This is a genomic window from Serratia sp. C2(1) (assembly GCF_036352655.1).
Classification (GTDB): Bacteria; Pseudomonadota; Gammaproteobacteria; order Enterobacterales; family Enterobacteriaceae; genus Serratia; species Serratia inhibens.
This window is the reverse complement of record NZ_JAZFBA010000004.1, coordinates 1-57,193: the sequence shown is the minus strand read 5'-3', so window position 1 is coordinate 57,193 and position 57,193 is coordinate 1. Positions and strand designations below refer to the sequence as shown.

General features: G+C 55.9%; 51 protein-coding genes, 1 tRNA gene and 2 pseudogenes (1 of these 54 cut by a window edge). 27 read left to right on the top strand and 27 right to left on the bottom strand.

All coding sequences use genetic code 11. The features are described from left to right. The 3 genes in view from V2S86_RS20050 to V2S86_RS20040 are tightly spaced (at most 3 nt apart) and all read left to right on the top strand, a layout consistent with a single transcriptional unit that may run on beyond the window. Positions 1-612, top strand: the 3' portion of a protein-coding gene (locus tag V2S86_RS20050; RefSeq protein WP_330763844.1) for a DUF4910 domain-containing protein. It extends 1,026 nt beyond the left edge of the window; 612 of the gene's 1,638 nt are visible here — the last part of the coding sequence; its start codon lies off the left edge, out of view; its stop codon occupies positions 610-612. Between the two features lie 3 nt (positions 613-615). Continuing rightward, positions 616-825 carry a hypothetical protein gene (locus V2S86_RS20045; RefSeq protein ID WP_330763843.1) on the top strand — a complete coding sequence of 70 codons (210 nt, stop codon included), beginning with the start codon at positions 616-618 and terminating at the stop codon, positions 823-825. Continuing rightward, entirely contained in the window at positions 818-2,254 is a 1,437-nt protein-coding gene (locus V2S86_RS20040) for an amidase (RefSeq protein WP_330763842.1), read from the top strand. The genes V2S86_RS20045 and V2S86_RS20040 overlap by 8 nt, the downstream gene beginning before the upstream one ends. Here the strand turns inward: V2S86_RS20040 and V2S86_RS20035 are convergent. From V2S86_RS20035 to pdhR, 7 genes are all read right to left on the bottom strand, one after another. Then, positions 2,242-3,312, bottom strand: coding sequence for a hypothetical protein (locus V2S86_RS20035; RefSeq protein WP_330763841.1), 1,071 nt, complete (start codon positions 3,310-3,312; stop codon positions 2,242-2,244). The genes V2S86_RS20040 and V2S86_RS20035 overlap by 13 nt on opposite strands. 237 nt (positions 3,313-3,549) lie before the next feature. After that, positions 3,550-3,912 carry a protein YacL gene (yacL, locus tag V2S86_RS20030; protein ID WP_004947927.1) on the bottom strand — a complete coding sequence of 121 codons (363 nt, stop codon included), beginning with the start codon at positions 3,910-3,912 and terminating at the stop codon, positions 3,550-3,552. Between the two features lie 262 nt (positions 3,913-4,174). Further along, a complete protein-coding gene (acnB, locus tag V2S86_RS20025; protein ID WP_330763840.1) occupies positions 4,175-6,772 on the bottom strand; it encodes a bifunctional aconitate hydratase 2/2-methylisocitrate dehydratase in 2,598 nt (865 codons plus the stop codon). A 570-nt stretch (positions 6,773-7,342) separates the two neighbouring features. Then, positions 7,343-8,767 carry a dihydrolipoyl dehydrogenase gene (gene lpdA, locus V2S86_RS20020; RefSeq protein ID WP_004947933.1) on the bottom strand — a complete coding sequence of 475 codons (1,425 nt, stop codon included), beginning with the start codon at positions 8,765-8,767 and terminating at the stop codon, positions 7,343-7,345. Positions 8,768-9,002: 235 nt separating this feature from the next. Then, entirely contained in the window at positions 9,003-10,892 is a 1,890-nt protein-coding gene (aceF, locus tag V2S86_RS20015) for a pyruvate dehydrogenase complex dihydrolipoyllysine-residue acetyltransferase (protein ID WP_330763839.1), read from the bottom strand. Between the two features lie 13 nt (positions 10,893-10,905). Next, the gene (gene aceE, locus V2S86_RS20010; protein ID WP_065506505.1) at positions 10,906-13,569 is read right to left on the bottom strand and encodes a pyruvate dehydrogenase (acetyl-transferring), homodimeric type; all 2,664 of its coding nucleotides are present in this window, start codon (positions 13,567-13,569) and stop codon (positions 10,906-10,908) included. Between the two features lie 165 nt (positions 13,570-13,734). Next, the gene (pdhR, locus tag V2S86_RS20005; RefSeq protein ID WP_004947949.1) at positions 13,735-14,499 is read right to left on the bottom strand and encodes a pyruvate dehydrogenase complex transcriptional repressor PdhR; all 765 of its coding nucleotides are present in this window, start codon (positions 14,497-14,499) and stop codon (positions 13,735-13,737) included. Between the two features lie 655 nt (positions 14,500-15,154). On the opposite strand from pdhR, the gene V2S86_RS20000 reads away from it, so the two are divergent. The 3 genes from V2S86_RS20000 (at position 15,155) to V2S86_RS19990 (ending at position 19,092) form a co-directional block, all read left to right on the top strand. Then, positions 15,155-16,531 carry an amino acid permease gene (locus V2S86_RS20000; protein WP_330763838.1) on the top strand — a complete coding sequence of 459 codons (1,377 nt, stop codon included), beginning with the start codon at positions 15,155-15,157 and terminating at the stop codon, positions 16,529-16,531. A gap of 196 nt (positions 16,532-16,727) precedes the next feature. Next, positions 16,728-18,128, top strand: coding sequence for an MFS transporter (locus V2S86_RS19995; protein WP_330763837.1), 1,401 nt, complete (start codon positions 16,728-16,730; stop codon positions 18,126-18,128). A 10-nt stretch (positions 18,129-18,138) separates the two neighbouring features. Beyond that, positions 18,139-19,092: a glycoside hydrolase family 43 protein gene (locus tag V2S86_RS19990; protein ID WP_330763836.1), complete on the top strand. Its 954-nt coding sequence runs from the start codon at positions 18,139-18,141 to the stop codon at positions 19,090-19,092. 35 nt (positions 19,093-19,127) lie between these two features. Here V2S86_RS19990 and V2S86_RS19985 read toward each other — a convergent pair whose 3' ends face one another. From V2S86_RS19985 to V2S86_RS19975, 3 genes are read right to left on the bottom strand one after another with little or no spacing between them, the layout of a single operon-like run. After that, complete coding sequence (locus tag V2S86_RS19985) at positions 19,128-20,369, bottom strand: cytochrome c (protein ID WP_330763835.1); 1,242 nt, start codon at positions 20,367-20,369, stop codon at positions 19,128-19,130. Next, positions 20,366-20,920, bottom strand: a complete 555-nt coding sequence (locus V2S86_RS19980; protein WP_330763834.1) for a (2Fe-2S)-binding protein — start codon at positions 20,918-20,920, stop codon at positions 20,366-20,368. Before V2S86_RS19980 ends, V2S86_RS19985 begins: the two co-directional genes overlap by 4 nt. Continuing rightward, positions 20,917-23,706 carry a xanthine dehydrogenase family protein molybdopterin-binding subunit gene (locus tag V2S86_RS19975; protein ID WP_330763833.1) on the bottom strand — a complete coding sequence of 930 codons (2,790 nt, stop codon included), beginning with the start codon at positions 23,704-23,706 and terminating at the stop codon, positions 20,917-20,919. Before V2S86_RS19975 ends, V2S86_RS19980 begins: the two co-directional genes overlap by 4 nt. 203 nt (positions 23,707-23,909) lie before the next feature. On the opposite strand from V2S86_RS19975, the gene V2S86_RS19970 reads away from it, so the two are divergent. After that, entirely contained in the window at positions 23,910-24,494 is a 585-nt protein-coding gene (locus V2S86_RS19970) for a nucleotidyltransferase family protein (RefSeq protein WP_330763832.1), read from the top strand. 8 nt (positions 24,495-24,502) lie between these two features. Next, complete coding sequence (locus V2S86_RS19965) at positions 24,503-25,537, top strand: XdhC family protein (RefSeq protein WP_330763831.1); 1,035 nt, start codon at positions 24,503-24,505, stop codon at positions 25,535-25,537. Here the strand turns inward: V2S86_RS19965 and V2S86_RS19960 are convergent. Together V2S86_RS19960 and fumA are read right to left on the bottom strand one after the other, a co-directional pair. After that, complete coding sequence (locus V2S86_RS19960; protein WP_330763830.1) at positions 25,473-26,339, bottom strand: helix-turn-helix domain-containing protein; 867 nt, start codon at positions 26,337-26,339, stop codon at positions 25,473-25,475. The two genes, V2S86_RS19965 and V2S86_RS19960, sit on opposite strands and share 65 nt — an antisense overlap. Before the next feature lie 166 nt (positions 26,340-26,505). Then, entirely contained in the window at positions 26,506-28,152 is a 1,647-nt protein-coding gene (fumA, locus tag V2S86_RS19955; protein WP_126485170.1) for a class I fumarate hydratase FumA, read from the bottom strand. A 363-nt stretch (positions 28,153-28,515) separates the two neighbouring features. Here fumA and V2S86_RS19950 point away from each other — a divergent pair, with 363 nt between their 5' ends. From V2S86_RS19950 to ruvX, 6 genes are all read left to right on the top strand, one after another. Continuing rightward, on the top strand, positions 28,516-29,028 hold the full coding sequence (locus V2S86_RS19950) for a SprT family zinc-dependent metalloprotease (RefSeq protein ID WP_330763829.1): 513 nt from the start codon (positions 28,516-28,518) through the stop codon (positions 29,026-29,028). Positions 29,029-29,129: 101 nt separating this feature from the next. Next, positions 29,130-29,825, top strand: coding sequence for a deoxyribonuclease I (gene endA, locus V2S86_RS19945; protein WP_330763828.1), 696 nt, complete (start codon positions 29,130-29,132; stop codon positions 29,823-29,825). A 264-nt stretch (positions 29,826-30,089) separates the two neighbouring features. Continuing rightward, positions 30,090-30,821 (top strand): 16S rRNA (uracil(1498)-N(3))-methyltransferase, encoded by a 732-nt coding sequence (gene rsmE / locus V2S86_RS19940; RefSeq protein WP_330763827.1) that lies wholly within the window; start codon positions 30,090-30,092, stop codon positions 30,819-30,821. Positions 30,822-30,831: 10 nt separating this feature from the next. After that, on the top strand, positions 30,832-31,782 hold the full coding sequence (gene gshB, locus V2S86_RS19935) for a glutathione synthase (RefSeq protein ID WP_004947997.1): 951 nt from the start codon (positions 30,832-30,834) through the stop codon (positions 31,780-31,782). 194 nt (positions 31,783-31,976) lie between these two features. Then, a complete protein-coding gene (locus V2S86_RS19930; RefSeq protein WP_330763826.1) occupies positions 31,977-32,540 on the top strand; it encodes a YqgE/AlgH family protein in 564 nt (187 codons plus the stop codon). Further along, positions 32,540-32,962 (top strand): Holliday junction resolvase RuvX, encoded by a 423-nt coding sequence (gene ruvX / locus V2S86_RS19925; protein ID WP_065506518.1) that lies wholly within the window; start codon positions 32,540-32,542, stop codon positions 32,960-32,962. Before V2S86_RS19930 ends, ruvX begins: the two co-directional genes overlap by 1 nt. 8 nt (positions 32,963-32,970) lie before the next feature. On the opposite strand, the gene V2S86_RS19920 is transcribed toward ruvX, so the two are convergent. Then, the gene (locus tag V2S86_RS19920) at positions 32,971-33,981 is read right to left on the bottom strand and encodes a type IV pilus twitching motility protein PilT (RefSeq protein WP_330763825.1); all 1,011 of its coding nucleotides are present in this window, start codon (positions 33,979-33,981) and stop codon (positions 32,971-32,973) included. 20 nt (positions 33,982-34,001) lie between these two features. Between V2S86_RS19920 and V2S86_RS19915 the strand changes: the two genes are divergently transcribed. The 6 genes from V2S86_RS19915 to hemW are packed head-to-tail and all read left to right on the top strand — an operon-like array spanning position 34,002 to position 38,163. Beyond that, positions 34,002-34,709: a YggS family pyridoxal phosphate-dependent enzyme gene (locus tag V2S86_RS19915; protein WP_330763824.1), complete on the top strand. Its 708-nt coding sequence runs from the start codon at positions 34,002-34,004 to the stop codon at positions 34,707-34,709. A 19-nt stretch (positions 34,710-34,728) separates the two neighbouring features. Then, positions 34,729-35,547: a pyrroline-5-carboxylate reductase gene (gene proC, locus V2S86_RS19910; protein ID WP_330763823.1), complete on the top strand. Its 819-nt coding sequence runs from the start codon at positions 34,729-34,731 to the stop codon at positions 35,545-35,547. A 31-nt stretch (positions 35,548-35,578) separates the two neighbouring features. Continuing rightward, complete coding sequence (locus tag V2S86_RS19905) at positions 35,579-36,133, top strand: YggT family protein (protein ID WP_004948012.1); 555 nt, start codon at positions 35,579-35,581, stop codon at positions 36,131-36,133. Further along, positions 36,130-36,420 (top strand): DUF167 family protein YggU, encoded by a 291-nt coding sequence (gene yggU / locus V2S86_RS19900; RefSeq protein WP_004948014.1) that lies wholly within the window; start codon positions 36,130-36,132, stop codon positions 36,418-36,420. The genes V2S86_RS19905 and yggU overlap by 4 nt, the downstream gene beginning before the upstream one ends. A gap of 17 nt (positions 36,421-36,437) precedes the next feature. Then, a complete protein-coding gene (locus V2S86_RS19895; RefSeq protein ID WP_065506522.1) occupies positions 36,438-37,031 on the top strand; it encodes an XTP/dITP diphosphatase in 594 nt (197 codons plus the stop codon). Continuing rightward, positions 37,024-38,163, top strand: a complete 1,140-nt coding sequence (hemW, locus tag V2S86_RS19890) for a radical SAM family heme chaperone HemW (protein WP_330763822.1) — start codon at positions 37,024-37,026, stop codon at positions 38,161-38,163. Before V2S86_RS19895 ends, hemW begins: the two co-directional genes overlap by 8 nt. Before the next feature lie 52 nt (positions 38,164-38,215). On the opposite strand, the gene V2S86_RS19885 is transcribed toward hemW, so the two are convergent. From V2S86_RS19885 to trmB, 6 genes and pseudogenes are all read right to left on the bottom strand, one after another. Further along, a complete protein-coding gene (locus tag V2S86_RS19885; protein ID WP_330763821.1) occupies positions 38,216-38,464 on the bottom strand; it encodes a DUF2442 domain-containing protein in 249 nt (82 codons plus the stop codon). Next, a pseudogene (locus tag V2S86_RS19880) lies at positions 38,448-38,690 on the bottom strand (DUF4160 domain-containing protein). The gene V2S86_RS19885 and the pseudogene V2S86_RS19880 overlap by 17 nt, the downstream one beginning before the upstream one ends. A gap of 97 nt (positions 38,691-38,787) precedes the next feature. Then, positions 38,788-39,504, bottom strand: coding sequence for a DUF2884 domain-containing protein (locus tag V2S86_RS19875; RefSeq protein WP_330763820.1), 717 nt, complete (start codon positions 39,502-39,504; stop codon positions 38,788-38,790). Positions 39,505-39,534: 30 nt separating this feature from the next. Continuing rightward, the gene (glsB, locus tag V2S86_RS19870; protein ID WP_065506855.1) at positions 39,535-40,458 is read right to left on the bottom strand and encodes a glutaminase B; all 924 of its coding nucleotides are present in this window, start codon (positions 40,456-40,458) and stop codon (positions 39,535-39,537) included. Positions 40,459-40,828: 370 nt separating this feature from the next. Further along, entirely contained in the window at positions 40,829-41,155 is a 327-nt protein-coding gene (locus V2S86_RS19865) for a YggL family protein (protein WP_004948032.1), read from the bottom strand. Further along, positions 41,155-41,874, bottom strand: coding sequence for a tRNA (guanosine(46)-N7)-methyltransferase TrmB (gene trmB, locus V2S86_RS19860; protein ID WP_004948035.1), 720 nt, complete (start codon positions 41,872-41,874; stop codon positions 41,155-41,157). The genes V2S86_RS19865 and trmB overlap by 1 nt, the downstream gene beginning before the upstream one ends. Positions 41,875-42,050: 176 nt before the next feature. On the opposite strand from trmB, the gene mutY reads away from it, so the two are divergent. Genes mutY through mltC form a run of 3 tightly spaced genes read left to right on the top strand, consistent with a single transcriptional unit; the run spans position 42,051 to position 44,551 of the window. Further along, positions 42,051-43,151, top strand: a complete 1,101-nt coding sequence (mutY, locus tag V2S86_RS19855) for an A/G-specific adenine glycosylase (protein ID WP_442996141.1) — start codon at positions 42,051-42,053, stop codon at positions 43,149-43,151. Beyond that, complete coding sequence (locus V2S86_RS19850) at positions 43,148-43,420, top strand: oxidative damage protection protein (RefSeq protein ID WP_311995315.1); 273 nt, start codon at positions 43,148-43,150, stop codon at positions 43,418-43,420. The genes mutY and V2S86_RS19850 overlap by 4 nt, the downstream gene beginning before the upstream one ends. Positions 43,421-43,474: 54 nt before the next feature. Next, positions 43,475-44,551, top strand: a complete 1,077-nt coding sequence (gene mltC / locus V2S86_RS19845; protein ID WP_330763818.1) for a membrane-bound lytic murein transglycosylase MltC — start codon at positions 43,475-43,477, stop codon at positions 44,549-44,551. A gap of 77 nt (positions 44,552-44,628) precedes the next feature. On the opposite strand, the gene V2S86_RS19840 is transcribed toward mltC, so the two are convergent. Genes V2S86_RS19840 through prpB form a run of 3 tightly spaced genes read right to left on the bottom strand, consistent with a single transcriptional unit; the run spans position 44,629 to position 48,228 of the window. Continuing rightward, the gene (locus V2S86_RS19840) at positions 44,629-46,080 is read right to left on the bottom strand and encodes a bifunctional 2-methylcitrate dehydratase/aconitate hydratase (RefSeq protein ID WP_330763817.1); all 1,452 of its coding nucleotides are present in this window, start codon (positions 46,078-46,080) and stop codon (positions 44,629-44,631) included. A 57-nt stretch (positions 46,081-46,137) separates the two neighbouring features. Then, the gene (gene prpC / locus V2S86_RS19835) at positions 46,138-47,304 is read right to left on the bottom strand and encodes a bifunctional 2-methylcitrate synthase/citrate synthase (protein ID WP_330763816.1); all 1,167 of its coding nucleotides are present in this window, start codon (positions 47,302-47,304) and stop codon (positions 46,138-46,140) included. Between the two features lie 33 nt (positions 47,305-47,337). Next, positions 47,338-48,228: a methylisocitrate lyase gene (prpB, locus tag V2S86_RS19830; RefSeq protein ID WP_330763815.1), complete on the bottom strand. Its 891-nt coding sequence runs from the start codon at positions 48,226-48,228 to the stop codon at positions 47,338-47,340. 259 nt (positions 48,229-48,487) lie between these two features. Between prpB and prpR the strand changes: the two genes are divergently transcribed. Then, positions 48,488-50,092, top strand: coding sequence for a propionate catabolism operon regulatory protein PrpR (gene prpR / locus V2S86_RS19825; protein WP_330763814.1), 1,605 nt, complete (start codon positions 48,488-48,490; stop codon positions 50,090-50,092). 26 nt (positions 50,093-50,118) lie between these two features. Here prpR and speF read toward each other — a convergent pair whose 3' ends face one another. Further along, positions 50,119-52,281, bottom strand: coding sequence for an ornithine decarboxylase SpeF (gene speF / locus V2S86_RS19820; protein WP_330764020.1), 2,163 nt, complete (start codon positions 52,279-52,281; stop codon positions 50,119-50,121). Positions 52,282-52,987: 706 nt separating this feature from the next. Between speF and V2S86_RS19815 the strand changes: the two genes are divergently transcribed. Further along, positions 52,988-53,063: transfer RNA gene (locus V2S86_RS19815), tRNA-Phe, on the top strand. Between the two features lie 337 nt (positions 53,064-53,400). Here the strand turns inward: V2S86_RS19815 and V2S86_RS19810 are convergent. After that, complete coding sequence (locus V2S86_RS19810) at positions 53,401-53,763, bottom strand: hypothetical protein (RefSeq protein ID WP_330763813.1); 363 nt, start codon at positions 53,761-53,763, stop codon at positions 53,401-53,403. 106 nt (positions 53,764-53,869) lie between these two features. Beyond that, positions 53,870-54,289, bottom strand: a complete 420-nt coding sequence (locus V2S86_RS19805) for a hypothetical protein (protein ID WP_330763812.1) — start codon at positions 54,287-54,289, stop codon at positions 53,870-53,872. Positions 54,290-54,736: 447 nt separating this feature from the next. Between V2S86_RS19805 and V2S86_RS19800 the strand changes: the two genes are divergently transcribed. Both V2S86_RS19800 and V2S86_RS19795 read left to right on the top strand, forming a co-directional pair. Further along, positions 54,737-55,117, top strand: coding sequence for a hypothetical protein (locus V2S86_RS19800; protein WP_330763811.1), 381 nt, complete (start codon positions 54,737-54,739; stop codon positions 55,115-55,117). Beyond that, a pseudogene (locus V2S86_RS19795) lies at positions 55,069-55,389 on the top strand (MGH1-like glycoside hydrolase domain-containing protein); the annotation flags it as partial. The gene V2S86_RS19800 and the pseudogene V2S86_RS19795, both read left to right, overlap by 49 nt. Before the next feature lie 135 nt (positions 55,390-55,524). Here V2S86_RS19795 and V2S86_RS19790 read toward each other — a convergent pair. Further along, entirely contained in the window at positions 55,525-55,938 is a 414-nt protein-coding gene (locus tag V2S86_RS19790; RefSeq protein WP_330763810.1) for an acyl-CoA thioesterase, read from the bottom strand. 597 nt (positions 55,939-56,535) lie between these two features. Continuing rightward, positions 56,536-57,193 (bottom strand): AMP-binding enzyme (locus V2S86_RS19785; protein ID WP_442996297.1); only part of this gene is annotated, 658 nt, incomplete at its 5' end.

Below are 57,193 nucleotides of genomic sequence, written 5' to 3'. Positions count from 1 at the left end.
GAACAGTTTGCCGCTGAAGTGTTCCGCCAAACGGCAGATTCCGGCGGACAATGGCTGAGCCTGCCCTTTCACGGATTTTCCGACCATGCGCTGTTTATGAATCACAACGACCATCGACGCAACAGTCCGGCAATCCAAATTTGTCATATCGGCGATCGTTTCAACCACAGCGCTGGCGATACCCTGGACAAAGTATCATCAGTTGAAATGAAACGTACTCTGGCAATCGTCGTACCTCTGCTGCAAGCACTGCAGCAGCAACCACCGGAATATTTTGCTCAAAAACCGCATGTATCAGACCAAACAGCGGATGGTCTGTACGGTCATTGGTCAGGCCCATTGAATCTGCGCAGATTGATTCAAACTCTGCCCCCCACAGTACGGCATCCACTAGAGAATCATCTGGCACGTGATAAGCGTTATCTTGCTGCTTTCCATCATTGCGTTTTAAATGCGGATGGGCGCGCCTGGCCGCAAATTGTTGAGGCCACCCGCAGAGAACTGGGGTTTATTTTGCCAACAGAGGTGGAGGAGAGTTTCCGAGACGCCCTGTTTTCCTCCCCTTGGTTCAAGGCTGACAGCCCCCACACGGGTATCGTAGAGGAGAAATAACGGATGGAAGAAGATGAAATCATGTTCGAACGTTACATGACGCTGTTGAACATAGCAGTACCAATACAGTACCGCTCCGGTGCCATACGCTGTACACGTGAAATCCGCGAGGCTGTAGCTCTTCTCGCCGCAATAAAATATCCCGAGACGGAACCCTCAAATGGCTTCGACCCGTTGAAAATAGTTGATTGCTACAAGGCTTGCCATGGGTGAACTACTGCACACATTATCCTTGGCCGAGTTGGGCCAGCGCTTACGTCATGGGCGTCTGAGTTCAGTGACATTAGCCGACTATTTTCTGGAACGCATAACGCGTTTTAATCCACATGTGAAAGCTTTCATCAGCGTAGATTCGGCGCGGGCGCATCGGGATGCACTACGCGCCGACGTCGAACTGGCTCACGGACAGGATAGAGGCCCACTGCATGGGATCCCTTATGCATTGAAGGATATATTTGACGTAGCCGATGCAATGACGACTTGCCACTCAAAAATCATGCAATACCACCTCCCTTCTCACAGTTGCACAGTAGAAAGGAAACTGGCCTCTGGCGGTGGTATCTATCTCGGTAAACTGGCAACGCATGAATTTGCCCTTGGCGGTCCCAGCGTTGAACTGCCTTTTCCTCCCGCATGTAATCCCTGGAATCCCGCGTTCTTTACTGGGGCTTCCTCATCAGGTGCAGGTGCCGCTATCGCCGCAGGGTTGGTTCCAATAGCCATAGGTTCAGACACCAGCGGTTCCATCCGTGGCCCAGCTTGCTTATGTGGGGTGGTCGGCTTCAAACCAACCTTTGGCCTGGTATCCCGACACGGGGTATTTCCCCTTTCATGGTCACTCGATCATTGTGGCCCAATTACGCGCTTTGCCGCAGACAGCTCACCAGTCATGCAAGTCATCGCAGGTCATGATCCGCAGGATCCTAGCAGCTGTGTCAGTACAGTGAATTTTCTTGCCCCTCCCGCAATCAACTGGCGTAATCAGCGCATCGCCTGGCCACGTCACTTACTGACAGATAACCCGAATACTCACCCAGAACTACTCGCGGCTATGGATGAGAGTATTGAGGTGTTGCGCAATGCAGGAGCAATTGTTGAAGAAATTCAATTTAAGGATTTTAACTTATTCAACGCGTGCGGAAGGATCATCATGGCTGCCGAATCCTTCGCCATTCACCAACAGAATCTACGCGACAGACCTGGTGATTTCGGGCGCTTCACCTATCAACGCGTTCTGCCGGGTGCTACGGTCTCAGCAGCGGAATTATTGGATGCTCAACGCTTGCGCAATGAACTCACAGGTTGGCTAAACTCCAACGTATTCCCTCAATATCAGTTGTTGGTATTTCCCAGCACACTGCGCCCCGCACCTGCCTTCAGTGAATTTAGCGCCGACTGGCCACCACCGGCCAACGTAATGCCAACGCAAACCATTCCATTCAACGTAACTGGCAATCCTGCGTTAAATCTACCTATTGGCCTGGCTTCCAATGGATTACCTCTGGGAATGCAGCTGGTTGGGCCACTTTTTGGTGACCAAACCTTGCTTGCGGCCGGCAGCGCACTGGAAATTTTACTCTCAATGCCAATTCTGGATGAAAGTCGTCTGACTAACGATGCGATGAATTTTCAATCGACATAAAGTGAAAACCTGCCCTGGCATTGTGTCAAACCCTGTGCCAGCACCTCATCGTATGGGCCAGTCTCCAACAAGAAGCGTACAAGACTAAGAAAATACTGCACATAGGGCACACCACTCCAAACAAACAGTGGGGGTTTAAGCAATAACCAATCCGCCTCTTTTCGGGTATGACCATAAATAGGATTATGTTTCACCGCACGATTAAAAGCGGCCTTAACCCCCAATTCCGGTGCCAGCAGCGGAAAAAGGGCAAACACCGACTGTTTGATGGCCTCAAGTGCCCAAGCACGGGAGCTGACTTCTGGAGCAAGCCGTGAGCATAATCGCCACTCTTCGCGAAAGGCAGGTAATTCCGTATCCCAAAACGGCAAGCCATAATCGCCCGTTGGATGTTTTGAAGCCAAATGATTCCGGCAATGTCCCAGTTCATGACTAAGTTCAAGAGCCTCATAAGGAGTCAAATGACGTAAGTCACTGGCTCGGAGACTCAGCGAAGCGCTGCGTGCCCCCCCTTCCCACTGCAAATCAGCAAAGCTATCGTCGCCCAATTGCACCTCCACAGGCATGCCATCAATACTGACCCTCGCCTCATGCTTAGCGCAACTGATACAGGTAATCGCCAGTAGCTCACAAACAATAGCCAGTGATGTTGCAGCGGTAAGTTGCGGGTGGAGAAACTCATGACGGATGAAATGAGGTTGGGCAGGGTCGAAGTGCAGATCGCTCCAGTCCAACCCAGCAGCGATATGATTCGTCAGCAAAATAATATCTTGCTCCAGTCCCAACCGGTCAACCCGAACACCGAAGTCGGAAAATCGGCGCGCACTTTCAGCGAACATCCAATCAAAACATGACGGAATAGGATTTTCTGGCGCTAAAGCATAGGTATTTATTGCATCGAAGTATTGGTCATCCAGCGGATCCTCTCGCACATTGGCCATGATATAAAGCCAAGAAAGGCGCTGAGGCAAGGCAATTTTTTTTGCTGTTGCCTGCAATACTGCGTCATCCACCGCCGCATTAAAAAGTTGTGCCACCTGAGCTCTATTGATATCCATAATGCTCCAAGCTAAATGCCAAACACTAAAAGAAGGCAATGATCGCCACGTCATTCATTGCAGACGGAAAAACTCACCGCCGGGTACTCTTTCTAGATCTTAGCATCGCTGCTTAAAAATACATGACGGCTACTTGAAAATAGGAGCTCAACAGACACGCCCGCAAACAAAGGCGCTAGATGACAGGATAAAAAGGTAACGCCACTGAGCGCTTGTCTTTAAGTATGGCGGATAAACTCAGTATTTGAGCATAAAAGAACGGTAGGCTTTCAGCACCGCCAGGAAGTCTTCGACACCGCAGAACGAGAGGCTTTCTTCATCATAATAATTCATCCCCTCCTCCATCTCGTCGCCTTCAAACGCCAATAGATTGGCGCGGATCATCACCTCTTCACCGTCCATCAGCAACGTATACTCGTGGCCTTCCAACTGCCATTGACGCTCGCTGCCTTTGACTTCCGCCGCCCCGGCTTCGATCCGGTCCAGCAGATTGAAGTCGCCTTTGACTTCCTCATTGATCCAGTGGCCGATAGCTTCATGCCCCATCGAGAATCTGACCACCACCTGACCGGTCACGTCACGCAGAAATTCGTAATCCATAGCATGCCCTCCTGAGCCTTTTTCTTAGTGTAAACATTAATTCATGGCTAACTCAGCGAGCGCTCGCAAAGTTGGCAACTGAGCAAAATAAAACGGGAGGCCAAGGCCTCCCGTTGAACAGTTGCGCAATATTACCCATCATTCTTCGAATTGCAACGGCGTTGGCCGCCTTTATTCACCCCGGTCATTTGGTCGACCAAACTTCCGGAGATTCATTCAGTTGCCGCCTTGCCGCAACCCGAATTATTTAGGGTAACGCGGCTTAAACGGCGGTTTGGAAGATCACGCCGTCGGCTTTTTCAGTGTACTGGCCCAGTTGGTCAAAGTTCAGGTAGCGATAGGTATCCGCCGCCGTTTTATCGACCTGTGCCATGTACGTTTGATACTCGTCCGGCGTTGGCAAACGGCCCAGCAGCGAAGCAACCGCCGCCAGCTCTGCGGAAGCCAGATAAACGTTGGCGCCGGTGCCCAGACGGTTCGGGAAGTTACGGGTAGAGGTGGAAACTACCGTCGCGCCGTCCGCCACCCGCGCCTGGTTACCCATGCACAGTGAACACCCCGGGATCTCGATACGCGCACCGCTCTTGCCGAACACGCTGTAATAGCCCTCTTCGGTCAGTTGAGCCGCATCCATCTTGGTCGGCGGCGCAACCCACAGGCGGGTCGGCAACTGGCCCTTGTGCTGGTCCAGCAACTTACCGGCAGCGCGGAAGTGGCCGATGTTGGTCATGCAGGAACCGATGAACACTTCATCGATCTTGCTGTTGGCCACGTCGGACAGCAGGCGCGCGTCGTCAGGATCGTTCGGCGCACACAGGATTGGCTGAGTGATCTCTGCCAGATCGATCTCGATCACCGCCGCATATTCCGCATCCGCATCGCCTTCCAGCAATTGCGGATCCGCCAGCCATTTTTGCATGCCTTGGATGCGGCGCTCCAGCGTACGGCGATCGCCGTAACCTTCGGAGATCATCCATTTCAACAACACGATGTTGGAGTTCAGGTACTCTTCGATCGGTGCCTTATCCAGCTTGATGGTGCAACCGGCGGCGGAGCGTTCGGCAGAGGCGTCGGTCAGTTCAAACGCCTGCTCCACTTTCAACTCAGGTAAGCCTTCGATTTCCAGAATGCGGCCGGAGAAGATGTTCTTCTTGCCCTTCTTCTCTACGGTCAGCAGGCCCTGCTGGATCGCGTAGTAAGGGATGGCGTGCACCAGATCACGCAGTGTGATGCCCGGCTGCATTTTGCCTTTGAAGCGCACCAGCACCGACTCGGGCATATCCAGCGGCATAACGCCGGTCGCTGCGGCAAACGCCACCAGACCGGAACCGGCCGGGAAGGAAATGCCGATCGGGAAACGGGTGTGGGAGTCCCCGCCGGTGCCGACGGTATCCGGCAACAGCATACGGTTCAGCCAAGAGTGAATAACGCCGTCGCCCGGACGCAGCGATACGCCGCCACGGTTCATGATAAAGTCAGGCAGCGTGTGGTGAGTGGTCACATCAACCGGTTTCGGGTACGCGGCGGTGTGACAGAACGACTGCATGACCAGATCGGCGGAGAAGCCCAGGCATGCAAGGTCCTTCAGTTCGTCACGGGTCATCGGGCCGGTGGTGTCCTGAGAACCTACGGAGGCCATCTTCGGCTCGCAGTATTCGCCCGGACGCACGCCGGCAACGCCACAGGCGCGGCCCACCATTTTCTGCGCCAGCGAGAAGCCCTTGTTGCTGGAGGCAACTTCTTTGGCGATACGGAACACATCGCTGTGCGGCAGACCCAGGGCTTCACGCGCCTTGGTCGTCAGGCCACGACCGATAATCAGCGGGATACGGCCGCCGGCGCGCACTTCATCCAGCAATACGTCGGTTTTCAGTTCGAAGTTGGCGATCAGTTCGCCGGTTTCGTGGTTACGTACTTCGCCTTTGTACGGGTAAACGTCGATCACGTCGCCCATGTTCAGATCAGAAACGTCCACTTCAATCGGCAAGGCACCGGCATCTTCCATGGTATTGAAGAAGATAGGCGCGATTTTACTGCCCAGCACCACACCGCCACCGCGCTTGTTCGGCACATACGGGATGTCGTCGCCCATAAACCACAGCACCGAGTTGGTGGCGGACTTACGGGAAGAACCGGTACCGACCACGTCACCGACGTAGGCCAACGGGAAACCTTTCTTGTTCAGCAGCTCAATCTGCTTAATCGGGCCAACGCTGCCCGGTTGATCCGGCACTATGCCTTCACGTTCGTTTTTCAGCATCGCCAGGGCGTGCAATGGGATGTCCGGGCGTGACCAGGCATCCGGCGCCGGCGACAGATCGTCGGTGTTGGTTTCACCGGTGACTTTGAATACGGTAACGGTGATTTTTTCCGCCAGTTTCGGGCGTGACAGATACCACTCGGCATCGGCCCAGGACTGCATAATCTGTTTGGCGTACGGGTTACCCGCCTTGGCTTTCTCTTCCACGTCGTAGAAGTTGTCGAACATCAGCAGCGTATGGGAAAGCGCTTTGGCGGCAATAGCGGCCAGTTTTTCGTTATCCAGCGCGTCGATCAGCGGATGAATGTTATAACCGCCCTGCATGGTGCCCAACAGTTCTACGGCTTTCTCGGGGGTAATCAGGGGAGAGGTCGCTTCACCTTTGGCGATGGCCGCCAGGAAACCTGCTTTGACGTAGGCGGCTTCGTCGACGCCTGGTGGAACACGATTAATCAGCAGGTCTAACAGAAATTCTTCTTCGCCTTTTGGCGGATTCTTCAATAATTCGACCAGCGCTGCCATTTGGGTGGCGTCTAGCGGCTTGGGGGCAATGCCCTCAGCAGCGCGCTCGGCTACGTGCTTACGGTATTCTTCTAGCACGACGTTCTCCTCGCTCTCATTGTCATTTATTGTGCCTGGCGTTTATACCCGTCGTCTTTCAAGCCGCAGTGTTGTTACCTGCGCTCGTTCACCCCAGTTACTTACCTGAGTAAGCGCCTGGGGATGAACGAGCTGGGCGCCTGACTGCAACTTGAAAGCCTTAGGGTAACTCTTCAAACCGGGTTTAGCGCACGGTGTTGGTGCCATTGATCCTGACGGGGCACTGCTGTCGATGTCCTGGCCTGTAAGGTACAGTGCCCGGTTCCGCTCAGCCAGCATATCAGGATTTGAAACGGTTGTTAATTCGTTCACATAAAAGCAACATTAAATCTTTGCTGAATCGTTGAGTACAGAGTAATCGGCTGTAACCCAGGCTAGCCGGCTTCGCGGGCCCGGCTGCGGGAAACGGAAATCCAGCTTTGAGAGCACAACACGATACCCTTGCATTTGCAATGGTTATTGAGTGCGAAGATCGAAATTTGCAAACAGGCAATGGACTTTTACTGCCCCCACCCATAAAAAAACGGCCCCTTTTCAGGAGCCGTTCGTTAACCGGTCAAACCAGCAGAATTACTTCTTCTTGGCTTTCGGGTTTGGCAGATCGGTGATGCTGCCTTCGAAGATCTCTGCCGCCAAGCCTACGGATTCGTGCAGGGTTGGGTGAGCATGGATGGTCAGCGCGATGTCTTCCGCATCACAACCCATCTCGATAGCCAGACCGATCTCGCCCAGCAGCTCGCCGCCGTTGGTGCCGACAATCGCGCCACCGATGATACGGTGAGTTTCTTTGTCGAAGATCAGTTTGGTCATGCCGTCTGCGCAATCGGAAGCGATAGCACGGCCGGAAGCTGCCCACGGGAAGGTGGACGTTTCGTAGCTGATGCCTTTCTCTTTCGCTTCTTTCTCGGTCAGACCCACCCATGCAACTTCCGGCTCGGTGTAAGCGATTGATGGGATCACTTTCGGGTCGAAGTAGTGCTTCATGCCGGCGATAACTTCAGCGGCAACGTGGCCTTCATGCACGCCTTTGTGCGCCAGCATCGGTTGACCGACGATGTCGCCGATAGCGAAGATGTGCGGCACGTTGGTGCGCAGCTGTTTGTCGACGCGGATAAAGCCACGCTCGTCAACTTCCACACCGGCTTTGCCCGCTTCCAGCAGTTTGCCGTTCGGCACACGGCCGATAGCTACCAGCACCGCGTCGTAACGCTGTGGTTCTGCAGGCGCTTTTTTGCCTTCCATAGTGACGTAGATGCCGTCTTCTTTGGCTTCTACCGCAGTCACTTTGGTTTCCAGCATCAGGTTGAACTGCTTGCTGATGCGTTTGGTGAAGACTTTCACCACGTCTTTGTCGGCAGCCGGGATCACCTGGTCAAACATCTCGACCACGTCGATCTGTGAACCCAACGCATGGTATACGGTACCCATTTCCAGGCCGATGATACCGCCGCCCATCACCAGCAGACGCTCAGGGACGGTTTTCAGTTCCAGCGCGTCGGTAGAGTCCCACACGCGCGGGTCTTCATGAGGAATGAATGGCAGTTGGATCGGACGGGAGCCTGCGGCGATGATGGCGTTGTCGAAGTTGATGGTAGTAGGACCATTTTCGCCTTCAACGACCAGGGTGTTAGCGCCGGTGAACTTGCCCAGACCGTTAACGACTTTAACTTTACGGCCTTTAGCCATGCCAGCCAGACCGCCGGTCAGCTGATTGATGACTTTTTCTTTCCAGACGCGCACTTTGTCGATGTCGGTTTTCGGCTCACCGAAAACGATGCCGTGCTCGGCCAGCGCTTTGGCTTCTTCGATCACTTTGGCAACGTGCAGCAGTGCTTTGGAAGGGATACATCCCACGTTCAGGCAAACCCCGCCCAGCGTGGAATAACGTTCAACCAGAACGGTTTCAAGACCTAAGTCAGCGCAACGAAAGGCAGCAGAGTAACCTGCCGGGCCCGCCCCAAGTACCACGACCTGAGTTTTAATTTCAGTACTCATCATGACCTCTTAATTGATTGTCCGGCGGGTCAGACGTCATTTTTATTGCTAATCGATCTCATAACGCCCTTCATCCACCGGGACGCTTACACCGCGAGCAGTTTACAGAATTGTTAATAATCTGCAAAGCGCGTTCGAAGTGACCCGTGTCTCAACAATTTTGTCGAGTCATGCAAAACCCAACAAAACTGCTACTGAAGCGATAGGGGCGCAGCATAACTGCGCCCCTTTTCTATTACATCACCAGACGGCGGATGTCAGACAGCATATTGTTGATGATGGTGATGAAACGCGCACCATCTGCACCATCAATAACACGGTGGTCGAAGGAGAGCGACATTGGCATCATCAGGCGCGGCACGAACTCTTTACCGTTCCAGACTGGCTCCATAGCGGACTTGGAGACGCCCAGGATAGCCACTTCCGGTGCGTTGACGATAGGCGCGAAGTGAGTCGTCCCGATACCGCCCAGGCTGGAGATGGTGAAACACCCACCCTGCATTTCGCCTGCGGTCAGCTTGCCGTCACGCGCTTTTTTGGAGATGGCCATCAGTTCGCGGGACAGTTCGGTGATGCTTTTCTTGTTCACATCCTTGAACACCGGAACCACCAGGCCATTTGGCGTATCGACCGCCACACCGACGTTGATGTATTTTTTCAGCGTCAGCTTCTGGCCATCTTCGGACAGCGAGCTGTTGAAGCGCGGCATCTGCTCCAGAGCGGCGGCGACGGCTTTCATGATGAACACCACAGGGGTGAACTTCACGTCCAGCTTACGTTTGGCCGCTTCATCGTTCTGTTGCTTGCGGAACGCTTCCAGATCGGTGATATCGGTTTTGTCGAAGTGAGTCACGTGCGGGATCATCACCCAGTTGCGGCTCAGGTTGGCACCCGAAATCTTCTGGATGCGGCCCAGTTCGACTTCTTCGATCTCACCGAACTTGCTGAAGTCCACTTTCGGCCATGGCAGCATGCCTGGCAGACCGCCACCGGCAGCAGCAGCCGGGGCCGCTTCCGCACGTTTGACCGCGTCTTTCACGTAAGTCTGGACGTCTTCGCGCAGGATGCGGCCTTTACGACCGGTGCCTTTCACTTTCGCCAGGTTTACGCCGAATTCACGCGCCAGACGACGGATAACCGGGGTTGCATGCACATAAGCGTCGTTCTCTGCGAACTCGCCTTTGCTTTCCGCTTTGGCAGCCGGAGCGGCCGCAGCGGCTTCCTGCTTGGCCGGAGCCGGTGCAGCTTCTGCTTTCTGGGCCGGAGCGGCGGCAGGTGCGGCACCTTCAACTTCGAACACCATGATCAGGGAACCGGTTTTCACTTTGTCGCCGGCGCTGATTTTGATTTCTTTCACGGTACCTGCGAACGGGGCCGGCACTTCCATAGAAGCCTTGTCACCTTCAACGGTGATCAGCGACTGCTCAGCGGCAACTTTGTCACCCACTTTCACCATCACTTCGGTCACTTCTACTTCGTCGCCGCCGATGTCCGGCACGGCAACGTCTTTGGCAGCGGCAGCAGCCGGTGCAGCCGGAGCCGCAGGGGCTTCAACCGCAGCCGGAGCGGCAGCAGAAGCTGCGCCCGCCACTTCGAAGACCATGATCAGGGAACCGGTTTTCACTTTGTCGCCGGCGCCGATTTTGATCTCTTTCACGGTGCCCGCGAAGGGTGCAGGGACTTCCATTGAAGCCTTGTCGCCTTCCACGGTGATCAGGGACTGCTCGGCTTCCACCTTGTCGCCCACTTTCACCAGGATCTCGGTCACTTCAACTTCGTCGGCACCGATGTCCGGTACCGCAACGTCTTTGGCAGCAGCGGCAGCCGGTGCTGCAGCAGGCGCCGCGGCCGGTTTTTCTTCCGCTTTGGCGGCTGGTGCGGCAGCCGCCGCACCTTCCGCTTCAAAGATCATCAGCAGTTTGCCGGTTTCGGTTTTATCACCGACGGAAACCTTGATCTCTTTCACCACGCCCGCTTGCGGGGACGGGACTTCCATGGAAGCTTTGTCACCTTCAACGGTGATCAGCGATTGTTCAGCTTCGACTTTATCGCCCACTTTCACCAGAATTTCGGTGATTTCCACTTCGTCTGCACCGATGTCCGGCACCTTGATTTCGATAGACATTCTTCTGTACCTCTTATGCCAGACGCGGGTTGACTTTTTCTGGGTTGATGTCGAATTTCTTAATCGCATCAGCTACCACAGAAGCTTCGATTTCACCGCGTTTAGCCAGTTCACCCAGAGCAGCAACCACAACGTAAGAAGCATCGACTTCAAAGTGGTGGCGCAGGTTTTCGCGACTGTCTGAACGACCGAAGCCGTCAGTACCCAGAACGCGATAATCGCTGGCTGGAACGTAAGTACGAACCTGTTCTGCGAACAGCTTCATGTAGTCGGTAGACGCCACCGCAGGCGCATCGTTCATCACCTGAGCGATGTAAGGCACGCGTGGGGTTTCGGTTGGGTGCAGCATGTTCCAACGCTCACAGTCCTGGCCATCGCGCGCCAGTTCGGTGAAGGACGTCACGCTGTAGATGTCAGAACCCACGCCGTAGTCTTTCGCCAGGATCTGCGCAGCTTCGCGCACGTGACGCAGGATGGAACCTGAACCCAGCAACTGCACTTTACCTTTGCTGCCTTCCAGAGTGTCCAGCTTGTAGATACCTTTACGGATACCTTCTTCTGCACCCTGCGGCATGGCCGGCATGTGGTAGTTTTCGTTCAGCGTGGTGATGTAGTAGTAGACGTTTTCCTGCGCGTCGCCGTACATGCGGACCAGGCCGTCATGCATGATTACAGCCACTTCGTATGCGTAAGCCGGATCGTAAGAGATACAGTTAGGGATAGTCAGAGACTGAATGTGGCTGTGGCCGTCTTCGTGCTGCAGACCTTCGCCGTTCAGGGTAGTACGGCCTGAAGTCCCGCCGATCAGGAAGCCGCGCGCCTGTTGGTCGCCCGCTGCCCAGCACAGGTCACCGATACGCTGGAAACCGAACATCGAATAGTAGATGTAGAACGGAATCATCGGCAGATCGTTGGTGCTGTAGGAGGTCGCTGCGGCCAGCCATGAAGAAGCTGCGCCCAGTTCGTTGATGCCTTCCTGCAGAATCTGGCCTTTCTCGTCTTCTTTGTAGTAAGCAACCTGCTCACGGTCCTGCGGAGTGTACTGCTGGCCGTTCGGGCTGTAGATACCGATCTGACGGAACAGACCTTCCATACCGAAGGTACGGGCTTCGTCGGCGATGATTGGAACCAGGCGATCTTTGATCGACTTGTTCTTCAGCATCACGTTCAGGGCACGTACGAAAGCGATAGTGGTGGAGATTTCTTTGTTCTGCTCTTCCAGCAGTGAGCTGAAGTCTTCCAGAGCCGGCATTTCCAGCTTCTGGGTGAAGGCCGGCAGACGAGTCGGCACATAACCTTTCAGCGCCTGACGGCGTTCGTGCAGGTATTTGTACTCTTCAGACTCTTTCTCGAAGGTGATGTACGGCAGTTTTTCGATGTCAGCATCGGCAACCGGCACGTTGAAACGATCGCGGAAGTGGTGAACCCCTTCCATGTTCATTTTCTTCACCTGGTGAGCAATGTTTTTACCTTCCGCGGTTTCACCCATGCCGTAACCTTTGATGGTATGGGCCAGGATAACGGTTGGTTTGCCTTGGGTGTCCTGCGCTTTTTTCAGTGCAGCGAAGACTTTCTTCGGATCGTGACCACCACGGTTCAGCGCCCAGATTTCGTCGTCGGTCATGTCTTTGACCAGAGCGGCGGTTTCCGGGAAGCGGCCGAAGAAGTGCTCGCGCACGTAAGCGCCGTCTTTGGATTTGAAGGTCTGGTAGTCGCCGTCCAGGGTTTCGTTCATCAGCTGGATCAGTTTGCCGCTGGTGTCTTTACGCAGCAGTTCATCCCAGCGTCCGCCCCAAATCACTTTCAGAACCTGCCAGCCTGCACCGGCGAAGATGCCTTCCAGCTCGTTGATGATCTTGCCGTTGCCGGTGACCGGGCCGTCCAGACGCTGCAGGTTACAGTTGATGACGAAGACCAGGTTGTCCAGTTTCTCGCGGGTAGCGATGGTGATCGCGCCCTTGGATTCAGGTTCGTCCATCTCGCCGTCGCCCAGGAAGGCGTAAACGGTTTGAGCAGAGGTGTTCTTCAGGCCACGGTGCTCCAGATATTTCAGGAACTTCGCTTGATAGATGGCGCTGATTGGGCCCAGGCCCATGGAAACGGTCGGGAACTGCCAGAATTCCGGCATCAGTTTCGGATGCGGGTAAGAAGACAGGCCTTTGCCGTGAACTTCCTGACGGAAGTTGTTCATTTGGTCTTCGGTCAGGCGGCCTTCAAGGAAGGCTCGTGCGTAAACGCCCGGAGAGATGTGGCCCTGGAAGTAAACCAGATCGCCGCCGTCTTGCTCGTTGCGCGCACGGAAGAAGTGGTTGAAGCAGACTTCATAGAAGGTCGCGGAAGACTGGAAGGAAGCCATGTGGCCGCCCAGGTCCAGATCTTTCTTGGAAGCACGCAGAACGGTCATTACCGCGTTCCAGCGGATTGCTGAACGGATACGACGTTCCAGATCCAGGTTGCCTGGGTAAGCAGGTTCGTCTTCCACCGCGATGGTGTTGACGTAGTTGTTGGCGGCAGCACCGGCTGCAACGCTAACACCGCCTTTACGGGCTTCACCCAATACCTGATCAATCAGAAACTGAGCTCGCTCAACACCCTCTTCACGGATGACCGATTCGATCGCCTGCAGCCAGTCGCGGGTTTCGATCGGATCCACGTCATTGTTTAAACGTTCTGACATGGTGGTATTCCTTATCTGTCTAATGGTTTGTTTGGAGCCTGTCTTCCTGTGTTCTGAAGCAAAACACACGAAGACAGGCCCATCAGTTTAGTTGCCGCTTAAATGCTTAAATAAGCATTCCGAACGTAAACCCCGCAGGCTGGTGTACCCTGAAGAGAACCGTTCTTAATCCTTGCGTTGCTGGAGACGCCGCAGCGATCTCTCGCGCCGGGTATGTTCCCGACTGAGATCCAGCAATATTTCCTCGATAAACGCCAAATGGCGGTGCGAAGCTTCGCGGGCCCTTTCCGGCTCGCGTGCCACAATCGCCTCAAAAATCCCGGCGCGGTGGCTGCTCACTTTTGCCAACATCTCACGGCGCGAGTAGAGCAATTCAAAGTTCTGACGCACGTTCTGTTCCAGCATCGGCCCCATACAGCGTAACAGGTGCAGTAACACAACGTTGTGGGCAGCTTCGGTCACGGCGATTTGGTATTGCATGACCGCGTCGGCTTCGGCATCAAGATCGCCGCTGTCCTGAGCCTGCTGAATCACGATATGGCAATCGCGGATGCGTGCCAGATCTTCGTCGGTCCCGCGCAACGCCGCATAATAGGCAGCGATGCCTTCGAGGGCATGACGAGTTTCCAACAGATCGAATTGTGATTCAGGATGGTCGGCCAGCAGTTCAGCCAGCGGATCGCTGAAGCTCTGCCACAGATTAGTTTGTACAAAGGTGCCGCCGCCCTGACGGCGCAGGAGCAGCCCTTTAGCTTCCAGGCGCTGGATGGCCTCTCTCAGAGAAGGACGGGAAACATCAAATTGTTTCGCCAGTTCGCGCTCCGGTGGCAACTTTTCGCCTGGACGCAACGTTCCCTCGAGGATCAGGTGTTCGAGCTGCTGCTCGATAACGTCTGACAACTTGGGTTGGCGGATTTTGCTGTAGGCCATGGGTGAATTCTTCTCTGCGAATGGCGCGGAGTCAATTGGTAATACCAATTTCAAAAACGTGACCGTAAAGTAACAAAGTATTCACCTCCTGTCCATATGAGCCTCGTTCGAAATCATGATTCCCCGCACATTTTAACACCTCGATATCCGGTTAACACTTCGCTATCCGGCCTGCTGCAAACCGGTAACTCACCGTTGGTAATACCATTTACGAGGTAGGTTTCTGATTTAACGTTTTAAAGGCTGCGCCTCGTCAGGAAGACTGAAGCATCAAAAGCAGAATTTTATTGCATGTTTATTAAGCTTTAACGAATAGCTATTTGCGGCGTATATCCGGCATAAAACTGATTACTATTTCACTACCACCAAGGATTCATATCTAAGTTATTTCTGCGCATTATGTGATTTGCTGCTTGTTTCGTGCATTGAATCCCCCCTGTCGTCACACAACCCGCATTTTGTTTCCTAAACTGCTGAAATCTTAATCACTCACAGAATAAAGCAGGTGCAAACTGGCGCGCATAACATTATTCTTTGCCAAACGGTAGCGGCTCCGTGGAATTAACAGCTATAACGCCGTAAATAAAACAAAACACACATCGTAACCACTGCTTTACAGCATGTGAGTATTTTGCAACGACAGAGGGTTTCATTGATGGATGGTCAACAGCAAGGCGACCAGCTGAAGCGCGGCCTGAAAAACCGCCATATTCAGCTTATAGCCCTAGGTGGCGCAATTGGTACCGGGCTGTTTCTCGGTATCGCTCAAACAATAAAAATGGCCGGTCCGTCGGTCATTCTCGGCTATGCCATTGGCGGCTTCATCGCGTTTCTGATTATGCGCCAACTGGGTGAAATGGTGGTGGAAGAGCCGGTTGCCGGTTCCTTCAGCCACTTCGCCTATAAATACTGGGGCAACTTCGCCGGCTTCGCTTCCGGCTGGAACTACTGGGTGCTGTACGTGCTGGTGGCGATGGCGGAACTGACCGCGGTCGGCATCTATGTTCAGTACTGGTGGCCGGAAATCCCGACCTGGGTATCCGCCGCGGTATTCTTCCTGGCAATTAACGCCATCAACCTGGCCAATGTGAAGGTGTATGGCGAGATGGAGTTCTGGTTCGCCATTATCAAAGTCGTGGCGATTATCGGCATGATCGTGTTCGGCGCCTACCTGCTGTTCAGCGGCATGGGCGGTCCGGAAGCCACCGTAACCAATCTGTGGGCACAGGGCGGGTTCTTCCCGAACGGTATCATGGGGCTGGTGATGGCGATGGCGGTGATCATGTTCTCGTTCGGCGGTCTGGAGCTGGTGGGCATCACCGCCGCCGAAGCCGATAACCCGCAAAAAAGCATCCCTAAAGCCACCAACCAGGTGATCTACCGTATTCTGATTTTCTATATCGGCTCACTGACCATTCTGCTGTCGCTGTACCCGTGGGGCAAAGTGGTTGAAGGCGGCAGCCCGTTCGTACTGATCTTCCACGCGCTGAACAGCGATGTGGTGGCAACGGTGCTGAACATTGTGGTGCTGACCGCAGCGCTGTCGGTCTATAACAGCTGCGTATACTGCAACAGCCGCATGCTGTACGGCCTGGCGCAACAGGGCAACGGCCCGAAAAGCCTGCTGAAAGTCGACGGCCGCGGCGTGCCGGTGATCGCCATCGGCGTGTCCGCCATTGCCACCGCCTTCTGCGTACTGATCAACTACCTGATCCCGGGGCGCGCCTTCGAGCTGCTGATGGCGCTGGTGGTATCGGCGCTGGTGATCAACTGGGCGATGATCAGCCTGGCGCACCTGAAGTTCCGCGCGGCCAAGAACCGTGAAGGCGTAGAGCCGAAGTTCAAGGCATTCTGGTATCCGTTCAGCAACTACCTGTGCCTGGCGTTTATGGCCGGTATTCTGGTGATCATGTATCTGACGCCGGGTATTCAAATCTCGGTGCTGCTGATCCCGGTATGGGTGGCGGTTCTGGCCATCGGCTACGTCATCAAACAGCGCAGCCAGCGCACGGCGAGTACCGTCGGCCGTTGATAAACCGCCGTAAAATCAACCTGGCCCGCAAATGCGGGCCATTTTATTGCCCTCCCATTTTGCCAACTGGCTCACAGTTTCTTCGCCACGCTCGGTTTGTCCATCTCTACAACCAATAGTTTCTGATAGCTCGCCCCCTGCCGGGACAATAATCGTTGCCACTCAGTCAGATCCTGCCGCCACGGAGAAAATGTCCATGAAGAGCAATGCCCTATCGATAAAAGAAAAGATTGGCTATGGCATGGGAGATGCCGGCTGCAACATGATTGGCGGAGCGATTATGTTGTTTCTCAACTATTTCTATACCGACATCTTCGGATTGACTCCGGCGCTGGTCGGCATTCTGCTGCTCTCGGTTCGGGTGCTGGATGCGGTAACCGATCCGATTATGGGTGCCATCGCCGATCGTACCCAAAGCCGCTGGGGGCGCTTTCGTCCCTGGTTGCTGTGGGTATCCCTGCCCTATGTATTATTCAGCGTGTTGATGTTTACCACGCCGGAATGGAGCTACAACAGCAAGGTCGTCTATGCCTTCGCCACTTACTTCCTGATGTCGCTGACCTACACCGCCATTAACATTCCCTACTGTTCATTAGGCGGCGTAATCACCGCCGATCCGCAAGAGCGGGTATCCTGCCAGTCATACCGTTTTATTCTGGTCGGCATTGCGACGCTCATCCTCTCGCTAACCCTGCTGCCGATGGCCGACTGGTTTGGCGGCGCCGACAAGGCGCGCGGCTATCAGATGGCGATGGGCGTACTGGCGCTGATCGCCCTGTTCATGTTTCTGTTCTGCTTTGCCACGGTCAAAGAACGCATACGCCCGGCGGTGCCGACCCACGACGCGCTCAAATCCGATCTGAAAGACGTGTGGAAAAATGACCAATGGGTGCGCATTCTGCTGCTGACCTTCTGCAACGTTTGCCCCGGTTTTATCCGCATGGCGGCCACCATGTATTACGTGACCTACGTCATGCAGCAGTCAACCTCATTCGCCAGCCTGTTTATCGCGCTGGGCGTAGTCGGCATGATGATCGGCAGCGCATTGGCGAAACCGCTGACCGACCGCTTCTGCAAACTGAAAGTGTTCTTTTGGACCAATATCGTGCTGGCGGCGTTTTCCTGCGGTTTTTACTTCCTCAACCCTCAGTTGACCTCATTAATCGTGGTCGCCTACTTCCTGCTGAATATCTTGCACCAAATCCCTTCACCGCTGCACTGGTCGTTAATGGCTGATGTGGACGACTATGGCGAGTGGAAAACCGGCAAACGCATCACCGGCATCAGCTTCTCCGGCAATCTGTTCTTCCTGAAAGTCGGGCTGGCGGTAGCCGGCGCCATGGTCGGCTTCCTGATGTCGTATTCCGGCTATCAGGCCGATGCGGCCAGCCAAAGCGCCAGTGCACTGAATAGTATCGTATTGTTGTTCACCGTGATCCCGGGCATTGGTTATCTGATCACCGCCGGCGTAGTGCGCCTGCTGAAGGTCGATCGCCAACTGATGCAGCAGATTCAGATCGATCTGGAAAAGCGCCGGGTCAATTACCAGGAACTGGCCGATTACCGTGAGCAGCAGCTAGAAACCAAACACCCGTAAGGAGCCCGTAATGCGAGACTACCCTAATCCCTTTATCGAACAGCGGGCCGATCCCTTTGTGTTGCGCCACAGCGATGGCTATTACTATTTCACCGCCTCGGTGCCGGAATACGATCGCCTGGAGCTTCGCCGGGCGCGCAGCCTCGACGAACTGCCGCAGGCTACGGCAAAGGTAGTATGGAGAAAGCCGCAGCAAGGGCCAATGAGCGCGCTGATCTGGGCGCCGGAGCTGCACTTTATCGACGGCAAGTGGTATTTGTATTTTGCCGCCGCCCACAGCCCCGACATTGCAGATGGCCTGTTCCAGCACCGTATGTTTGCGCTGGAATGCAGCGCGGATAATCCGTTAACCGGGGAGTGGACAGAAAAAGGCAGGGTATACAGCCATATCGACAGTTTCTCTCTCGACGCTACCCATTTTGAGCACCGCGGCAAACACTATTATTTATGGGCGCAAAAGGATCCGGCCATCAGCGGCAACTCCAATCTTTACCTGGCGGAGATGGAAAATCCGTGGACGCTAAAGGGCAAACCGGTGCTGCTCAGCAAGCCGGAACTCCCTTGGGAAATCGTGGGTTTCGAGGTGAATGAAGGACCTGCCGTGATTACTCATGGCCAACGGATATTTATCAGCTACTCCGCCAGCGCCACCGATGAAAATTACTGCATCGGGCTGCTCTGGGCCGATATCGACAGTGACATCACCGACGCAACCCAATGGCACAAAGCCAGCCAGCCGATATTCCGCACCAGCGCCAAAAACCGCCAATTCGGCCCCGGACACAACAGCTTTACCCTCGACGAGCAGGGCCGGGATCTGTTGGTTTACCATGCGCGCAATTACACGGAAATCGAGGGCGATCCGCTCTATGACCCCAATCGACATACGCGGATTAAACCGATAGTCTGGGATGAAGAAGGCATGCCGGTATTGGGTGAACCACCGGCGGATAATCGCGAGTAGAATAAAGGGGCTCAGCACGCTGAGCCCCTTCTTGATCAAGGCTGATTTCGCAGCTTCTTCACCTGCTCGGCAGTGATGTCGCCCGGCAACCCGCCCCAGGTGACCCGCAGATAGTTCACCAATTCGGCCACCTGCGCATCATCCAGCCGCGCACCAAAGGCCGGCATGCTCTGCATGCTTTCGCCGTTGGGGAACTGCTGCGCCGGCAAACCGTCCAGCACCGAGACAATCAGGTTTTTAGCGTCCGGCTGGCGCAGCGTCGCGTTATCGCGCATCGCGACCGCCACATGCGGTTTACCCTCGCCTTCACGCGCATGACAACCGGAACACTGATCCAGATAGCTGATGCGCCCGGCATCGCTGCCCTGCCCCACTTTTACCGGCACCGCGGTCGGCGGTTGCTCACCCATCAGATAAGTAGCCAACGCCTGATGGTCTTCCGGCGTCAAATGGCGGGTGCTGAGATCCACCACCATATGCATTTCGCTGAAAGCGCTGCCCTGCGGCGCAATGCCGGTTGCCAGGAAGCGGTTCAGGTCGTCCGGCGTCCAACCGCGTTGCGCCAACCCCTGCGGGGTAATGTCCGGCGCCATAAAACGCCCCAGTTCGCCACCCTGCATCGGTTTCCCGAGATCCATCTGGCCCAGCATGCCGCGTGGCGTATGGCACTCCCCGCAATGGCCCAGCGTATCCGCCAGATAGCGGCCACGTTGCCACTGTGCCGAAGTCCCCTGCGAACTGGCCGGCAAAGGATCCTGATTGCGGAACAACAGGTTCCAGCCAATCAGCGCCATACGTTGGTTAAACGGGAACGGCATGGCGTTTTCCGGGATGGCGACATCCACCGCCGGGCGCGTCATCAAATAGGCGTAAATATCATCGGCATCCTGGCGCGAAATCCCTTTATACGAAGTATAAGGCATCGCCGGGTACAGATGGCGCCCGCCCGGTGCCACGCCCTGAGTCAAGGCCAGGAAGAAATCATCTTTGGTCCAGCGGCCAATGCCGTGGTCGGCCGACGGCGTCAGGTTGCTGCCATAAATAGTGCCGAACGGCGTATCCAACGGATAGCCGCCCGCCAAAGGCGCGCCGCCGCTGGCGGTATGGCAAGCTGCGCAGTCGGCGGCCTGGGCCAGGTAGCGCCCCCGGACGATTTGTTCGGCGCTGGCGGTCACCTGCTGCACCGGACCGTCGTAGCGGCGGTTTTCCCGCCACCACAGCAGGGCGATAACGATAATCGCCACCAGCAGAATCAACAGTGCGAGACGTTTTTTCATCGCGCCGTCTCCTTCACCAGACCCGGCGTCTTCAGCACCACGTCGCGCACCGCTTCGTAGTAGCGCACATAGCCGGTACAGCGGCAGATATGGTTGTCCAGCGCCTGCTCGATGGCGCTTTCCAGCCGATCGCGCGCAATGGGTTCACGCTTGAGCTTTTCCACAAAAAGGGTGGCGGCGTTGACGAAGCCCGGCGTGCAGTAGCCGCACTGGAAGCTGTAATGTTCGAGAAAGGCCTGCTGGATCGGCGAAAGCTCGACCACCTCGCCGTGTTCATCCACCCTGGCGTGCCCTTCGACGGTACGCACTTTCTTGCCGCTGAAAAAATGCGCGCCGGTGATGCAGGTGCGCACTTCCTCACTGGTGCCGCTCGGGTGATCGACAATCGCCACGCAGGCGTGACAAATGCCCTGCCCGCAGCCCAGGCGCGAACCGGTCAGATCGAGATATTCATGCAGGAAGTCGATCATCATCAGCCCTTCCGGCACCTCGATCGGGCCATACTGTTTATCGTTGACGGTCAGGGAGATCGGCTGGGTTTTAATGCTCATTGTAATACCTCACGAATATTTTCTGCACGAACGGGCAAATCACGGAAACGGTGGCCTGTGGCATGGGCGATGGCATTAACCAACGCGGCGACCACCGGGATCATCACCACTTCGGCCATGCCTTTTGGCGGATCGGTTTCCGACAGTGCGGGCAGGATATCGCCGGTCTGCTTCCAGACCGCCACATCGCTGGCGCGCGGCAGGTGGTAACGGTTAAAGTTCCAGGTGCCGTTACCCGGCCCGTCTTCGTACAAGGGTAAATATTCGTGCAACGCATGGCCGATGCCCATCGCCAGCCCACCCTGGAGCTGACCGGAAACCAGTTCCGGCACAATCAGGTTGCCGCACTCCATGATCGAATGATGGTTAAGCAGTTCCACCTGGCCGGTGGCGATATCCACCGCCACTTCCGCCAACGTGCCGACGGCGCTGTAATAGGTCACCGCCGCGTTATTGCGCTGGGTCGGCGGATAATATGCCTGGGTGCGAGGCAGCGTTTTAAACTCGCCGTTGGCATTGCGCACCGCCAACCCGTCGATCGGCAGGCGCTCACCATTACCGCTCAGCGTGAAATCCGCCTCCGCCCACTGCCAGCGATTAAACACGTGCACCGCTGCACCAGTGATACCGCCCATCTGGTAGGCTTTTTTCGCCAACATCTCCAGGCTCAACACCTCCATGCCGGCGGCAGTCAGCCCGCCTTCTACCCAGCGCGCGTCCTCTCTGCGCACCACCAGCGGCGCCGCCTGACCACCGCCGATACCCGCCTGCCACAGCGCCATCGCCGCCGGCCACAGACCGTGGTTGAAGATCAGCCGGGCCGCTTCGCGCGTGCTGTGGGAAAAGTAATACGCCGAGTTGCTGGCGCTGGACGGCGAACAGTAGCTTGGCGTCCAGGCGGGGTCGGTTTGCAACTGATCCTGCTCGGCCTGCGACATGATGTAAGGATCGCCGCTGGTGACCATCGGCAGCACTGACCAGTCGGTTACCGAGAAGTGCGCCTCATCCGCCGGCTTGCCAAGCCACTGCGCGCACAGCACCGATTGCGAGGTCGACATGCCGGTGCCCATCTCTGCGCCGCTGTGGTGCAAGGTAATGCGCCCCTCTTCGCTCACTTCGACGCGAGCAAAGGAGGTTTCCGCACCGGTACCGAAGTCTTTTTGCACGCAGCCAAAGCCAACGCCGTAGCGTTTGCCCGGGTTCTTGCTCTCGAACTCCGCCTTACGCTGGGCACGTTGCAGCCACATCTCGTGCTTCGCCGCCTTCTCCAGCACTTCATCAGCACGAATAGCGCCGGCAGGAATAGCGCCCTGGGTATTTTTCATACCGGACTTCAGTACGTTGCGCAAACGGAACTCGATAGGGTCGATCTTCAACTCTGCCGCCAGTTCATCCACCATCATCTCAGTGGCGGCCATGCTTTGCAGCGTGCCGTAGCCGCGTGCCGAACCGGCGTCGATGGCACGCGAAGCCAGCCCCACCGCCGACAAATCGCTTTTCGGGAAGTAGTAAATCGACTGTGCCGCCGTCGCCGCCACCATCACCACCGACGGCGTAAAGTTGCTGCGGCCACCACCGTCTGCCGTCATCTCACCGTGGAACGATTGCAGTACGCCGGTTTGGCGGTTGACCGCAATGCGGTAATTCATGTCGAAGGCGTGGCGCTTCAGCGCCGTCTGGAACTGCTCGAAGCGATCATTGGCCAGCCGTACCGGGCGCCCGTCGCCATACAGCGCCGCCACTGCGCCGTAATAGGGGAAGTTATAATGGTCTTTCGAACCGTAACCGACGGTGTAGCAAGGGTGCAAAATCAGCTGTTTCACCGCAGGATTGCGTTTGGCCAGCATACGCGGCATTTCGTCGGCCACTTCTTGCGGTGACTGGGTCGGCACGACCAGATGCAGGGTTTGCGTCGCTTCATCGAACCAGCCGTTGGCGTTGTCCGGCTCCAGAGCCGAAGTGTCGACAGACTGCGTGGTGTAGCGCCGCGGCAGCACCAGCCAATCATCCGGCGGCGTTTGCAGCTCTGCCGCGATCACCCCGGCATAATGCATGCCTTCTTGATCCAGCTTGCCGCCTTCGCGACCTTCCGGCCAGACCGGCAGGTGTTTTTTCATCGATACCGGGAAAATCGGCGTGTCTTTCAGGCTGGAGAAACGATCGTCATCGAACGGCTGGTCGCCGCCCACCCGCACATAGCGGAAGGTGCCCCAGGGATCGCGCTCCAGCGGGCCGGTCTCGGCACCGTATTTAAGGGTATCTTCACGGAACTTCAGCTTGTCCTTGGCAAAGCGGAAGCGGGCAAAATCGTGATAAATCAGGATCGCCACCGCTTGCCCCAGGTAGGCCGGCGTCTTGCCTACGGGCAGCAGCATGTCGTCGCCATAAAACGCCGGGAAAGCCAGGCCGTCACGCGCCAAATCTTCCGCCGTCACCAGACGATCCGGCTGCAGGTCATCGCCCAGCAACGAGAGATCGAGGCCCGCAAACAGCCTGTCGGCCTTGGTCACGCGCAGAATAAAGGCGTGCGCCTGCTTTTGTGGCCAGTGCGGCATATCGACCGCGCGGATATCGCGGGCGAACACCTTCTGTCCCATCACCTTGGCACGGCCGTCGATGCGGAAACGCACGCGTTTCTCATGGGCGTCCCAGTTAGGCGACTGAAGAATCTTTTGTTCAAACAGCGCGGCGTAGGCTCGGCTGTAGAGGGGCGCGAGGTAGACGGATACCCCCGCGATCACGGCGCTTTTGATAAAGCGACGCCGTGACGGGTTAAAATTGCTCATAAAAAGTCCTTCACATCTTTATTGTTGTTTTGTGTTCGCGGTGTTGTTGCGCAAACGCTGACGACCTTGCCGTAGACGTCATAAGCATATGCTTATAACCAAAATTATGTGATGATTAACATCCTGTTTTCAACAAAAACACATATCAAAAACACGCATTGGCGGTAAGGTAATCAATAGTTGCGCAAATTCGGGCTGAGCAGATGACGACAGGCATAGTGATCGCCGCCGCCGGGCATGGAGAACGTTTCTCGCGGGCCGGTGGCGAAGGCAACAAATTAAACGCTGAGTTTGCGGATGAGACGGGCTGCCGGCGCCCGTTGTTTGAACATACCTTGCGTCAGGCGCTGGCCTCCGGTTTGCCGGTGTGGGTCGTCACCCGGCCGGATAACCGGTGGGTACAGCAGGTTTGCGCCGCGTATCGGGTGCCGGTCACGCTGCTCGCCAGCGCAGGTCTCGGGGATTCCATTGCCGCCGGCGTTGGCGCTACGCCGCACTGGCAGGGCTGGTTGATCCATCTGGCGGATATGCCGTTCGTCACACCCGACATCTTCCGTCTGGTCGCCGATGCGCTGCAGCAGCATGCGATAGCTCGCCCCTGCTTCGGCCAACGGCCGGGCCACCCGGTCGGCTTTTCCGCTCCATTGCGCAAGAGGCTTTGCCTGTTGCGCGGGGATAATGGCGCGCGCGAGCTGCTGCAAGGGGAAGCGGTTTATCTGCTGCCTCTTGATCGGGCAAGCGTCGTGCAGGATATTGATCTTCCGTCACAGCTACCGGCCAGCGAGTAAACTCATCTATGCAGCATCTTGATATCACCGTGATCAGCCAGGCGATAAGCTGGCTGAAACAGCAGCCGGTGTGGCTGTGTACCGTACTGAATACTTACGGCTCCTCGCCGCGATCGCCCGGGGCGCTGTTGGCGGCGACCCAGAGCGGGGATTACTGCGGTTCGCTGTCCGGCGGCTGCGTGGAAGAGGATTTTCTGCGGCGCGTGGCGGCCGGGGAATATCAGGCGGCCAGCCAGGTGATCCGTTACGGTGAAGGCGGCCTGGAACCGAACGTGGCCTTGCCCTGCGGCGGCGTGCTGGACGTGCTGATTGAATGCCTGCCCGCGGGTGAGGGCAGCATAGGCTATCTGACAAAAATCGCCGGCGCGCTGGACGGACACCACGCGTTGGTCAAACGTCTGGTCTTACCCGATGCCTGCCACAGCCTGGAACTGTCCGACTTCGCCAGCGCTACCCAGGTGGAGCGCAATGGGCAACACATCACGTTGAATATCGCCGCTGCACCGCGCTTGCTGATTGCCGGGTTGTCGAGCGTGGCGTTGTATTGCGCCGATTTCGCCAGTTCGTTGGGGTTCGACGTGCTGGTGTGTGAAAACCGCCCGGAGGCGCTGGATAATTTCGCGTCCCAGCTCAGGCCCGGCGTGACGCTGCTGCGCCAGTTCCCGGCCAAGTTTATTGAGGACGGCGGATGCCACGCCAATACCGCCATTGTGGCGCTGACTCACGACCCGCGAATGGACGATCTGACGCTGATGGAGGCCATACACACGCCGGCATTTTACATCGGCGCCATGGGCTCGCTGCGCAACAGCGCACGCCGCCGCCAGCGCCTGCAGCAGATTGCCGAATTCAGCCCACAAGAGCTGGAACGCATTCATGCGCCAATCGGGCTACCGCTCGGCAGTAAAACGCCGGCGGAAATCGCCCTGGCGGTAATGGCCGATATCGTGCAACAGAAAAATCGCACGGCGGGGCCTATCAGCCCAGAGGGATTACGGGTACCAGGTGCTGAAGCTCCAGATGCAGCTCCTCCCGCTCATTGAGCGAATAGCTGAACATCGTCAGGTCAGGCCCTTCCTGGCGGGCCAGGCCGAGCTCCGGCAATATCTGAGTGTATATCTGTACCACGTGGTCGTTCAGTGCCACCGGCTTGCCGGAATAACAAAAGCGGCAAAAATCGCCGTGGATGTCCGGCAGCGGCTCCAGTTCGGGATCGGCATTGACAGAACTGCCCGCCTCTACGCCGAGCGAATAGTCCACCCTGACCCGTTCCCCATCCGGCCTGAAATGGGTTAGCGCATAGATCAACGAAGGGCGGCCACCAAGCAGCTTATAGAAATTCTCTTTGATTCCGCTGCGCAGATGCAGATGCGACTTATCCAGATGCTCAATGTCCAGGTGATAGGCGTAACTTTTCCCTCTGAGGAGATACTGACCTTTATAGACGGTGACGCGATCGACCTTAATATCGCCAGGCTGACCGGCGGACAGCGAACGCACCAGGTGGCTGAAGTCCTGCTTACGGGCATGGCGGTAGACGCTGGGGGATTCGGCGAAGTGTTTTTTGAAACAGCGGGAAAAGGTTTGTTGGTTATCAAATTGATATTCTACGGAAATATCAAGAATGCTCTTTCGCGTGAAACGCAAAGCGAAAGCGGCCAGATACAAACGTCGTGCGCGAATATACGACGCCAGCGACAGGCCGGTCTGCTTCTTGAAAAGCCGCTGCAGATACCATTTCGAGTAGCCTGATTTGGCGGACACGATATCCAATGACAGCGGATTAGTCAGATTGTCTTCAATCCAGACCAGCAGATCCCTGATGTGATTTTCCTGCGTTCTCATTTTTACCGAACCTTCTGTTACAAATATGCCTTTGTGCACGTTTTACTGCTTTGCGCGTAGGGTATACAGGTTAAAACAAGGCGTCCAGCGGGCTACAGGACTTTACACAGGGTGGGATTCAGTCTGAAAGTTGCCGCCTCTATCAGGCGGCAACCGTTTTGAAGGGTTATTTCACGCAGCGCGAACACTGGCCGGCCTGGATCTTCTGGAAGAAGTCATTGCCTTTGTCATCCACCAAAATAAACGCCGGGAAATCTTCTACTTCGATTTTCCAGATCGCTTCCATCCCCAGTTCCGGGTATTCCACGCAGGTCAGGCTCTTGATGCTTTGCTGCGCCAGTACCGCTGCCGGGCCGCCGATGCTGCCAAGATAGAAACCGCCGTGTTTGTTACAGGCATCCGTCACCTGCTGGCTACGGTTACCCTTCGCCAGCATGATCATGCTGCCGCCGTGGGATTGCAGCAAATCAACGTAAGAATCCATGCGCCCGGCGGTGGTCGGCCCCAACGAACCCGAGGCGTAACCGTCCGGCGTTTTGGCCGGACCGGCGTAGTAAATCGGGTGATCCTTAACGTATTGCGGCAAACCTTCGCCGCGATCCAACCGCTCTTTCAGCTTGGCGTGCGCGATGTCGCGACCAACGATGATAGTGCCGCTCAGCGACAGGCGGGTCGATACCGGGTACTGCGACAGCTGTTTGAGGATATCGGCCATAGGGCGGTTGAGGTCGACCTTGATCGCCTCGCCCTCTCCGGCCTGGCGCAGCTCCTGCGGGATAAATTTGCCCGGATTGTGCTCCAGCTTCTCGAGCCAGATGCCGTCGCGGTTGATTTTGCCCTTGATGTTGCGGTCAGCGGAACAGGAAACGCCCATACCAACCGGGCAGGATGCGCCATGGCGCGGCAAACGCACCACGCGGATATCGTGCGCAAAGTATTTACCGCCAAATTGCGCGCCCAGCCCCAGATTTTGCGCTTCTTTCAGCAGCTCTTCTTCCAGCGCCACATCACGGAACGCCTGGCCGTGTTCGTTGCCTTCGGTCGGCAGACCGTCGTAGTACTTGGTCGATGCCAGCTTGACGGTTTTCAACGTGGCTTCAGCCGAGGTGCCGCCAATGACAAATGCCACGTGGTAAGGCGGGCAGGCCGCGGTGCCCAGCGTGCGCATTTTATCGACCAGGTAATCTTTCAGCTTGCCCGGCGACAGCAGCGCCTTGGTTTCTTGATACAGATAGGTTTTGTTGGCCGAACCGCCGCCTTTGGCGACGCACAGGAACTTGTATTCTTCACCGTCCACGCTGTAGAGATCGATCTGCGCCGGCAGGTTGCTGCCGGTGTTGACCTCTTTGTACATGTCCAGCGCGGCGTTTTGCGAATAGCGCAGGTTGTCTTCGATAAAGGTGTTGTACACCCCGCGCGACAGCGCTTCTTCATCGCCACCGCCGGTCCAGACGCGCTGGCCCTTTTTCCCCATGATGATCGCGGTGCCGGTATCCTGGCAGGTTGGCAAAATACCCTTGGCGGCGATTTCTGAGTTACGCAGAAATTGCAGCGCAACGTACTTATCGTTTTCACTGGCGTCCGGATCGTCAAGGATATCGGCAACCTGCTGTTGGTGCGCCGGGCGCAGCATGAACGAAGCGTCATGGAAGGCATGCTGTGCGAGCAGGGTTAACGCTTCAGGGGCAACTTTCAGGATTTCCTGGCCTTCAAACTCACTCACAGAAACGTGATCGCGGCTCAGCAGATAGTATTCGGTATCGTCTTTCTTCAGCGGGAACGGATCTTGATAATGGAACGGTTTATTCGACATTGATCTCTCACTTGCAACATCAGCTGCGTTAAATTCACACTTACTCAGCATGCCCGGGGCAGGCTGCGGCAAAAAACCTCCCACACCTTACGTATTTTTAATCAGTCGGTTATTGCGCTGAATCGCATAATAACCTCTATATCAGCAAGGTATTACTTCAGGGGGTTTTTTCCAACCTCATACGGTGAGCGCTGCGGGTACAGACTCAGCATGCACGCTTTATTATCCCGCAGTTAACACATTGATTACAATCCATCGGAGACGATCGGGTTATCAATGCGGTGAAAAACCTGCCGGGAGTGAACGAAGAATTAGTTTTCCGCCTTGTTGCCAGCCGGTGCGCCTTTGCTTAAGCTAGCGGCAATGAACAAAGTAAGAATCCCCATTGCGCTGCAACAGGCGGTAATGCGCTGTCTGCGGGAAAAGCTTCAGCTGGCCCGCCAGCATTTTTCCGTCGATTTTCCTGAACCCAAAGTCGTTTACCAGCAGCGCGGTACCACTGCGGGCACTGCCTGGCTGCAAGCCTGGGAAATCAGGCTGAATCCAGTGCTGTTAATGGAAAATCAGCAGCCGTTTATCGATGAAGTGGTGCCGCATGAGCTGGCGCACCTGCTGGTGTTCCGCCAGTTTGGCCGCGTACCGCCGCATGGCCGCGAATGGCGCCACATGATGGAAAACGTCTTGCGGGTGCCCGCCAGCCGTACCCACCAGTTTGAAATCGCCTCGGTGCAAAGCAAAACCTTCCCCTACCTGTGCGGTTGTCAGCAGCACCAGCTCACCGTGCGCCGTCATAATCGGGTGCTGCGCGGTGAAAGCGAATACCGCTGCCGCCAGTGCGGCGAAAGACTGAGATTTATCGCTAACGAAACCTCTTAACTAAACGATTTATACGTTAAAACAAGTAAATATCGCCATTTGCCACTACCCTAAACTTCCGTTACCCTGCCTGCTTTTCCAATTTCGAGCTGTTTTGGAATATGCTTCGCAAAATTCTGTTTATGGTGGTTTTCATTGCAGGTGCCGCGCACGCCCACGGCATCAATAATTTTTCTCAGGCCAAGACAGCGGCGGCCAAAATCAATCGGGATGCGCCCGGCTCTTTTTATTGCGGATGCCGGATCGACTGGCAGGGTAAAAAAGGTATTCCCGATCTCAACAGCTGCGGCTATCAGGCGCGTAAAAACGCCCAGCGCGCGCAGCGCATTGAATGGGAACACGTGGTGCCGGCCTGGCAGTTCGGCCACCAATTGCAATGCTGGCAGCAGGGCGGCCGCAAAAACTGCAATAAAGACGCGACCTACCGCCAAATCGAAACCGATCTGCACAACCTGCAACCGGCTATCGGGGAAGTGAACGGCGATCGCAATAACTTTATGTACAGCCAGTGGAAAGGCGGCGAAGGCCAGTACGGCCAATGCCCGATGAAAGTGGATTTCAAAAATAAGCAGGCTGAGCCGCCGGCCCGCGCCCGTGGCGCTATCGCACGCACCTATTTCTATATGCGCGACCGTTACCAACTGCGGCTTTCACGCCAGCAAACCCAGTTGTTCGAGGTGTGGAACCGCCAATATCCGGTCAACCAATGGGAATGCCTGCGCGAAGCACGCATCGCCAAGGTTCAGGGCAACCATAACGCCTATATTCAACAGGCTTGCCAGCAACGAAAAGGCTAAATCCCCTTCGTACTTAAAACTGCAGCGGTGTTGGCTGCTTACGGTTACGTGGCCCATCCGTGGGCCACGCCCCTTAAGGGGCCGCTGCAAGCAGCGTTCAAATCTGCTCCCGGCAGATTTGTCTCCCGAATCACTTACTTAAGTAAGCTCATCGGGATGCACTCACTTGCCGCCTTGCTGCAGCTTCAATTACTTTGGGTATATACTCTTTTTTTTAAAGCTGCAGCACTGATGACTGCACATTAGTCAGGATCGAATATTCACATGCGTATACCCCGCATTTATCACCCGCAGCCCTTGATCGACAATGCGGAAATCGCGTTGAGCGAAGACGCCGCCAACCACGTCGGGCGCGTGCTGCGCATGAGCGCCGGCCAAGCGTTGCAACTGTTCGACGGCAGCAACCGGGTGTTTAACGCCGAGATCGTTCGGGTTGATAAGAAAAGCGTGCAGGTGCAACTCAGCGCCGGCCAGTTGGAAGACCGCGAGTCGCCGCTCAATCTGCACCTGGGCCAGGTGATTTCCCGCGGGGAGAAGATGGAGTTCACCATTCAGAAATCCATCGAACTGGGCGTTAACGTCATCACCCCGCTATTTTCCGAACGCTGCGGCGTCAAGCTGGATGGCGAGCGTTTGGCGAAAAAAATTCAGCAATGGCAAAAAATCGCCGTCGCCGCCTGCGAACAATGCGGCCGCAACCGCATCCCGGAAATTCGCGAGGCCATGCAGCTGGAAGCCTGGTGCGCCGAGCAGGACGGCAGTCTGAAGCTTAACCTGCACCCGCGCGCCAACCACAGCATCAATACCCTGCCGCTGCCGGTGGACCATGTCCGCTTGCTGATTGGGCCGGAAGGCGGGTTATCCGCCGACGAAATTGCGATGACCACAGGCTACGGATTTACTGATATCCTGCTGGGGCCACGCGTTCTGCGTACAGAAACTACAGCGCTCACCGCAATTACCGCTTTGCAGGTACGTTTCGGCGATCTGGGTTAAAGGAGAGAAAATGATTAAGCTCGGCATCGTGATGGACCCTATCGCCTCCATCAATATCAAGAAAGACACCAGCTTCGCCATGCTGCTCGAAGCGCAGCGCCGTGGCTGGGAACTGCACTACATGGAGATGAACGATCTCTATCTGCACGCCGGTGATGGACGCGCCCGCACCCGTTTGCTGAGCGTGAAAGAAGATAAAGAGAGCTGGTTCAGCTTCGGAGCCGAACAAGATCTGGCGCTGCAGGATCTGGACGTGATTCTGATGCGCAAGGATCCGCCATTCGATACCGAATACATCTACGCGACCTACATTCTGGAGCGCGCAGAGGTGAAAGGCACGCTGGTGGTCAACAAGCCTCAGAGCCTGCGTGACTGCAACGAGAAGCTGTTCACCGCCTGGTTCCCGGAGCTGACGCCGGACACTCTGGTCAGCCGTAGCGCAGCCCACATCCGCAAATTCCACCAGCAGCACGGCGACATTATCCTCAAACCGCTGGACGGCATGGGCGGCGCGTCCATCTTCCGCGTGAAGCAGGACGATCCTAACCTGTCGGTGATTATCGAAACCCTGACCGAACATGGTAGCCGTTTCTGCATGGCGCAGAACTTCCTGCCGGCGATCAAGGAAGGCGATAAGCGCATTCTGGTGGTTGACGGAGAACCGGTGCCGTACTGCCTGGCGCGTATCCCGGCGCAGGGTGAAACCCGTGGTAATCTGGCGGCCGGTGGCCGTGGTGAACCGCGCCCTCTGAGCGAAAGCGACTGGAAAATTGCCCGCGCAGTGGCCCCGACGCTGAAAGAGAAAGGCCTGATCTTCGTTGGCCTGGACGTAATTGGCGATCGTCTGACCGAGATCAACGTCACCAGCCCAACCTGTGCACGCGAAATCGAAGCGGCTTTCCCGGTTTCCATCACCGGCATGCTGATGGACGCGATCGAAAAGCGTCTGGCAGCTAAGTAACCCGCCATGCGGGCGGCGCTGTCGCCCGCAGTCCTGACCTTTCAGACCGGCACGGGCTTACCCTGGCGCTTACTTAAGTAAGTAACTGGGATGAGCGCATGCAGCCAACAACGCTGCGGCTTGAAAGCCGACGGGTATAGCCGCATACTGGCGGCTGTTTAACTTCTCACCACTCAATTACCTTAAATAACGCCATGAATTTACAGCACCATTTTCTTATCGCCATGCCATCTCTTCAGGATCCTCGCTTCAAACGCTCGGTGATTTACGTCTGTGAGCACAATGAAGACGGCGCCATGGGCCTGGTGATCAACAAACCGGTGGAACAGTTCACGGTGGAAACGGTGTTGAGCAAGCTGAAGATCATGCCGCCCGCTCGCAATCCGGCCATCAGCCTGGATAAACCGGTATTCGCCGGCGGCCCATTGGCGGACGATCGCGGGTTTATCCTGCACACGCCACGCAGTGGCTTCGGCTCCAGCATCCAGATTTCACCGGATACCATGATCACCACCTCGAAAGACGTGCTGGAAACGCTCGGCACCCCGGAGCAGCCGGATGACGTACTGGTTGCGCTCGGCTATGCCGGCTGGGAAAAAGGCCAACTGGAACAGGAAGTGTTGGAAAACGCCTGGCTGACCATCGAAGCCGACACCGACATTCTGTTCCATACGCCGATCGCCAGCCGCTGGCGCGAAGCCGCCAACCGTCTTGGCATCGATATCCGCAGCATTGCCAACCAAGCAGGACACGCCTGATGACCAACCGCACCATTATCGCCTTCGACTTCGGCACCAAAAGCATCGGCGCGGCCATAGGTCAGGAACTCACCGGCAGCGCCCGCGCGTTGGCGGCATTCAAGGCGCAGGACGGCTCTCCGGACTGGCAAAAGATCGAAAAACTGCTGAAAGAGTGGCAGCCGGATCTGGTGGTGGTCGGCCTGCCGTTGAATATGGATGGCACCGAGCAGTTGGTGACCGAGCAGGCACGCAAGTTCGCCAACCGCCTGCATGGCCGCTTCGGCGTGCAGGTCGCGCTGCATGACGAACGCCTCAGCACCGTCGAAGCCCGCGCCAATTTGTTCGATCGCGGCGGTTTCCGCGCGCTGGACAAAGGCAGCGTGGACTCCGCCTCCGCGGTGGTCATCCTGGAAAGCTGGTTCGAACGGCACTTGGGCTGACCGGCCCGTCACGCCCCTTCTTCTCCCCCAAGCAACCCGGCTTTGATTCGCTGCTGCAATCCCTGCTCAAAGGTCTGCATGCCGGACTGTGCGCCGGTTTGCAGCACGCTGGCGAGCTGATGGGTTTTGCCTTCGCGGATCATGCTGCTGACCGCCGCAGTCGCCGTCAGTACCTCGAAGATCGCCACCCGCCCGCCGCCGGGCCTGCTCAGCAACTTTTGCGCAATCACCGCCTGCAGGCTGGCGGCCAGCTGTGAGCGCACATAAGGCTTTTCTTCCGCCGGGAAAACATCGACCAAACGATCCACCGCCTGCGGCGCGCTGCGGGTATGCAGCGTCGCCAGCACCAGGTGGCCGGTTTCCGCCGCAGTGAGCGCCAAACGAATGGTGGTGGTATCGCGCAATTCCCCCAACAGAATCACATCCGGATCTTCACGCAGCGCGGCGCGTAGCGCTTCATCAAAGCTGTGGCTGTCGCGGCCCAGCTCACGCTGTTGGATCAGCGACTTCCGGCTGCGGTGCATAAACTCGATCGGGTCTTCCAGCGTGATGATATGCCGCCGTTGATGCTGATTGATGTCGTCAATCATCGCCGCCAACGTGGTGGATTTACCGCTGCCGGTCGCGCCGGTGACCAGTATCAGGCCGTCCTCACGCTGCAGCAGCGCGGGGACAATGCCCGGTGCCGCTAACGCCGCCAGCGTCGGGCAGCGGCCGGCAATCAACCGCAACGCAATGGATACCCCCAGATTCTGCAAAAAGAAATTGGCGCGCAGCCGAATATCACCCTCCAGCGTCAACGCCAGATCGAGCTGGCCCTGTTGCTGCAAATGCTGCCGCTGCGGCGGTTGCAGCAGCGTGCCGCACAGCTGGTGCATTCGCTCCTGGGTCAGTATTTCTGCCCCTTCCAGCGGTTGCAGTTCACCATCAATGCGCAACATGGGTTGGTGACCCGCACAAAGGTGCAGATCGGAAGCATTATGCTTTACACTAAGGGCCACGAATTCATCGATATCCATATCAATCTCCTGGGTCAATAATGAGCACTATCCAACAGAATCTGCAGGATGTCAGAAGCCGCATCGCGGCAGCCGCTCAAGGTTGCGCACGCGCTCCAGAAGAAATCACTCTGCTTGCAGTCAGCAAAACCAAACCTGTGGCGGCGATCGCAGAAGCCATCGCCGCCGGCCAGCGTGCTTTTGGCGAGAATTACGTACAGGAAGGCGTGGATAAAGTTCAGCATTTCGCCACGCTGCCGGAAGGCGCAACGCTGGATTGGCACTTTATCGGCCCGCTGCAATCCAATAAAAGCCGGCTGGTGGCGGAGCACTTCGCCTGGTGCCACACGGTGGATCGGCTGCGTATCGCCCAACGGCTCAGCGATCAACGCCCGGCGGGCATGCCGCCGCTTAACGTTCTGATCCAAATTAATATCAGCGATGAACAGAGTAAATCTGGCATTGTACTGGCTGAATTACCGGCGCTGGCAGAGGCGGTAGCCGCGTTGCCGAACCTTAGGCTGCGTGGGCTGATGGCGATTCCGGCTCCGGAAGAAAACTACCAGCGCCAGTTGGCGGTCTTCGGCCAGATGAGCGACGCCTTCCTGGCCCTGCAACAGCATTATCCGCAGGTGGATACCCTGTCGATGGGCATGACGGATGATATGGCGGCGGCGATTGCCGCAGGCAGCACCCTGGTGCGTATCGGCACCGCAATTTTTGGCGCTCGTGATTATTCACCGGCCTGACATATAACGAGGAATTTTGATGCAACACCGTAAGATTACCTTTATTGGCGCCGGCAACATGGCGCGCGCGATTATCGCCGGCCTGGTGGCGGGCGGATACCCGGCTAAACTCATCAGCGTCTGTGCGCCTTCGGCTAAAAACCGCGATGCGCTGGCGGCGGACTACGGCATCATCAGCAGCAGCGACAACCTGGCCTGCGCGCGCGAGGCCGAGGTCGTGGTGCTGGCGGTAAAGCCGCAGATGATGGCCGACGTCTGCCAGCCGCTGCAGCAGATCGACTTCTCCGGCAAGCTGGTGCTGTCGATCGCCGCCGGCATTCAGGTCAGCCGTTTTTACCAACTGTTGAGCGACAAGCTGAGCATCGTGCGCATTATGCCCAATACCCCGTCTCTGGTTGGCAAAGGCATGAGCGGCCTGTACGCGCCGCCGCAGGTCAGCCAGCAGGATCGCGACTACACCGGCGATTTGATGGCCTCCGTCGGCAAGGTTTGCTGGGTGGATGACGAAAACGGCATCAACGGCGTCATCGCCGCCGCAGGCAGCGCACCGGCCTACTTCTTCCTGTTTATGGAAGCCATGCAGCAAGAAGCCGAGCGCATGGGCTTCGACAGCCAAACCGCGCGCGAGCTGGTACAACAAGCCGCTTCCGGCGCCGCCGCGCTGGTGGAAGCCAACCCGGAGACGCCATTATCGACCCTGCGCGAGCAGGTCACCTCCAAAGGCGGCACCACCGCCGAAGCGCTGCGGGTCTTCAACGAGCAACAACTGCCGGAGACCGTGGCCAAAGCCATGCGCGCGGCGGTTTCCCGTGCGCAGGAAATGGAAAAATCATTTTAAATAACCGAGAGTTAAGGAGAAGGACCCTTTCATGCTAACGCTGACTTTTTTGGTCAAAACCGTTATTGATCTTTACGTCATGGTACTGCTGCTGCGCATTTGGATGCAGTGGACGCGTACCGATTTTTATAACCCGTTCGCCCAGTTCGTGGTGAAGATCACCCAGCCGGTGGTCGGCCCGCTGCGTCGCATCATCCCGTCGCTGGGGCCTGTCGACAGCGCTTCGCTGTTGCTGGCGTTCCTGCTGATGACCATCAAGTATCCGCTGCTGCTGCTGATCCAGGGCGGCGCGATGTCACTCAGCCCGTATAACCTGCTGTTTGGCCTGATTTCGCTGGTCAAGTCGGCCGGTTATCTGATCTTCTGGGTGATGATTATCCGCGCCCTGATGAGCTGGATCAGCCAGGGCCGCAGCCCGATTGACTATGTGATGTATCAGTTGACGGAACCCCTGATGGCCCCGATCCGCCGCATTCTTCCGGCCATGGGCGGTATCGATTTTTCAGCGATGGTGGTGATCCTGATCCTGTATCTGATCAACTACCTGGGTATGGATCTGTTCGGTGAGATCTGGTTCCTGCTGTGAGTGCAGTCACCCCCGTGCTGGACGGGCTGGCAATCAGGCTATATATTCAGCCGAAAGCCAGCCGCGACCAGATTATCGGTTTGCATGGCGACGAACTGAAAGTCGCCATTACCGCTCCGCCGGTTGACGGCCAGGCCAACGCCCATCTGATCAAGTTTATCGCCAAGCAGTTTAAAGTGGCGAAAAGCAACGTCACCATCGAGAAAGGCGAACTGGGGCGGCACAAACAGTTACGCATCGTTAATCCGCAACAGATCCCCGCCGTGGTCGCGGCGCTTATCGAATAATTTTCAAGGTAGTCATCATGCAAAAAGTCGTTCTTGCCACCGGTAACCCGGGAAAAGTGCGTGAACTCGCCGACCTGCTGGCCGATTTCGGTCTGAACGTGGTCGCACAAACCGAGCTGGGCGTGGATTCCGCCGAGGAAACCGGCCTGACGTTTATCGAAAACGCCATCCTGAAAGCCCGTCACGCGGCGCAAATCACCGGCCTGCCGGCGATCGCCGATGACTCCGGCCTGGCGGTGGACGCCCTGGGCGGCGCTCCTGGCATCTACTCTGCGCGCTACGCCGGCGTAGACGCTTCTGACCAACAAAATCTCGACAAGCTGCTGGTGGCGCTGAAAGACGTGCCGCAAGGCAGCCGCGGCGCGCAGTTCCACTGCGTGTTGGTGTACATGCGCCATGCAGAAGACCCTACGCCGCTGGTGTTCCACGGTAGCTGGGCGGGTGAAATCGCTTTTGAATCCGCCGGTGCCGGTGGTTTCGGTTACGATCCCGTCTTCTACGTCCCGGAGTTGGGCCGCACCGCCGCCGAACTGAGCCGCGACGAGAAGAGCGCGGTGTCACACCGCGGCAAGGCGCTGAAGCTGATGCTGGAAGCCATGCGCAATGCTTAAGCTGCCCCCGCTGAGTTTGTACATTCACATCCCGTGGTGCGTGCAGAAATGCCCGTACTGCGACTTCAACTCGCACGCGTTGAAGGGTGAAGTGCCGCATCAGGAATACGTCGATCACCTGCTGGCCGATCTGGATGCCGATCTGCCGCTGGCCGGCGGCCGGGAAATCAGCACCATTTTTATCGGTGGCGGTACCCCCAGCCTGCTGAGCGCCGAGGCGATGCAATCGCTGCTCGACGGCGTGCGGGCGCGTATTCGCGTCGCCGATGACGCGGAGATCACCATGGAGGCCAACCCCGGCACCGTGGAAGCCGATCGCTTCAGCGGCTACCAGCGCGCCGGTGTGAACCGCATCTCGATCGGCGTGCAGAGCTTCAGCGCGGAGAAGTTAACCCGTCTGGGGCGCATTCACGGCCCGGAAGAGGCCAAGCGCGCGGCACACCTGGCCACCGGTCTCGGCTTACGCAGTTTTAACCTCGATCTGATGCACGGTTTACCGGACCAGTCGCTGGAAGAGGCGCTGGACGATCTGCGCCAGGCGATCGCTCTGAATCCGCCGCACCTGTCGTGGTATCAGCTGACCATCGAGCCGAACACCCTGTTCAGCTCGCGGCCACCTGTGCTGCCGGACGACGATGCGCTGTGGGACATCTTCGAACGCGGCCACCAACTGCTGAGCGCCGCCGGCTACCGGCAGTATGAAACCTCGGCCTACGCCAAGCCGGGCTACCAGTGCCGGCACAACCTCAACTACTGGCGCTTCGGCGACTATCTTGGGATTGGCTGCGGCGCGCACGGCAAGCTGACCTTCAGCGACGGCCGCATTCTGCGCACCGCGAAAACCAAGCATCCGCGCGGTTTTATGCAGGGCAAGTACATGGACAAGCAGCATGAGGTGACGACGGCAGATCGGCCGTTCGAGTTCTTTATGAACCGCTTCCGCCTGCTGGAGGCCGCGCCGCGCGCCGATTTCGCTCACTACACCGGGCTGGACGAAAGCGTTATTCGCCCACAGCTGGATGAAGCGCTGGCAAAAGGCTATCTGGAGGAAACGGCGGAATACTGGCAGATCACTGAAAAAGGCAAGCTGTTCCTTAACTCGCTGCTGGAGCTGTTCCTGGCGGATGAATAAAAAAAAGCGCTGAATTATCAGCGCTTTTTTATTGATTTAACGGACCTGTGTCTCAGGCCGCCTGATGGGGGCGATGTGTCACATCGCCACGCCCCTTTAGCAAACCCTCAACGGAAATATCTTCATCCAACGCATCCCAATGGATCCCACAAGCACTCAACTCATAGCAAACGCGTTGTTCATCCGTTGCATTCAGCAACCGGGGGAACCATGTTAGCGGAACACCAATAATTCTGGCATCGCTCAGTTCCACCCACATTGTCACCTCATCAAAGCTGACAGCTTTACCTGAAATACTCATTCCAGGCCTCCAAAAACAGCGACTGGTGATCTTCAATAATTCCAGTTAACTCTTTTAATACTCTGGAATTAAACCCATCATTGCGTGCCAGTTGCACAACCGGCGTCAACCAGAACTTGGCTTCCGTCCCCCGCGTCTCTGACATGAATATGAGCAGGCTCTAAGGATCGCCTTCATTTGAGTAAAAGAAAAACTTATACCCTTTAAAACGAAATATCACTGGCATCAATGCAAAATCCTTTTGGCAATTGATTATAGTTTAGCCAGTTTGTCAGATAGTCGTCAGCAGGTCAAAAAACGCTCCGATAGTGATAAAGCTAATGTTACTTCAACGCGTTAAGCAGGTCTTTACGCTGGGTTTCCAGGCCGGTAACGCGGTTGCAGACGTCGTGACCAAAGTTCTGGAAATCCTGCTCCTGGTTGTTCCATTCGTTCTGAATCGCCTTCTGCAGGCCACCCAGGTTGCCCATAATCGCCTGCAACGGGTTACCGCCGCTGCTGGCGGCCTGCTTGACGCCCATCTCGTTCAGGCTGTCTTGCAACACGCCGCCCATGCTTTGCTGCACCAGGTTGCGGCCATCCTGCTCAACTTGGTCAATCGCCTTGTGGTGGAAGGCCAGGCCGTCGCTGCGGTGTTCGATAATGCGGTTCATCTGCTGCTTAAGTTGGTCGTTCAGCGTGGTCAGGCGGTTGCGCACATTGCTGTCGCTACCCAATTCCTTCACGATCACCTTGTCCAGCGCCACCCGCGCTTTTTCCAGATGCTGCTGCGCGCCCTTGTCGATCCACGGCAGTTCTTTGCGCAATGCACTCTGGTAACTGAACGCTTTCTGACGCTGGCTGTCGTTGAGGCTCAGCGCCTGGCCGTTACGGGTGACATCGCCATCCGCCGAAATCTGCAAATTGCCGCTGGCGCCAGTCACCTGCACGTTCTGCGGGCTGATGATCACGTCGTCCTGAGGTTTAACGCTGCACTGATATTCGGCATGCGCCTGTGAAGCGGTCAACAGCAGTAAGGCTAACCCGGTTTTCTTTAACATATTTTCTCCTGACTCCCTTCCGTGGTGGGATTAAAAAATCGAACGGCTAATCCGTTGAGACAACAGTTCCAGCGCCGCAGTTCCCGCCAGGGAGTTACCGGATGCATCCAGCTCCGGCGACCAGACGGCGATCGACAGCTCATCGGGCACGATAGCGACAATGCCGCCGCCCACGCCAGATTTGCCCGGCATGCCCACCCGGTAGGCAAACTCCCCCGCGCCGTCGTACATACCGCTGGTCATCATCAGCGCATTGATCTGGCGGGCTTGCAGCGGGCTTATCACTTCACGCCCGCTGAGATCGCGCCCGTGATTGGCCAGATAGGCAAAACTGCGCGCCAGCTCCACGCAGCTCATGCGCAGCGCGCAGTAGTGGAAATAGGTTTGCAGAACGGTGAGCACGTCGTTTTCGAAATTGCCGAACGACTTCATCAAATAGGCTATCGCCGCATTGCGATCGGAGTGTTCGAACTCGGAGCGCGCCACGCGGGAATCATAAGCCAGATCGTCTTCGCCGGTCAGCTGCCGCACCACTTCCAGCATCCGCTGTTTAGGGGCGCTGAGCCGGGTTTGCAGCATGTCGCACACCACCAGCGCGCCGGGGTTGATAAACGGATTGCGCGGCTTGCCCTGTTCCATTTCCAACTGCAACAGCGAGTTGAACGGCAGACCGGAAGGCTCTTTGCCGACCCGCTGCCAAATCTCGTGTTCCTGGTAGCGCGTCAGCGCCAGCGTCAGGCTCAGCACCTTGGAAATGGACTGAATAGAGAAACGTTCCGTGGCGTCTCCGGCCTGGAACATTTCGCCGTCGACGGTGCAAACGGCGATCGCCAAGCGGTCGGCGGCCACTTCCGCCAGCGCCGGTATATAGTCCGCCACCTTACCTTTGCCAATCAGCGGGCGCACCTGTTGCAGGATGTCATCCAGCAACGCGTTATCCAATGTCGTTACCACCTAGGTCACACTCCGGATTGCCCTTCATCTTTCAAGCCGCAGCGTTATTTATTGGCTGCGTTTGCTCACCCCGGTCACTTACCTGAGTAAGCTTCCGGGGATTCTCATACTTGCCGCTTAGCCGCAACTTGAAATCTATTGGGCATAAAACAAAGGTGCCGTTAAGGCACCTGAGAATGCTGAAAAAGTCCTCTGTAGTTAAAAGCAGTGCTGTGAGTGCCAATAAAAACAAAGAATCAGATTTTCTGTTTTACCCCAACCCACCGAAAACCACGTTTTTCGGCGGGTTGTCCACAGTCTAAGGTGCCGTTAGGGCACCTTAAATCAATGAACAACGCGGCGCGATGCCGCGCTCATCAGGCTGGCAAAATCAATCCCACCAAATATCGAACAGATCGCTGACCTTAACGTCAGACAGCTTGCGCGCTTCCAGCCATTTTTTGACCAGTTCGCGCTGCTCGTCGGTGCAATGCCCGATGGTTTGCAGGCAGATTAGCCCTTCCCACTGCAGGTAGCCGCTGCCGTCAAACGCCAGGCCATTCGGCTCAATCACTTCGTCGATGAAAGCGTCCAGCGTGCTGTCGATATCCTCAACCGCGGTGCCTTCGGCAAAGCGCCATGCTACGGAGAAACCCAGCTCCTGAAACTCTTCAATGTGTAACTTTTTACGTAAACGACGACTGCGGTTCTTAGCCATTATTCTTTCCTCTCAAACATCAAATCCCAAACGCCATGTCCCAGACGCTGGCCGCGTAATTCAAATTTTGTCAGCGGGCGTGAATCCGGACGCGGCACGTAATCATTATCGCTGGAAAGATTACGGTAGCCTGAGATCCCGTTCATAACCTCTAACATATGTTCTGCATAAGGTTGCCAGTCGGTGGCCATATGGAACACGCCGCCGACTTTCAGTTTGCGTCGCACCAGTTCAACAAACGGCGTCTGTACGATGCGGCGTTTGTTGTGGCGCGCTTTGTGCCACGGATCGGGGAAAAACAGCTGCACCATGTCCAGCGATCCGTCCGGGATCATATTCTCCAGCACTTCAACCGCGTCGTGACACATCACGCGCAGGTTGCTCAATTCCGCTTCTGTGGCGTCAGCCAGACAAGCGCCCACGCCCGGCGAATGCACCTCAATCCCCAGGAAATTCTGCTGTGGATTGTTGCTCGCCATGGTCACCAGCGAGGCGCCCATGCCAAAACCGATCTCCAGCACGGTCGGCGCTTCGCGTCCGAACAGTGCGGCGATATCGACAGGTTCAGCCTGATACTCCACGCCCATCACCGGCCAATAGTTGTCCAGCGCGTGCTGCTGGCCTTTGGTCAACCGCCCCTGGCGGCGGACAAAACTGCGGATACGGCGCATCGCGCGGCCGTTCTCATCAAATTCCGGGGAGATGACGTCATTAATCATAGTGCTTTCTGTCTGTTTGGCTGCCAATTAGGGAAACGCGCATTATGCAAAGATACCTTGGTTTAGCAAGTGTTCATCTTGATACCTGCGGTGCGACGTCGGAAAGTTCCGGTTTACAGCAACATGACTCTATGCTGCAATCTCGCTTCATTTTCTGCCGGATATCGAATCTGCTTATGATGCAAGCACAACAGTTCGCACAGGTGGTGCTTGACTGGTACCAGCGTTACGGCCGTAAAACCCTGCCGTGGCAGCTTGATAAGACCGCCTATCAAGTATGGCTCTCCGAGGTCATGTTGCAACAAACTCAGGTTGCCACCGTTATTCCTTACTTTCAGCGTTTTATGGCGCGCTTTCCCAACGTACGCGCCTTGGCAGAAGCGCCGCTGGACGAAGTGCTGCACCTGTGGACCGGCCTGGGCTACTACGCCCGCGCACGCAACCTGCACAAGGCTGCACAAACCATTGTCGCACAGCACGGCGGCGAGTTCCCGACAACCTTTGACGAAATCGCCGCTTTGCCCGGCATCGGCCGTTCAACAGCCGGTGCGGTGCTGTCGCTGGCGCTCGGCCAACACTATCCGATCCTCGACGGCAACGTGAAGCGCGTGCTGGCCCGCTGCTATGCAGTTGAGGGCTGGCCGGGCAAAAAAGACGTAGAGAACCGCCTGTGGCGGATCAGTGAAGACGTCACCCCGGCCAAGGGCGTCGGCCAGTTCAATCAGGCGATGATGGACCTGGGCGCGATGGTCTGCACCCGCTCCAAACCCAAATGCGAGCTGTGCCCCCTTAACACCGGCTGCATCGCTTACGCTAACCACAGCTGGGCAAAATACCCCGGCAAAAAACCGAAGCAGACGCTGCCGGAAAAAACCGCCTACTTCTTATTGCTGCAGAGCGGCGAGCGGGCCTGGCTGGAACAGCGCCCGGCCGTAGGGCTGTGGGGCGGGCTGTTTTGCTTCCCGCAGTTCAGCGAACGCGAAGAGATGGAACTCTGGCTGCAACAGCGCGGTCTGAAAGGCAATCGCCTGGAGCAGTTGACCGCATTTCGTCACACATTCAGCCATTTCCATCTCGATATTGTGCCAATGTGGCTGGAAATGAAGGATGCCGGCGGCAGTATGGATGAGGGGGTCGGTCTCTGGTATAACCTGGCGCAACCGCCCGCCGTCGGGCTGGCAGCGCCGGTTGACCGCCTGTTGCAACAGTTGGCAAAACACTCCCCGCTCCAACAAAATTTATATGGCGATAACGCCATTGATGAGGAATTAGCATGAGCAGAACCATTTTTTGTACCTTCTTGCAGCGCGATGCCGAAGGGCAGGACTTCCAGCTTTACCCGGGTGACGTAGGCAAACGCATCTATAACGAGATCTCGAAAGAGGCCTGGGCCGAATGGATGAAAAAGCAGACCATGCTAATCAACGAGAAAAAGCTGAACATGATGAACGTGGATGACCGCAAACTGCTGGAAGCCGAAATGGTCAAATTCCTGTTCGAAGGGCACGACGTGCACATCGAAGGCTACACGCCACCGAGCGAATAATGCTGTTGGGGCCAGGCGCTGGCCCTTCCAATACTTCTCGTATACGGCTTTAAGATGAAGAAAATTATAGCTTTGCTAGTGATAGCGCCCCTGCTTATTTCCTGTTCCGGCAAAAAAAGCACCGAAGTCAACGAAGCCTGGGTCAAAGACACCAACGGTTTCGAGATCCTGATGGGCCAGTTTGCCCACAACATCGAGAATATCTGGGGTCTGAACGAAGTTCTGATCGCCGGGCCAAAAGATTACGTTAAATATACCGATCAGTATCAAACCCGTAGCCACATCAACTTTGATTCTGGTGCGATCACCATTGAAACCATCGCCACTACCGATCCTGCCGCTCACCTGCGCCAGGCGATCATCAGCACCCTGCTGATGGGCGACGATCCGGGTTCAATCGATCTCTATTCCGACGTCAACGATATCCAGATCAGTAAAGAGCCGTTCCTGTACGGCCAGGTGCTGGATAACAAAGGCGCACCGATCCGCTGGGAATGGCGTGCGGCGCATTTTGCCGACTATCTGCTGCAAACCAAGCTGCAAAAACGCACTTCCGGCCTGCACGTGATTTACTCGGTCACCATTCAGTTGGTGCCAAACCACCTGGATCAACGTGCGCACAAGTACCTGCCGATGGTACGCAAGGCGTCGGAGAAATACGGTGTGGAAGAGTCGCTGATCCTGGCGATCATGCAGACCGAATCCAGCTTTAACCCGTATGCGGTCAGCGGTTCGGATGCGCTTGGCCTGATGCAGGTTGTGCAGCATACCGCCGGTAAAGACGTGTTCCAGATGCGCGGGAAATGGGGTACGCCAAGCCGCAGTTACCTGTTCGATCCGGAGAACAACATCGACACCGGCACCGCTTATCTGGCGATCCTGCAAAACAACTACCTGGGCGGCATTCAGAACCCGACCTCGCGCCGCTATGCGGTGATCACCGCCTATAACGGCGGCGCAGGCAGCGTGTTGCGTGTGTTCTCCAGCGACAGAACCCGCGCGGTGAGTATCATCAACGGCATGCAGCCGGGTGACATTTACCAGACGCTGACCACCAAGCACCCGGCCAGCGAGTCACGCCGTTATCTGGTGAAGGTGAACAACGCGCAGAAGAGTTATCGCAGAAGGTAATGCGCTCCAGGCGGAAAATAATCAGGGCCGGCATAAAAACCGGCCCTTTTTTCGGCTTATCGCTGCAGATGCGGCGTTTAAATCACGTACAGATCGAGGTATTCATGCACCGGCATCTGCTCTAAACGCCGCCGATCCAAAGAGATAGCCAAAATCCGCTGCTGCTGCCGGAGCGGGAACTGGCGCCCCAGGTTAGTGGTGAATTTTTCAATCAGCAAAGGGATACCGTCCTGGCGACGGCGGGCGTGCCCGATCGGGTATTGCACCTCGACCTCCTCGAAGCGGCTGCCGTCGCTAAATTCCAACGTAATGGCGTTAGCGATAGAACGCTTCTCGGGATCGTGGTAGTCGGCGGTAAAAGCGGGGTCTTCCACACAGCCGATCTTGGCGCGCAAGCTGTCGATGCGTTGATCCTGCGCCACCTTGTCTTCGTAATCTGCTGCAGTCAGGCGCCCGAACAGCAGCGCGATGGCCACCATATACTGAATGCAGTGATCGCGATCCGCCGGGTTATCAAGCGGCCCCTGCTTATCGATAATGCGGATGCAGGCTTCATGAGTGCGAATGCTCACTTTGCCGATATCCGCTGCGCTTTTGCCCGCCGCCAACATCCGTTGATGCAGCGTCATTGCGGCTTCTACCGCCGTCTGAGCATGGAACTCCGCCGGGAAAGCGATCTTGAACAGCACGTTTTCCATCACGTAAGAGCCATAGGGGCGCTGAAAGCGCAGCGGTTCACCGTTGAACAGCACGTCGCAAAATCCCCAGGTCTTGGCGCTGAGCGCCGAGGGATAGCCCATCTCCCCCGTTTGCGCCATCAGCGCCAGTCGCACTGCCCGTGAGGTGGCGTCGCCGGCCGCCCAGGACTTACGCGTGCCGGTATTGGGCGAATGGCGGTAGGTACGCAGCGCCTGGCCATCCACCCAGGCCAGCGAGACGGCGTTGAGGATTTCGTCGCGGGACAACCCCAACATCGCTGCCACCACCGCCGTGGAAGCGACTTTCACCAGCAAAACATGATCCAGGCCGACGCGGTTAAAGGAGTTCTCGAGCGCAATGCAGCCCTGAATTTCATGAGCCTTGATCATGCCGCCAAGCACTTGCCCGATCGTCAGAGGCGCTTTCCCACCGGCCACCGCATTGCGCGACAGCCAGTCCGCCACCGCCAGGATCCCGCCCAGATTATCCGAAGGGTGCCCCCACTCAGCCGCCAGCCAGGTATCGTTAAAATCGAGCCAGCGGATCATGGTGCCAATATTGAAGGCCGCCTGCACCGGATCGAGCTGAAACTGCGTCCCCGGCACGCGTGCGCCGTGGGGCACCTGGGTGCCCGGCACTATTGGCCCGAGCAGCTTCCTGCAGGCCGGATATTGCAGCGCTTCCAGGCCGCAACCCAGCGTATCGAGAAAGCAATAGTGCGCGGTTTCATATGCCAGTGCAGATGTAACCTCAAAATTCATAACATAATCAACAATATCGACCATTTCACGATCGAAATCCGGACGGATGTTGAGCACGGAGGCGGACATAAGGCTATCTTCCTGTTTTATGATTATTGGCAAATGCGGCGCCATGCGGCCGCCGGTTTATTGACGCTGATCGACGGGCACAAAAGCGCGCTCCTGCGGGCCGATATAGGCCGCCGCAGGCCGGATAATCTTGTTGTCGAGGCGCTGCTCAATAATATGCGCCGACCAACCGGTAACACGGGCGATGACAAACAGCGGCGTGAACATTTCAGCAGGCACGCCCATCATGTTGTAAGAGACCGCCGAGAACCAATCGAGGTTAGGGAACATTTTTTTGGTTTCCCACAGCACGCTCTCCAATCGGTCGGCGATATTGAACAGCTTCGGCTGCCCCGCTTCTTCCACCAGTTGATGCGCAATGCGTTTGATGACCTGATGACGGGGATCGGCGAGGGTATACACCGGGTGGCCAAAACCGATGATCACCTCTTTGTTCTCGATGCGTTTGCGGATGTCGGTCTCCGCCTCTTCCGGCGTTTCATAACGCTGCTGGATTTCCAGAGAGACTTCATTGGCGCCGCCGTGTTTAGGGCCGCGCAGCGCGCCAATCGCGCCGGCAATCGCCGAATAAATGTCCGAACCGGTACCGGCAATCACCCGGCCGGTAAAGGTAGAAGCGTTGAATTCATGTTCGGCGTAGAGCACCAGCGAGGCGTGCATCGCCTTTTCCCAGCTTTCCGTGGGCTTGGCGCCATGCAGCAAATGGAGGAAATGGCCGCCAATCGAGTCGTCATCCGTTTCCGTCTCAATGCGTTTGCCGTTGTGGCTATAGTGATACCAGTACAGCAGCATGGAACCGAGCGAGGCCAGGAGTTTGTCGGCGATATCGCGGGCGCCCGGGGTGCCATGTGCGTCTTTCTCCGGCAAAACGCAGCCCAATGCGGAGACGCCGGTACGCATGACGTCCATGGGATGCGAGGCGGCGGGCAGCGCTTCCAACACCGTTTTGACGTTCATCGGCACGTCGCGCAGCGCTTTGAGTTTGACCTTATAAGCGTCCAGCTCGTGCCGGGTGGGCAATTTGCCGTGGATCAGCAAATAGGCCACCTCTTCAAACTCACAATAATGCGCCAGCTCGAGAATGTCATAACCGCGGTAGTGCAAATCGTTGCCGTTTCTGCCGACGGTACACAGCGCGGTATTGCCGGCGACCACGCCAGATAAGGCAACGGATTTTTTCGGTTTATTGCCTGAGGGTGTCTGTTGGGGGCTTGTATCTGTCATGTCAGCCTCTCTGTGATATTGGCGAAGAAAACCTTATTCGCCGCGTTCGCGGGCAAACAAGGCATCCAATTTCTCTTCGAACTGGTAGTAACCAATGCTCTCGTAAAGCTCGTGACGAGTTTGCATTTGGTCGATGACGTTTTTTTGCGTGCCTTCCCGGCGCAGAACCCGATAAACATTTTCCGCCGCTCGATTCATGGCGCGGAATGCAGATAAAGGATAGAGCGCCATCGCAACATGCGCGCTTTTCAATTCTTCAGTAGTAAACAGCGGCGTCGCGCCGAACTCGGTGATATTGGCCAAAATGGGCACCGCCACCGCGCCGGCGAATCGACGGTAGATCTCCAGCTCGGTCACCGCCTCGGGAAACAGCATATCCGCCCCGGCTTCGATGTAGGCCCGGGCGCGATCGAGCGCTGCCTCAATCCCTTCCACGGCCAGCGCATCGGTGCGCGCCATGATGGCAAAATTGGGATCGGTGCGGGCATCCACCGCCGCCTTGATGCGATCGACCATCTCCGCCGTAGACACAATGGCCTTATTTGGCCGGTGCCCGCAACGCTTGGCGCCAACCTGATCTTCGATATGCAGCGCCGCCGCTCCGGCTTTGCCGATAGCCTTCACGGTGCGCGCCACGTTGAAGGCCGAAGCGCCGAATCCAATGTCCGCGTCCACCAGCAGCGGCAACGGGCAAACGTCGGTTATCCGCCGCACATCGGTCAGCACATCATCAAGCGTGGAAATGCCTAAATCGGGCAGCCCCAGCGAGCCAGCCGCCACGCCGCCGCCGGAAAGATAGATGGCTTGAAAACCGGCGCGTTGCGCCAGCAGCGCATGATTTGCATTGATGGTCCCGACAATTTGCAACGGGCTTTCTTTACTTAATGCGGCACGAAAGGCCTGGCCCGGAGAGGGGGATGTCATAGGCTTATCCTCTTGCAGACAGCTGTTATTTTCAGGTATCGGCAATAAAGCAAGGGACGTACCAACCCTGGCTTAAAATCGGACCCATGAAAAAACAATGTTAATCAAAAAGATAAGCAAACCTCATCGCTGAGCCAGGCCGACATTTCAAAAAATGCGCCCCGGTTAACGTTTCATGAAACGTTTCACACTCCTGGCTTGAAACATGCGTGAAACACGCCTACAACCATAGGTATGTTCCCGCATGCATGTTGAACCTATGGCTTACTCCTCAGCTCTGCCGGACGGCGCCGGCGACAAGCCCGCCATCTGGATCGTCTCCGTCACGCGCCTGTTTGACTTGCTGCGGGATATCAGCCTGGAATTCGACAGCCTGGCAAGCATCACCCCCATTCAGTTGGGCTTTGAAAAAGCCGTGCAGCATATCCGCCAAAAATTACTCACCGAGCGCTGCGACGTCATCATTGCCGCAGGCTCCAACGGCGCCTATTTGAAAAGCCGCCTTTCCGTGCCGGTGGTGCTGATCAAACCGGGCGGCTTTGACATCGTGCAGGCATTGGCCAAGGCGCGCCGCATGGCCTCGTCAGTAGGCATCATTACCTATAAAAAAACGCTGCCGGAGCTGCTGGAATTTCAGCACGCGTTTGATTTACAACTGGAACAGCGCAGCTACGTCACTAAAGAAGAAGCGCGCGAGCAACTCAATGAATTAAAAGCGAAAGGCGTTCAGGCGGTGGTCGGCGCCGGGCTGATTACCGATCTGGCTCAGGAAGCGGCGCTTGCAGGCGTGCTCATCTATTCGACCGCCACGGTGCGCCAGGCTTTTCATGAAGCGCTGAGCAGGACGCGTTCCCTGCAAGGCGCGGCCCAACCGCGCAAGCCCCCCTCCGGCCGCGAAACCCTGCGCGCGCGTTATGGGATAAACCACCTGCGCGGCGATTCACCGATAATGGAGAACGTTCGCCGCACGATCGCGCTTTATGGCCGCTCATCCGCCGCAGTGCTTATCCAGGGGGAAACCGGCACCGGCAAAGAGTTGGCCGCCCAGGCCATTCATCAGGAATGCTTTTCCCGCCGTGCGGCGGCTCCGTTCGTTGCTATCAACTGCGGCGCCATTGCCGAATCGCTGCTGGAGGCGGAGTTATTCGGTTATGAAGAGGGGGCGTTTACCGGCTCCCGCCGCGGTGGGCGCGCCGGCCTGTTTGAAACGGCCGATGGGGGCACGCTGTTTCTCGACGAGATCGGTGAAATGCCGCTGCCTCTGCAGAGCCGCTTGCTGCGCGTGCTGGAAGAAAAAGAAATCACCCGGGTGGGCGGGCAGCGCCCTATCCCGGTGAAGGTGCGCATTATCAGCGCCACCCACTGCAGCCTGGAAAACGCGGTGAGCCGCAGCGAGTTTCGCCCCGATCTGTTTTATCGGCTCAATACGCTGCGCCTGAGCCTGCCCGCGCTGCGTGAGCGAGAACAGGACGTGATGGAACTGGCCCAGTGGTATCTGAAACAGGCGCTGGCAGAGCTGAGCGTGCCATTTACCGCCGCCTGGATGCAGGGTATTTTTTCCTGCCTACAACGGTTGCAGGGCTATAGCTGGCCCGGGAATATTCGCGAATTGCGTAACATGATGCAGCGGCTGGCACTGTTTTTAAGCGCCGAACCCTCGGAGGCATTGAGTGAACAGAAGCTCTGTGGCTGGCTGCCGGAGCTGGTGTGCGTCGGGTTATCGCCCGAGCCGCCTGCGCCCGTCATATCAGACGTTCAGGCTGCTCTGGCGCAATTTAATGGCGATCGCGCCGCGACCGCGCAGTACCTCGGTATCAGCCGCACCACCCTGTGGCGGCGCCTGCGCGAAGCAGGCCGCTCTTAATTGCGGCAAAGCAGCCCGAGGCGCGTTTACTGCTTGATCATATAGCCGAAAATGCGCTTCCAGCCGTGATCCTTTTTCTCGATATACACGCCCTGCAGCTCCGGTGAGAAGCCCGGCAGACGGTTGATGCCATCTTCCAGCGCCAGGAAGTAACGCTGCACCGCTCCGCCCCACACTTCCCCCGGCACTACGCACAGCACGCCCGGCGGGTACGGCAACGCGCCTTCCGCCGCGATGCGCCCTTCGGCCTGGCCGATCGGCACCAGCTCGACGTTGTCGCGGATAAACTCCACGTTGGCGTCCTGCGGGTTCATCACCACCTGCGGGAAATGGTTCTGGCGGAACATCTCTTTTTGCAGTTGCTTAACGTCGAAGCTGACGTACAGATCGTGCATTTCCTGGCACAGCTGGCGGAGGGTATAGCCGCGGTAGCGCTGCTCGTTCTTGCGGTACACCGTCGGCAACACTTCGCTCAGCGGCGCGTCTTCTTCCACGTAACGTTCGAACCGCACCAGCATATCGACCAGGTGCTCCATCTTGGCCGGGTTTTCCGCCGGGGTCAGCAGGAACAGGATCGAGTTAAGATCGCACTTCTCCGGCACTATGCCGTTCTCGCGCAGGAAGTTGGCCAGAATGGTGGCCGGCACGCCGAACTCGGTGTATTGGCCGGTGGCTGCGTCGATTCCCGGCGTGGTCAGCAGCAGCTTGCACGGATCAACCAGATACTGGTCCTGCGCATAACCTTCGAAACCGTGCCATGCCTCGCCCGGCACAAAGTTGAAGAAACGGGCGTCGTTGGCGATCAGGTCAGTATCGTAATCCTGCCAGTCCTTGCCCGCGACCTGCAGCGGAATAAACGGCCGCAGCTGGGAACAGCGTTCCAGCAACTGCTTGCGCGTCTCGATGCCGAGCTTCACGCAGTCCATCCACATGCGGCGGCCGGCGGCGCCTGCATGCATCTTGGCGTTAACGTCCAGCGCGGCGAACAGCGGGTAGAACGGGCTGGTCGAGGCGTGCAACATGAAAGCATTGTTAAGGTGCTTGTGGTTACAGTGACGCTTCTGGCCCTTGATGTGATCGTCTTTCTTGTGGATCTGCGAGGTCTGCGAGAAACCGGCCTGCTGTTTATGCACCGACTGGGTAACGAAAATGCCCGGATCGAGTTCATCCAGCTCCAGCAGCAGCGGCGAGCACTCTTTCAGCATCGGGATAAAGCCTTCGTAACCCACCCAGGCGGAGTCAAACAGGATGTAATCGCACAGGTGGCCGATGGTGTCGATCACCTGGCGCGCATTATAGATAGTGCCATCGTAAGTGCCGAGCTGAATGATCGCCAGGCGGAACGGCCGCGCCACATTGGCCTTCTCCGGCGCCACCTCACGGATTTGCTCACGCAGATAGCGTTCGTCAAAACACCGCGAATCGATGCCGCCGATAAAACCAAACGGGTTGCGCGCGGTCTCCAGATACACCGGCGTCGCCCCGGCCTGGATCAGCGCGCCGTGGTGGTTGGATTTATGGTTATTGCGATCGAACAGCACCAAATCGCCGCGGGTCAGCAGCGCATTGGTCACCACTTTGTTGGCCGCCGATGTGCCGTTGAGCACGAAATAGGTTTTATCGGCGTTGAAGACCCGCGCCGCATGCTTTTGCGCATCCTTGGCCGAGCCTTCGTGGATCAGCAGGTCACCCAACTTGACGTCGGCGTTGCACATGTCGGAACGGAAAAGCGTTTCGCCGTAGAACTCGAAAAACTTCCGGCCGGCCGGGTGCTTGCGGAAAAACTCCCCGCCCTGATGCCCCGGGCAGGCAAAAGTGGAATTTTCCATTTCCACATAGGTCTTCAGCGTTTTGAAAAACGGCGGCAGCAGCGCCTGCTCGTAGGCGTCCGCAGCGGCTTCCAGTTGCGCCATATAGAACGCCTTGCTGGCGCCGGCCAGGGCAAAAACGCCGGTAATAAACGGCAGGTAGTCCGGGGAGAGGTGTTCATCCCCTTCAACAGCAACAAACGTTGGGATCTCGAATCCGGTGGCTTTCAACTGCGCCAAAATACCGGCGTTAACGTCATCAACCGACACCACCACCGCAGCCACGTCGGTATAGTCCGTCTGTTCGATGCGGACAATCTGGCGCAACGTTTCAATGGTGGCGACCAGGCCGGCGCTTGTTGCTATTTTCAATTCTTTCATCATGCTAACTCTCAAACGGTTAAGGATGAGGTGGTGCCACGGGGCACGGCGATGAGATAACAAAGGTTATCCCGGCAAAGTGATGCCCGGCGTTGCCGCATAAAGCGCAACCGTGACCGGCTCATGATCGCGAGATCATCAGGCAGCTATCGGGGACTGGTATCGGCAGCGTCCGATAGACATCAGTAAAATCAGAGCCGCAGCTCTATTTTTAATAATGCCTAACAGCGAGCATCAGAAGATGCCTTACCGCATGGTCGGCAGGGCGTTCTTGGCGTACTGTGTTCGGGAAAGGTAACGGCGGCGTGATGGCATCTTCAGATGTCTGGTGCGCAGTGGCGCTTGAGTAACAAAACCAGTCATGCCAGTAATCCTCTGACTTAAATGAGCGGAAACACCGTTAGGGGACGTAGAGTGCCAAAATTTGCGCAATGATTGCATGTTTTTTTATGAGGTTCAAGTAACAATCATGTTATTCCCCTTCTAACCAGAATTATCGCAACCTATTGTTATTTATCAAATAAAAATAAAACCCTGCAAAATCAAAATGGTATAAATACACATATTTTCTGCATATCTATTGCCGCAGGCCGAAGCGGACGCCAGGCAGCGCCCTACCCTTTTGAGTGAAAAAAGAGCAACCGATCGGGTTTGTGACAGAAAGCGATTGACGATATCCGGCCAATAGGGTTAAATGCGCCCCGTTGCCCGGATAGCTCAGTCGGTAGAGCAGGGGATTGAAAATCCCCGTGTCCTTGGTTCGATTCCGAGTCCGGGCACCATATTTAGAAGAACCCGCCTATGGCGGGTTTTTTGCTTTTCAGGATATGGACTCTCCATCGAACAAGTTCGATTATTCGGCCTGAAGGCCTCACCCTGCGGGCCAACGCTGAAGCGTTGTTCAATCCGGCACAAGCGCCGGTTGTCCGAGTCCGGGCACCATATTTAGAAGAACCCGCCTATGGCGGGTTTTTTGCTTTTCAGGATATGGACTCTCCATCGAACAAGTTCGATTATTCGGCCTGAAGGCCTCACCCTGCGGGCCAACGTTGAAGCGTTGTTAAACCTGGCGCAAGCGCCGGTTGTCCGAGTCCGGTCGCCCTATTTAGAAGAACCCGCCTATGGCGGTTTTTTTGCTTTCTGGGGTATGGACTCTTCCTGCGGACCAATGCTGAAGCGTTGTTCAGCTACCCACAGCGCTGCGACCTGAGAGGGGAAGAGGGTCATAAAGCATTGATAGTCGTAGGAAAAATCCCCCTTGTGATAACCGTTACGCGAAACGACAGTCGCTCCCCAGCCGCCGGAAGTCATTGGGTAAATAACGGCTTTACAGCTGACATTGCCTGTTTCGTTGGTGAACCACTCGGTATCAATGAGGTCCTCCGCACCCGGCTGGCTCCGTTGTATTCGGTGCCAAAATGCGCGCAGACGGTCTATGAGTTGGAGTTCTGGCTGATAAGGCCATTGTGAAAGTACAGACATGGTGTTTCTCCTGAAAAAAAGGGAAACACCGATCCCAGGGGAAAGGTATTTCCCTGGGGGAACTGATTGCTGAAAGCGCAATCAGACGATGGTTAAAGGTGTGGATTCAACAAATACTGCTTTGCTCCATATCTACCCTGGCTTCTATGTCATTGCTGTAAGCATCGTCATAACCACTTTGCCAACCACACTGCCACAGTTCCGGGTCGAGTTGGTTGCCCAGCCTAATCGCTTGCCGCAACCCCATTCGCAGGAGCCGCTGATTCACCTGGTCATAAAATTGACGGTGTCCCAATGCATGTGCTGCCCAGAACACTGTTTGATCGATAGCCAGTTTATCCTCAGAATTCCGCATACTCTGGATATTCCGAGCCGCCTGTTCGAGATCGACAAAAATGCGTTGCAAAAGCAATGCATCTTCTTCCAGTCTGGCCAAGCCAACTCCGACACTCGCGTAGGGAAGCAGCTGTTCAGTCTGGTGTTTCACAAATGAAACAACGACACAGAGAAAGTTCGTTCTGTTCATAGTGTCAGTCCTGATAGAAAGACGAATAACACCAGCCCTGACGGGATGTGTTTTCCGTCAGGATAATTGCAGAGATTGGGAATGTACCCGGAAGTGAAATGCTGAAGGAACCTTCATCACCGTTAAGTGATCTCCGTTCTCAAAGGCTAAACGGAGTTACCGCCACATGGGCTTCCTCTTTCAGGCTACGAGGCTATTTGTAGTCACCCGAAGGCGTTTCTCACAGACCACTGAAACTTTGGTTGGCACTCACCCGAAGGCGCTTCTCACAGAGTGCTGAAGCATTAGCTGGTTGTCCGAAGACAACAAGTAAGCCTGTTCATTTTCGAATCAAAATGGCACTATGTCAACCACATAAATATATAGTTGTTCTTTTCCACAGCATTAAAACCCTGTATGCCCGAACATTACCAAGTAAATGAATACAGCATATTCCCAGAGGTGGGCATGGGCTCATTTGTAACAACACAAACGCAGCAAGCATTTAAAAACCTAAATATTAGCAAGCACATTGTCCAGGATCCTTTACTATCTGACTGCATTGGGATGGGAAGAGCAAATTATGGAGATTACAGTAGGGTTCAGGGATTTAATTGTGGGAAAGATTTTGGTTATGCACTACTCACCTACTTCACATCAAGGGCACTGAACATCCCAAGAATGCCTTTCTGTGAAGACCATATTTACAATGGTTTTCATTTACGTAATGAAGATGAGATTCTATTCTACTTAAACGAAGAAAGAGTCAACAAGATTTTCAGAGAAATCATTGAGAGAAAGATCCGCACGAATTCAATACCTACGTTCCACTCGGCACTGCAGCACTGACCAACCCAGCGTTCGGCGCGGATATTTACTGGCGCGGACGCGTATGGGTTGATCAGTTATATTTCGGGCTAAAAGGTATGGAAAGCTATGGCCATCGTGCCGACGCCTTAGCCATGGCGCAGGCTTTCTTCAATCATGCCGACGGATTGCTGACCGATGGGCCAATCCGCGAAAACTACAATCCACTGACCGGCATGCAGCAAGGAGCGCCAAATTTCTCATGGAGCGCGGCACACCTTTATATGCTGTATAACGATTTTTTCACCCAGTGACCTTTAAGGCGGGCAATGCCAGGCCTTTTATCTGGCATTGCTAACTATTATAATTGAAGAGTCAGTGTTAATATAGGATAGATAGCTTAAATAGGTAATATTAACCAACATAGTTAAAATCTTATGAAAATCGACTCACAATAGTTTTTCTGCATCTTCTCTTGGTAAGACAGCAGGTTTATATTTATCAACATAAGCACCAACAACCTTAACTCTTGCATTTGTGAGTAGTTTACCATCCCGCCATATTTTTTGTAGAAAAGTGAATGACACTCGTGTTCTATTTACCAATTGTGTCTCTATAGTAACAACATCACCAAGAAACACTGGGGATTTGTAAGAGATCTCAAAAGAACAAACCATTAGCCCGTATTTTTTATCAATAATCAATTCATTTAGATCAACACCAAAAATATTAAACCAACCTTCCCGACCAGCTTCAAGATAAAACATATAATTTGGGTGATGAACTATTCTTCCCATATCTACATCTCTAAAAACCACCCTAACATCTAACTTATGTGTGCACAACATTAAATTTTCATTCATTTAACCACCCTCATAATGACTTTCAGCCCATGCCACACCACCCATTAACCTCACTGGCATTACAATAATTCTTTAAAATTTTAAGGGTACGCTCACATATCGATAAGCCATCCATCACTAGCATAACAAAATTAAAAACTTGAACACTACTCCCATCAAGGTAATACACCATCACCTTGCAATAACTACAGATATAACTTTCAATTCAGAACAAAACACGAAACCTTTAATCAAAAGTATCATATAAGCGTCTAAGTATTACTATTCATACCTAACCCCCTAGCTATCTCCCTATAATGATTCAATCTTAAATCAAAATACTTTATCAAATGCATTGGAATGTGAACATAGACAGCAGATTGAAATGAGTGCATCACTTCCATGCTCGCAACTCTGCTAGCAATAATATCAACTTTAACATATGAGTTTAAATCATCCATAAGATTAATGGTTACCTCAGCAAACAACCACTTAACTAAATGGGTTAAGAATATCTCCCCACATGATATGAATCTAAATCAATGTAACCGTAATAGTACTTTTTTCAGTACCCATTCACTAAGTAAAAGAGTACTGAACGGGCACTACTCATGAAAATTACGACGGTACTTTCATTGATTGTTTTTCTTCCAACAGCTTGCCGACGACCGCCGGGTCCGCCAAGGTTGATGTGTCACCGAGGTTGCTGGTGTCACCCGCAGCGATTTTGCGCAGGATGCGGCGCATGATCTTGCCGGAGCGCGTTTTGGGCAGCGAATCTGTCCAGTGCAACACGTCTGGCGTGGCGATCGGTCCTATTTCCTTGCGTACCCAGTTACGAACTTCGGTATAGAGTTCGGGAGAGGGCTCTTCGCCATGATTCAGCGTGATATAGGCGTAAATTGCCTGGCCTTTAATATTATGCGGAATGCCGACTACCGCCGCTTCGGCGATTTTCGGGTGCGAGACCAACGCAGACTCGATTTCTGCGGTGCCCAGACGGTGCCCGGAAACGTTCAGCACGTCATCGACACGGCCGGTGATCCAGTAATATCCATCTTCATCACGGCGGGCGCCGTCACCGCTGAAATACATGCCTTTAAAGGTGGAGAAGTAAGTCTGCTCAAAACGATCATGGTCACCGAACAACGTACGCGCCTGGCCTGGCCAGGAATCGGTGATCACCAAATTGCCTTCGCAGGCACCTTCCTGAGGTGTACCTAGGTTATCGACCAACGCAGGCTGCACGCCGAAGAACGGCCGTGTGGCAGAGCCG

What these genes read in the sequence shown, in the direction of transcription:
- V2S86_RS20045 (WP_330763843.1), top strand. Translation starts at nt 616, where the DNA reads ATGGAAGAAGATGAAATCATGTTCGAACGTTACATGACGCTGTTGAAC.
- V2S86_RS20040 (WP_330763842.1), top strand. Translation starts at nt 818, where the DNA reads ATGGGTGAACTACTGCACACATTATCCTTGGCCGAGTTGGGCCAGCGC.
- V2S86_RS20035 (WP_330763841.1), bottom strand. Translation starts at nt 3,312, where the DNA reads ATGGATATCAATAGAGCTCAGGTGGCACAACTTTTTAATGCGGCGGTG.
- yacL (WP_004947927.1), bottom strand. Translation starts at nt 3,912, where the DNA reads ATGGATTACGAATTTCTGCGTGACGTGACCGGTCAGGTGGTGGTCAGA.
- lpdA (WP_004947933.1), bottom strand. Translation starts at nt 8,767, where the DNA reads ATGAGTACTGAAATTAAAACTCAGGTCGTGGTACTTGGGGCGGGCCCG.
- aceF (WP_330763839.1), bottom strand. Translation starts at nt 10,892, where the DNA reads ATGTCTATCGAAATCAAGGTGCCGGACATCGGTGCAGACGAAGTGGAA.
- aceE (WP_065506505.1), bottom strand. Translation starts at nt 13,569, where the DNA reads ATGTCAGAACGTTTAAACAATGACGTGGATCCGATCGAAACCCGCGAC.
- pdhR (WP_004947949.1), bottom strand. Translation starts at nt 14,499, where the DNA reads ATGGCCTACAGCAAAATCCGCCAACCCAAGTTGTCAGACGTTATCGAG.
- V2S86_RS20000 (WP_330763838.1), top strand. Translation starts at nt 15,155, where the DNA reads ATGGATGGTCAACAGCAAGGCGACCAGCTGAAGCGCGGCCTGAAAAAC.
- V2S86_RS19995 (WP_330763837.1), top strand. Translation starts at nt 16,728, where the DNA reads ATGAAGAGCAATGCCCTATCGATAAAAGAAAAGATTGGCTATGGCATG.
- V2S86_RS19990 (WP_330763836.1), top strand. Translation starts at nt 18,139, where the DNA reads ATGCGAGACTACCCTAATCCCTTTATCGAACAGCGGGCCGATCCCTTT.
- V2S86_RS19985 (WP_330763835.1), bottom strand. Translation starts at nt 20,369, where the DNA reads ATGAAAAAACGTCTCGCACTGTTGATTCTGCTGGTGGCGATTATCGTT.
- V2S86_RS19980 (WP_330763834.1), bottom strand. Translation starts at nt 20,920, where the DNA reads ATGAGCATTAAAACCCAGCCGATCTCCCTGACCGTCAACGATAAACAG.
- V2S86_RS19975 (WP_330763833.1), bottom strand. Translation starts at nt 23,706, where the DNA reads ATGAGCAATTTTAACCCGTCACGGCGTCGCTTTATCAAAAGCGCCGTG.
- V2S86_RS19970 (WP_330763832.1), top strand. Translation starts at nt 23,910, where the DNA reads ATGACGACAGGCATAGTGATCGCCGCCGCCGGGCATGGAGAACGTTTC.
- V2S86_RS19965 (WP_330763831.1), top strand. Translation starts at nt 24,503, where the DNA reads ATGCAGCATCTTGATATCACCGTGATCAGCCAGGCGATAAGCTGGCTG.
- V2S86_RS19960 (WP_330763830.1), bottom strand. Translation starts at nt 26,339, where the DNA reads ATGAGAACGCAGGAAAATCACATCAGGGATCTGCTGGTCTGGATTGAA.
- fumA (WP_126485170.1), bottom strand. Translation starts at nt 28,152, where the DNA reads ATGTCGAATAAACCGTTCCATTATCAAGATCCGTTCCCGCTGAAGAAA.
- V2S86_RS19950 (WP_330763829.1), top strand. Translation starts at nt 28,516, where the DNA reads ATGAACAAAGTAAGAATCCCCATTGCGCTGCAACAGGCGGTAATGCGC.
- endA (WP_330763828.1), top strand. Translation starts at nt 29,130, where the DNA reads ATGCTTCGCAAAATTCTGTTTATGGTGGTTTTCATTGCAGGTGCCGCG.
- rsmE (WP_330763827.1), top strand. Translation starts at nt 30,090, where the DNA reads ATGCGTATACCCCGCATTTATCACCCGCAGCCCTTGATCGACAATGCG.
- gshB (WP_004947997.1), top strand. Translation starts at nt 30,832, where the DNA reads ATGATTAAGCTCGGCATCGTGATGGACCCTATCGCCTCCATCAATATC.
- V2S86_RS19930 (WP_330763826.1), top strand. Translation starts at nt 31,977, where the DNA reads ATGAATTTACAGCACCATTTTCTTATCGCCATGCCATCTCTTCAGGAT.
- ruvX (WP_065506518.1), top strand. Translation starts at nt 32,540, where the DNA reads ATGACCAACCGCACCATTATCGCCTTCGACTTCGGCACCAAAAGCATC.
- V2S86_RS19920 (WP_330763825.1), bottom strand. Translation starts at nt 33,981, where the DNA reads ATGGATATCGATGAATTCGTGGCCCTTAGTGTAAAGCATAATGCTTCC.
- V2S86_RS19915 (WP_330763824.1), top strand. Translation starts at nt 34,002, where the DNA reads ATGAGCACTATCCAACAGAATCTGCAGGATGTCAGAAGCCGCATCGCG.
- proC (WP_330763823.1), top strand. Translation starts at nt 34,729, where the DNA reads ATGCAACACCGTAAGATTACCTTTATTGGCGCCGGCAACATGGCGCGC.
- V2S86_RS19905 (WP_004948012.1), top strand. Translation starts at nt 35,579, where the DNA reads ATGCTAACGCTGACTTTTTTGGTCAAAACCGTTATTGATCTTTACGTC.
- V2S86_RS19895 (WP_065506522.1), top strand. Translation starts at nt 36,438, where the DNA reads ATGCAAAAAGTCGTTCTTGCCACCGGTAACCCGGGAAAAGTGCGTGAA.
- hemW (WP_330763822.1), top strand. Translation starts at nt 37,024, where the DNA reads ATGCTTAAGCTGCCCCCGCTGAGTTTGTACATTCACATCCCGTGGTGC.
- V2S86_RS19885 (WP_330763821.1), bottom strand. Translation starts at nt 38,464, where the DNA reads ATGAGTATTTCAGGTAAAGCTGTCAGCTTTGATGAGGTGACAATGTGG.
- V2S86_RS19875 (WP_330763820.1), bottom strand. Translation starts at nt 39,504, where the DNA reads ATGTTAAAGAAAACCGGGTTAGCCTTACTGCTGTTGACCGCTTCACAG.
- V2S86_RS19865 (WP_004948032.1), bottom strand. Translation starts at nt 41,155, where the DNA reads ATGGCTAAGAACCGCAGTCGTCGTTTACGTAAAAAGTTACACATTGAA.
- trmB (WP_004948035.1), bottom strand. Translation starts at nt 41,874, where the DNA reads ATGATTAATGACGTCATCTCCCCGGAATTTGATGAGAACGGCCGCGCG.
- mutY (WP_442996141.1), top strand. Translation starts at nt 42,051, where the DNA reads ATGATGCAAGCACAACAGTTCGCACAGGTGGTGCTTGACTGGTACCAG.
- V2S86_RS19850 (WP_311995315.1), top strand. Translation starts at nt 43,148, where the DNA reads ATGAGCAGAACCATTTTTTGTACCTTCTTGCAGCGCGATGCCGAAGGG.
- mltC (WP_330763818.1), top strand. Translation starts at nt 43,475, where the DNA reads ATGAAGAAAATTATAGCTTTGCTAGTGATAGCGCCCCTGCTTATTTCC.
- V2S86_RS19840 (WP_330763817.1), bottom strand. Translation starts at nt 46,080, where the DNA reads ATGTCCGCCTCCGTGCTCAACATCCGTCCGGATTTCGATCGTGAAATG.
- prpC (WP_330763816.1), bottom strand. Translation starts at nt 47,304, where the DNA reads ATGACAGATACAAGCCCCCAACAGACACCCTCAGGCAATAAACCGAAA.
- prpB (WP_330763815.1), bottom strand. Translation starts at nt 48,228, where the DNA reads ATGACATCCCCCTCTCCGGGCCAGGCCTTTCGTGCCGCATTAAGTAAA.
- prpR (WP_330763814.1), top strand. Translation starts at nt 48,488, where the DNA reads ATGGCTTACTCCTCAGCTCTGCCGGACGGCGCCGGCGACAAGCCCGCC.
- speF (WP_330764020.1), bottom strand. Translation starts at nt 52,281, where the DNA reads ATGAAAGAATTGAAAATAGCAACAAGCGCCGGCCTGGTCGCCACCATT.
- V2S86_RS19810 (WP_330763813.1), bottom strand. Translation starts at nt 53,763, where the DNA reads ATGTCTGTACTTTCACAATGGCCTTATCAGCCAGAACTCCAACTCATA.
- V2S86_RS19805 (WP_330763812.1), bottom strand. Translation starts at nt 54,289, where the DNA reads ATGAACAGAACGAACTTTCTCTGTGTCGTTGTTTCATTTGTGAAACAC.
- V2S86_RS19800 (WP_330763811.1), top strand. Translation starts at nt 54,737, where the DNA reads ATGGGCTCATTTGTAACAACACAAACGCAGCAAGCATTTAAAAACCTA.
- V2S86_RS19790 (WP_330763810.1), bottom strand. Translation starts at nt 55,938, where the DNA reads ATGAATGAAAATTTAATGTTGTGCACACATAAGTTAGATGTTAGGGTG.